The following is a 57671-nucleotide window of genomic DNA, read 5'->3' on the forward strand; positions in this document are numbered from 1 at the left end:
CCCCCCCCCCCCCCCCCCCCCGCGGCCGGCGTGCCCCCACCCCGACCCTCCCCCGGAGGGGGAGGGAGGAGCATCCGAAGATGGGGCCTTGCGCCACCGCCGCCCCAGCCGATCGAACGCCAGATAGATCACCGGCGTCGTGAACAGCGTGAGCAGCTGGCTGACGATCAGTCCGCCGAAGATCGCGAGGCCCAGGGGCCGCCGCAGTTCGGCACCCTCACCGAAACCCAGCATCAGCGGCAGCGCGGCGAAGAGCGCCGCCAGCGTGGTCATGAGGATGGGGCGGAAGCGCAGCAGCGCGGCCTGGTGGATCGCCTCGCGCGGCGTCTTGCCCTCGTCGCGCTCCGCATCCAGTGCGAAGTCGATCATCATGATCGCGTTCTTCTTGACGATGCCGATCAGCAGGATGATGCCGATGATGCCGATCACCCCCAGGCCGTTGCCGGAGATCATCAGCGCCAGCAGCGCGCCGACCCCCGCCGAAGGCAGTGTCGAGAGGATGGTCAGAGGGTGGATGTAGCTCTCGTACAGCACGCCCAGCACGATGTAGACGCAAACGACCGCCGCCAGGATCAGCCAGAGCTGGTTGGACAGCGAGTTCTCGAAGGCGCCGGCGGCGCCGAGGAAAGTGACGCTGACGCCGGCCGGCAATTTCATGTCGGTGAGCACCGAACGGATCGCGGTCACCCCGGTGCCCAGCGCGACGCCTTCGGCCGTGTCGAAGCCGATGGTGGCCGCCGGGTACTGCGCCACGTGCGTGATCTGCAGGGGCGCCTGCCGCTCGACGACGCGCGCCACCGCCGACAGGGGCGTCGATTCGCCCGAGCCGGTTCGCAGCTGCAGCGCCTTCAGGGAATCGACCGTGGCCGCCTTGTCGGCGCGCGCCTCCAGTACCACGCGGTACTGGTTGGTCTCGGTGAAGATGGTGGAGACGATGCGCTGGCCGAAGGCGCTGTAGAGCGCGTCATCGATGCTGGAGGTGCTGATGTTCAGCCGCGCCGCCGTGTCGCGGTCCACTTCCACGTAGACCGCCGCTCCGCGGGCGTTGGCATCGGTGGTCACGTTGCGCAGCTTGGGCTCGCGCCGCAGCTGCTCCACCACCCGGGCGGCCCACTCCTCGACCGTCGCCGTGTCGGCCGCCTCCAGCGAGATGCGGTATTGCGTCGGCCCGGTCTCCGACTCGATCGTCAGGTCCTGCACCGGCTGGAAATACAGCGTCGCGCCCGCGACCCGCTGGCCACGCTGCCGCAGGCGGGCCATCACGCCTTCGAGGCTGCCGCGGCCGCTCTTCAGGTTCACCAGCATGCGGCCGGTGTGCAGCATGGTGTTGTTGGCGGCGTCCACGCCGACGAAACTGGCGATGGTGTCCACCGCGGGATCGGCCATCAGCTCGCGCGCCACGTCCTGCTGCAACTGCGCCATCACGGGGTACGAAATCGACTGCGTCGCCTCGACCCGCACCTGCAGCTGGCCGGTGTTCTGGGTCGGGAACAGCCCCTTCGGGATCGCCATGTAGAGGACGACCGTGAGCACCAGCGTGCCCAGCGCCACCAGCAGGGTGAGCGTCGACCGCGCCAGCACCCAGGTGAGCGCCTGGTCGTAGCGGTGGATCACGCGGTCGAAGCCGCGCTGGATCCGCCCGCCGAGGCCGCGCTCCGGCCCGTGGTGCGGCTTCAGCCAGCGCGCCGACATCATCGGGACCAGGGTCAGAGAGACCACCATCGAGATCAGGATGGTGATCGCCAGCGTGACCGCGAACTCGCGGAACAGGCGCCCGATCACGTCGCCCATGAACAGCAGCGGGATCAGCACGGCGATCAGCGACACCGTCAGCGAGATGATGGTGAAGCCGATCTCGCTCGCGCCCTTGAACGCGGCGGTCATCGGGGAATCGCCGTTCTCGATGTGGCGCATGATGTTCTCGATCACCACGATCGCGTCGTCGACGACGAAGCCGGTGGCGATGGTCAGCGCCATCAGCGACAGGTTGTTCAGGCTGTACCCCAGCAGGTACATCACTCCGCAGGCCCCCACCAGTGAAATCGGCACCGAGAGGCTGGCGATGACGGTCGCGCGCGGGCTGTGCAGGAACGCGAAGATCACCAGCACCACGAAGACAACCGCCAGGAAGAGCTCCATCTGCACGTGGTGCACCGAAGCGCGGATGCCGGTGGTGCGGTCGGACAGCACGTCGACCTGGATCGCGGCCGGCAGGCCGGCTGTCAGCTCGGGCAATCGGGCCTTGATGGCGTCGACGGTGGCGATCACGTTGGCGCCTGGCTGGCGCTGCACGTTCAGGATGATCGCCGGCTCGATCCCTGCCCAGGCGCCGAGCTTGACGTTCTCGGCGCTCTGGATCACTTGCGCAACCTCGTGCAGCCGCACCGGCGCGCCATTGCGGAACGAGATGATCAGGTTGCTGTAGTCCTCGACGGCCAGCAACTGGTCGTTGGAGTTGATGGTGTACGAGCGGGTCGGGCCGTCGATGCTGCCCTTGGCCGCGTTCACGTTGGCGCTGGCGATGGTGGAGCGGACGTTGTCCAGCGTGAGTCCCATGGATGCCAGCGCGCGGTTGTCGGCCTGGATCCGCACGGCCGGCCGCTGGCCCCCCGCCAGCGAGACCAGGCCGACGCCGCCCACCTGGCTGATCTTGAGCTCGAGCCGCGTGTCGGCGATGTTGCGCACTTCGGTCAGCGGCAGCGTCTTCGATGTCAATGCAAGCGTCAGCACCGGCGCGTCGGCCGGGTTCACCTTCGCGTAGACCGGCGGCGCCGGCAGGTCGGCGGGCAGCAGCGAGCCGCCGGCGTTGATGGCGGCCTGCACCTGCTGCTCCGCGACGTCGAGCGCCAGGCCCAGGCCGAATTGCAGGGTCACGATGGAGACGCCCGCCGCGCTGGTCGAGCTCATGCGCGAAAGTCCCGGCATCTGGCCGAACTGCCGCTCCAGCGGCGCCGTGACGGTCTGCGCCATCACCTCGGGACTCGCGCCGGGATACAGGGTCTGGACCTGGATCGTCGGGTAGTCCACCTGCGGCAAGGCGGCAAGCGGCAGGAAACGCAGGCCGACGAGGCCGGCCAGCACGATGGCCAGCATCAGCAGCGAGGTCGCGACCGGCCGCAGGATGAAGGGGCGGGACGGATTCATCGGGGGGCGCTGGCAGCCTCCTGCCTGCGCTGCCGGCGCGCGGCACGCTCCTCGGGCGTGAGGTTGGCGCCGGCACCCATCGCGGAAGAGGCGGCACCATTGGGTCTCTGGGCTTGCCCCTCCCCCCTCTGGGGGGAGGCCGGGAGGGGGGCTTCGCGCGCCCCCGCCCAAGGTGAAGTCACGTCCGCGTTCCGCCGCGCCGCCGAAGCGCCCTGGAACGGCTCCGAAGCCGCCGGCTGCGCCGCGGACGCAGCACCCTGGCGCCGCCGCCCTTGCCCGCCCGGGCCGCCGCCGCCTCCTGGCGTGTCGCCGGGCAGCATGACGCGCGCACCGTCGCGCAAGCGGTCCGCACCCTCGGTGATCACCTTTTCGCCGATCGCCAGCCCGTTCGCCACCTGCACCTTGTCGCCCACCGGCTGGCCACGGACCACGGGCCGCAGCTTCACCGTCCGGTCGTCCATCAGCACGAACACGTAGTCGCCGCTGCCGCCCTGGCGCAGCGCCGACACCGGCACCACGACCGCGTCGTTGATGGTGCGCAGCTGCAACTGCACGTTCACGAACTGGCTGGGAAAGAGCTGCTGGCGCGTGTTGTTGAAGCGCGCCTTGGCGCGCACGGTGCCGGTCTGCGTGTCGATCTGGTTGTCCAGCGACGCGAAGGCGCCGGTGTCCAGCAGGGTCGTGCGGGTGCGGTCCGTGGCCTTCACTTCCATGAAGGCACCGGCGTTGTGCTGCAGCCAGGACGCGTGGTCCTGCGGCACCGCGAACTCCACGTCGATCGGGCTGAGCTTGGTGATGACGCCCACGCCGTTGGCGTCGCTCGGGCCCACGGTGTTGCCGACGTCCACCGTGCGCAAGCCGACGCGCCCGTCGATGGGCGCCACGATCCGGGTGTAGCCCAGGTTCAGGCGGGCCGTGCCCTCGTTCGCCTTGGACGTGACCACCGCCGCCTCCAGCTGCCGCACGGTCGCCGTCTGCGTGTCCACCTCCTGCCGGGCGATGGAATCCTGCTTCAACAGGGTTTCGAAGCGCGCCAGGGTGACGCGCGCGGCGGCGAGCTGCGCCTCGTCGCGCATGCGCGCGCCGAGCGCCTGCTGCAGCGCCATCTCGAAGGGCCGCGGGTCGATGGTGGCCAGCAGCTGGCCGCGCTTGACGTTCTGGCCTTCCTTGAAGAGCACCTGCTCCAGCACGCCGGACACCTGCGGGCGCACCCGCACGGTCGCTTGCGGCACCACCGTGCCGAGGGCCTCCAGGGTGACCGGGATGTCCGCGCGCTCCGCCACCGCGAAGCCGACCGTCGTGGCGCCCCCGCGGCCGCCTGGCCCGCCGCCCGGCCGGCCTGCGCCACCGCCACCGCCACCGCCACCGCCCGGCCCGCGTTGCGCGGCCGCCGTGGGCTCGGCCGGCCGGGTCAGGCTCCAGGCCAGCCAGCCGACGCCCACGACCACCAGCAGGGCAATGACCGATCCGAGGATCGAAGCGCGGCGGCTCAGCCGCTTGCGCGGCGCCGGCGCCGCGGTCGGCTGTTCGAAGTATTCGGGTGGTCCGTCAGCCGAAGGCGGGGGTGTTGGCATTCGTTTTTTCTCTCTCGCTTCGAGCCCAAGTTCAGCAGCAGCGAGCGTGCCGCCTGGCCACGGCTCAGTTCGACAGTGGCGGGCGCGACACGGTGTAGGCGGGTTCCTGCCGGGTTCGCGGTGGCGTCAGTATGCGCGCCCGCTGTGAATCGCGGATGAAGTTCGCCTCAGGGACCGCGAAACGGCAGCGGCCGGCCTTCGCTGGCTGAAGGCGGCGCCACCCCCAGGACGGCCGCGAGGGTGGGCGCGATGTCGGCCACCTCGACGCGGGCAGCGCGCTGGCCCGGGCTCACCCACCGCGGCCCCCAGGCCAGGATGGGCACGTTGGTGTCATAGGGATGCGGAGAGCCGTGCGTGGCGATGGACGAGCTGGAGGTCATCATCCAGTTGGCAGCCAGCGCGTACTGGACGTCTCCCGAGATGTCGCGGTTCCAGCTCTTGCGCATGGCCTCGAAGAATGGCGCGCCGGCGCGGCTGCCCGTCTCCAGTTCGCGGCGCGTGTAGGCGGCCGCGATGGCCGGCTCGGCCGCCAGCACGGCGCGGGCCGCTTCGGCGACGGTGTCGAACTGGAGCCCGCGCTCGGCCATCAGCTTGCGGTCGAGCACCAGGGCGGACGCCGAGAGGAACTGGGCGAGCTTGGGCGCGCCGAACCGCTTTTCCAGCTCGGCGTTCACGCGGCCCAGGGTCTGGCTGCCCGAGAGCCGGCCGGCCGTCAGGCCGCGCGACTGGCTCACTTCCGGCGGTGGCATGAAACCGTGGTCGGCCGTCAGCACCGCGATGTAGTTGTCGCGCCCGATGGTGGCGTCGAGGTCGCGGAAGAAGGCTTCCAGCATCCGGTCCAGGTGCAGGAAGTGATCGTGCGACAGGCGCGATTCGGCGCTCCAGCGGTGGTTGACGTAGTCGTGACCGGAGAGGCTGATGGCGAGGATGTCCGGCGCGTCGTCGGCGCCGAGCTGTTCGCCGGCGATGGCGGCCCGTGCGAATTCCAGCGACAGCACGTCGGCGTAGGGGCTGCGCAGCAAGGCGCTGTAGAACGCGGGCCCCGGCTTGTCGTCGGCGGGCACGCCCATCGTCATCGGCAGCTTGCCGCCGGCGGGGCCGTACCAGGGCTGGCTGTCCGGAATCGAACGTGCATAGGCCGCGTCCGGCAGCAACGGCTTCCATTCGGCCTTGAAGTAGCGGTCGGCGCGTTTGCCGGCATTGAACGCATTGACCCAGGCCGGGTGCGCGGGCATGTAGTGCGTGGTCGAAGCGAATTCGCCGGTGCCCGTCATGTACATGTAGGCCGTGCCGGTCTTGCCCGCCGGAAGGATGGCACCCCGGTCCTTGCCGGAGATCCCGATCACCTTGGACCGCGGGTCGGCGCGGCGCAGCACATCGCCCACCGTCTCCACCTTCAGGTTGCGCGGGCTGGTGCCGTCCAGCGGCTGGGTCTTGTTGCCGATGTAGGTGGCGCTGGTGTCGCCGGTGCAATAGACGTCCTGGCCGGTGTTCACGTCCTTCCACTCGTTGCCGATGATGCCGGTGCGATGCGGGTAGGCGCCGGTGAGCATCGTGGCATGGCCGGCGGCCGTGACGGTGAACGAGTAGCCGTAGTGCGCGTCGCTGAACCAGGCGCCACGGTCGAGGAAGCGCGCAAAGCCGTCGGGCGCCAGCTGGTCGCGGTAGGCCGTCACCTGCCGCTGCGGCAGGCCGTCGACGACCAGGAAGACCACGAGCTTCGGCTTGCCGGCCTGGGCGGAGGTCGCCGGTGGCGCCTGGTTGGCACAGGCGGCCAGCAGCAGCGCGGCCGAAAGGAGCGTGAGCGTGCGGAGAGACTTCATGGCGCCAGCCTAGGCGCCGCCGCCCGGGCCCGCCATGGGGGTTCTACCGGGCGAGCCGGCCGCTGGCGATGTAGATGCCGCCCAGCCCGGCCGTGTGGACCTGCAGGCCGGTCATGCGCCGCCCGAGTTCGTCCCAGGGGCGCTGCAGGCCGGCCAGCGAGCTCGTCGAATACAGCGCGGCGGCCAGCACGAAGGCATTGGTGGCCCACATCCAGGGCGCCGCCCACTGCAGGCCCGTGGCCACGACGTGGGCTCCCGGCTTCAGGTGGCCCAGCACGTGGTCGATGGCGGCCGGGTCGCGCAGAACATCGTGCGTGAAATGGAACAGCGCGGCATCGGCTTGGCCGCGCAGGGGCGCCTCGGCCGCGGTCGCACCCAGCAGGTCGACGTTGACCCAATGGTGGCGGTTCACACGTTCGCGCGCCTGCGCCAGCATTTCCGCGCAGGGCTCGACGCCGACGATGCGTCCGCGCGGCAGGACGCCCTCCTCCAGCGCGGCGAAGCTGAGGCCGGTGCCGCAGCCGACGTCCAGCACGGTGTCGCCCGGGCGCAGTTCCAGCGCCGCGATGGCCTGCGCACGGTAAGGCTCGAAAGGCGCCAGCTCGAGGTCGTACTGGGCGGCGCGCTGCGCGTACTGCGCCTGCGAATACAAGTTCGAAGAGGAACGGCCGGCCTTCCGGCGCTTGCCGGCGGGGGACTGCATGCGGCCTGCCGGCTAGCGCGTGATGACCGTGAGCACGCTGCAGGGGGCGTGCTCGATCAATGCCCCAGAGATCGAGCCGCGCCACCAGCGCGCAGCCCAGCTGTCCAGGTGCTTGTGCCCGACCACGATGAGGTCGGCGCCGATCTTGTGGGCCGCCTTGGTGATCTCGTCGATGGCTTCGCCGGTGACGACTTCGCCGCGCGCCGTCCAGCCGGCATCCGCCAGCCGCTTCAGGCCGTCCTCGAGCACGGCCAGGTACTTCTTCTTCTCGCGCTCCTCGAGTTCGACGTCGTACACGCCGCCTTCCAGGCCGACGAAGCTCATGGCGGACGGCATCACGGCGATGAGGTGCAGGTCGGACTGGCTCCATTGCGCAAGCTCCCGGCAATCGAGCAAGGCTTTCTGGCCGGCATCCGAGCCGTCGTACGCCAGCAGGATTTTCTTGTACATGGAAAGGCTCCCGGGACGACTTTAGTAGTGATGGGGCGGAGCATAGTCCGGGACGCAGCCCCGCACAACCTCATCACCGTACCGAGTTTTCCCTAGAGACCCCGGCGGATTCGAAGCTGGCCATTCCGGCCAGCAACATGCAGGCCGACACCAGCAAGGGCCAGGCCAGCGCGGCGCCCGAGCCCTCGCCCAGGCGCAAGCCCAGGTCCAGCAAGGCACGCGCTTCCAGGTGTTGCAGCATCAGCGCATGACCATGCTCCCCGGAACGGTGCGCGAACACGCAGCGTTGCGTGACATGCGGTGCGATCCGGTGCGCGACCAGGACGGCCGCGGTGGAGATGAAGCCATCGACGACGATCACGCGGCGCTCGGTTCCGGCCTGCAGCACGGCACCCGTCATCGCCGCGATCTCGAAGCCGCCGAAGGCGGCCAGCGCGTCGAGGGGCTCGATGGCGCCCGCGTGGAGCGCCAGCACACGTGCCAGCACCTGGTGTTTGCGGGCCACGCCTGACGCATCCAGGCCGGTGCCCGCACCCACGCAATCGTCCAAGGGCAAATCACACAGGCGCGCGAGCAACAGCGATGCGGCGGACGTGTTGCCTATGCCCATCTCACCGAGCAGCAAGGCGTTGCCGGGCAAGGCCCGCACCACGTCGCGCCCCATGGCGACCGCCTCCCGGCATTGCGCCGGTGTCATCGCGGGACCTTGCGACGCATCGGCGGTGCCGGCCGCGATCTTGCGCGACACCAGCCCCGGCTGCGGCGCGAAGTCGTGGCGCACGCCGCAGTCGACCACGGTGAGGGCCAGCCCGTGCTGGCGCGCCAGCACGCTGGCCGCGGCGCCGCCCGCCAGGAAGTTGTGCACCATCTGCCACGTGACGTCGCTGGGATACGCCGAGACGCCCTGCGCCGCCAATCCGTGGTCGGCGGCGAACACGACGAGCTGTGGCTGCGCAAGCCGCGGCGTGTCGGTGCCGAGGATCAAACCGATGCGCAGCGCGAGCTCCTCGATGCGGCCCAGTGCGCCCAACGGCTTGGTCTTGCCATCGATCTTGCGTTGCAGGCGCGCAGCCAGGTCAGCGTCGTGCAGGTCGGCGATCTCCGTCTCAATTGGCATCCAGCAAACCCTTCAACACACCGGGCGCGAAGTGCGCGTCGACAAAGTCCGCGAGACCCTCGAACACGCTGTCCAGCGTCGGCGCCGCGGCGCCGAACAGCGCGTGCAGCACGGCCGTGTCTTCGAACAAGCCATGCAGGTACACGCCCAGCACATTGCCTTGCGCGCTCTGCCAGCCCAGCCCGTCCGGCAGAACCGGACGTCCAGGTGCCATCGCCGGATGCTGCGCCGTCTGGCCGTGGCGGATCTCGTAACCGGCGCAGTGCACGCCAGAGAGCGCGGACCAGGGACCTTCAACATCGCCGAATACCGAGTCCGTGCGGCGCACCGTCTTGTCCGGCGCAAACGCCGTCACCAGCGGCAGCAGGCCCAGCCCTGGCGCATTGCCATCGATGCCGTGCGTGTCCACCAGCGCTTCCCCCAGCATCTGCAAGCCGCCGCAGATCCCCAGCACCCGCCTGCCGGCCGCCGCATGCGACGCGACCGCAGCGTCCAGGCCCTGCGCGCGCAACCACGCCAGGTCGCCCGACGTGTGCTTGGAGCCGGGCAGGATCACCCAGTCGGCGCCGGCCAAAGCGGCAGGTGTGCGCGCCCAGACCAGCCGCACACCCGGCACGTTCTTCAGCGGCTGGAACTCGTCGAGGTTGCTGATGCGCGGGTAGGCGATGACGGCCACCGTGGTGTGCACGGCGCCGCTCGCCGTCGCGCGGTCATCGAACACGCCGTCTTCCTCGGGCAGGCCGTGGCCCCACCACATGGGCAAGGTCGCCACCGTCGGCACGCCGGTCAGCGCCTGCAGCCGCTCCGGGCCCGGCGCCAGCAACGCGGCGTCGCCACGAAAGCGGTTCAGCACGAAACCCCGAAGCAGAGCCCGGTCTTCGGGTGGCAGCAGCGCCCAGGTGCCGTAGAGATGCGCGAAGGCGCCGCCCCGGTCGATGTCCGTCACCAGCAGGCAGCGCGCCGCGGCATGCCGCGCGACCCGCAGGTTGACGATGTCGCTGGCCTGCAGGTTGATCTCGGCCGGCGAACCCGCGCCTTCGATGACAACGACTTCGTTCTCCGCGCGCAGCTGGTCCAGCGCATCGGCCACCACGGGCCAGACCTTCTCGCTGCGGCCGCGCCAGGGCATGCGCGTCAGCGCTTCGTCCACCTGGCCGAGCAGCACCACCTGGCTGTGCGTGTCGCGCTCGGGCTTCAGCAGCAGCGGGTTCATGCGCACCTCGGGCTCGGCCCGCGCGGCCAGCGCCTGGAAGTACTGGGCCGCCCCGATCTCACCGCCCGCCACCACCCGCGCGTTGTTGCTCATGTTCTGCGCCTTGAAAGGCGCCACGCGCAGGCCCTGCCGCGCCACCCAGCGGCACAGCGCGGTGGCGAGCCAGCTCTTGCCGGCCCCACTGGTGGTGCCCAGCACCATCACGCAGCGTGCGCTCAACGCGGCTCCCGCCCCTGGGCAAAGCCGTGGGTCCGCAGGAATTCCAGCACCCGCGGCCGCCAGAGTTCCGCGCCATCGGCGAACAGCCGGTGGCCATCCGCACCGAAGGGCGGAAACTGCACGAATTCGCCGGGCCCGCCGCCGGCGCGGTACGCCTCGAACCAGGTACGCGGATGGGTGGGACCGAAATACATGTCGTTCTCGCTGTAGATCCACAACGTCGGGATGCGCGCCGACTGGCCAAAACCGGAAAACATGCGTCCGAGCAGCGCCGGCTGGCAGGGCTGTTGTGGCGAGGTCTCCGGATTGCCACCGCCACCGCCGGCAAAGTTGATGGCCAGCTGGACCCCGGGCGGATTGCGCGCCGCCACCGCGAGGGCCGTGGCGCCGCCATAGGACTGGCCGAGCACGACGCCGCGATCGCCCGAGACGTCGGGCCGAGCCCGCAACAGTGCGATCACGGCAAGGGTCTGGTCGGCCGCCGCTTGATACCCCGGCGGGTAGTTGCGTTTGCTGCAGGGACCCGACGCCTCCACGTCGGGCCCGCCGGTGTCCCCGTAGCCGATCCGCGTGGGCACGGCGACGATGAAGCCTTGCTGCGTGAGCCAACGCGAATGCGCGGTGTAGCGGGCCCGGCCGAACGACGCGCGTTCCTCGGCTTTGCCGGAACGGCCGTGCCCCAGGACAGCGAGCGGATACGGCCTGGGCATCGCGTCGTCGTGGAAGATCGTCACGACGATGGTGTGCGTGACGGGCTTCCCGTGCATGTCCTCGACGCGGACTGGCAGCTGGACGACCTCTTCGATCAGCCTTGCCTGCGTCTGGCCCATGCAGGCAGCGAGCGCGCACGCCAGCAGCAGGCGCGCGATCACCATGTGCGCCCCCAGCCCAGCGCCGCCAGCATGACCGCCGCCCAACCGCCCAGCAGCAGGATGGCGCCGCCCGACAGGGCGATGGCCTTGCCGGTGTCCGCCGCGGCCGGTGCCGGCGCGCCTTCGTTCAACGCGTACACACCGGGCTTGCGCAGCCGCACGTTGAGCGCGAGCGCCATTGCCGACATCGGCCAGCCGCTGTTGGGCGACGGCGTGCGGTGCGCGTCGCCGCGCAAGCGCGCCAGCGAAATGCCGCCGGCGGCCACCGCGACCAGCAAGGCCGTGAAGCGCGCCGGGATCCAGGACAGCACGTCGTCGGCACGCGCCGCCCATTTGCCGGCCCATTCCCAGTGGACGCCCGCGCGGAAGCCGCGATACCCCCACATCGCATCGGCGGTGTTGCAGAACCGGTAGACCATCGCGCCCGGGAGGCCGGCCACCACGAACCAGAAGACCGGCGCCACCACCGAGTCGTTCAGATTCTCGGCCAGCGATTCGATCGCGCTTTCGCGCACCTGCGAAGCGTCGAGCCGCATCACCTCGCGGCTGACGATGCGGCCGAGCCGCCGGCGCCCGGCATCCAGCGATTCGGCCAGGCCCTGCTCCACGCCGGCGACTTCGTCGCGCAGCATGCGCCAGGCCAGCATCGGTTTCAGCAGCAGGCCCAGCAGCAAGCCGGCCAGCACGGGATGCAGCTTCAACACCACCGACTGCAGCAACCAGGCCGCCAGCCCGCACAGCATCGCCCCGCCATACCAGGCCAGCGCGCCCGCGGTGAAAGCCTGCCAGTTGGGCGAAGGCAGCGCGGTGCGCGGGGCGATCAATCCGCCGATCCATCCCAGGTAACGCCCCATCCACACGACCGGGTGCACCAGCAGCGGCGGCTCGCCCCACCAGCGGTCGATGACGAGCGCCACCAGCAGCGCCAATCCGAAAGACAAATTGGGGTCAGATTCCAATTAATCTTCAATCCCGCGCTGGGCGGGAACCCCTGCATTGAACGCATGCTTGATCTTCGTCATCTCCGTCACGGTGTCGGCCAGTTCGATGATCTCCGGCGGGCAGCGCCGGCCTGTGATGGCGACGTGCACGTCCCTGGGGCGTTCGCGCAGGGTCGCGAGCACGTCGTCCAGCGGCAGCCAGCCATAGATCAGAGGATAGGTCAGTTCGTCCAGCACCACCAGGAAGTACGCTCCGGAAAGGATGGATGCCCGCGCCTTCTGCCAGCCATCGCGCGCCAGCTGCGCGGAGCGCTCCAGGTCCTGGCTTTTCCAGGAGAAGCCGTCCCCCAGGCCTTCGATGGGAATGCCGATCTGCTCGAACATGCGGTGCTCGCCGAAGCGGGCCGTGGGCACCTTCATGAACTGGTAGATCTTGACGGCCTTGGCGCGGCCATGCGCGCGCAGCGCCAGGCCGAAAGCGGCCGTGCTCTTGCCCTTGCCATTGCCGGTATGGACGATGACCAGCCCGCGCCGCTCGCCTTCGGGCTTGTCGTAGGGTTTCGCCGATGGCGGTTGTTCGATGTTCATGCAGTCCCAGTCAATTCGGCAGGGCCACCCATTGGCCGTCGACCGACTTCACGCGGATGCGCTGGCCGAACACGCTTTCCAGCGCACGATGCGTCGCGGCATCGGCGCATTCGCCTTGATGCACGACACGCCCGCGGTCCATCACCACCATGTCGTCGGCCTGCAGCGCCATGGGGACTTCATGCAGCACACTCGCCACCGTGCGGCCGGCGCGCGCCAGTTGCCGCACCAGTGAAAGCCAGTCGGCCTGGTGCGGCGGATCCAGGTTGGCCAGCGGCTCGTCCATCAGCAGCACCTGCGCCTCGACCGCCAGCGCGCGCGCCAGCAGCACGCGCTGGCGCTCGCCGCCGGACAGCTGGCCCAAGGCACGTTCGCGCCATTCCCAGGCCTGCGTCGCGCGCAGGGCACGTTCCACCGCCGCGCGATCGATCTCACTGGGGCCGGCCAGCCAGGGCTGGTGCGGCAGGCGCCCGAGCATCGCGACGTCGTACACCGTCAGGTCGTCCGCGGCGCCTTCGTTCTGGCCCAGCCAGGACAGCAGGCGGGCGCGTTCGCGCGCGGCGATGGTGCCCAGGCTGCGGCCTTGCAGGAACACCTCGCCCTCGTGCGGCAGCAGGCCGGCCAGCACGCGCAGCAACGTGGACTTGCCCGCGCCATTGGGCCCGACCACGGCGGTCCAACGGCCTGCCGGCAGGGCGAGATCGATGCCGTGAAGCACCTGCGCCCTGTGCGAGCCATGGCCGAGTGACGCACACACGGCCTTCGCCTGCAGTGCCACGCCACTCACGACAAGCCGCTCCCCGGGCGTCCACGCCGGTGCATCAGCCACAGCAGGTAGCTGCCCCCCAGCACCGCCGTCAGAACGCCCACCGGCAGTTCCTGCGGCGCCATGATCCAGCGGGACAGCAAGTCGGCCGTCATCAGAAGCAAGCCGCCCATCAGCGCGCTGAGCAGCAGCAGGCGGCTGTGCGTGGTCTTCACGATGGAGCGCACCAGGTGCGGCGCGGCCAGCCCCACGAAGGCGATCAGGCCCGTCTGCGCGACGGCCGCGCCGGTTGCCAGCGCGAGCACGGCGACCAGCGCGACGCGCACGGCGGCCAGCGGCAGCCCCAGGCTGGCGGCGGTCGATTCGCCGAGCGCCAGTCCGTCCAGCACCCGCCCCAGCGACCACGCCACCAGCAGCGCGGGCAACGCCACGGCCGCCATCACGCCGCAAGCCGTCCAGCCGACGAAGCCCGTGCTGCCCAGCATGAAGGCCTGCATCGCCTGCAGGATGTCCGGCACGGCGAGCGTGACGAGGTCGCGCGCGGCGCTCAAGACGACGCCGACAATGACGCCCGCGAGCAGCAGCCGCAGCGTGTGCTGCACGCCGCGCGCCAGCGCCAGCGTCAGCAGCACGCCGCCCACGGCGCCTGCGAAAGCCGCGCCAGTCAGGCCGAGCCGCACCAGCCATTGCGTGGCGAAGGGCGAGGCGCCGAACAAGGCCAGCGCCAGCGCCACGCCCAGGGCGGCACCGGAAGCACTGCCCAGGAGAAATGGATCCGCCAGCGGATTGCGGAACAGCCCCTGTGCGACCGCGCCCGCGAGGCCGAGCAGCACGCCGGCCAGCCAGGCGCCCAACGTGCGCGGCAACCGGATGTCCCAGACGATCTGCCAGGCGACGGGGTCTTGCCAGGCGCGCAGCACGCTGTCGAAACCGGTGCTGCCGACGCCCGCGCCGAGCAGCAGGACACAGGCCGCCGCCGCAAGCAGGGCGAGCCCGAAGCTCCAGGCACGAGCCGCCCTCACTCCCGCTTGCTCCCGGCGGTAGAGGGCGTCAGACCCTTCTCGGTCACACAGCGCGCCACCAGCCGCGCCGCGTCCGCCATGCGCGGCCCCGGCCGCACCAGGATGTCGGACTCCTCGGCCGTGAACACGCAGACCCGTTGTTCGCGCAACGCGCGCATGCCGGCCCAGCCGGGACGCTGTTCCAGGCCCATGGCGTTGCGCGCGCCGATCATGATGATGTGCGGGTCGGCGCGCACCACGTATTCCGGGTTGACCCGCGGGAACGGCCCCAGGTGGTCGGCGACGATGTTCTTCAGCCCCAGGCGCAGCATCATCTCGCCGATGAAGGACTTGTTGCCGGCGGCGTAGCCGCCCGTGCTGACCTCGTAGTACACGCGCAGGTTCCGGGCGGCCGGCGGGAGCGACTGGGCGACGGCAGCGACACCCGCATCGATGTTGCGCCAGATGCGTGGCGCATCCGGTGCGTCCACGATCTTCCCGAGGAGTCCCATGACCCGCTGCACGTCGGCCGAACTGCGCGGCTCCAGCGCGATCACTTTCAGCCCCAGCGCCTCGAGGCGCTGCGCCCCGCGTGACGAGGTGGCCATCAGCACGACGTCCGGCTTGAGCGCGACCACGGCTTCGATGTTGGGGTCGATGCCGCCGCCCACCTGGGGCAGCTTGCGCACCGGCGCGGGGAAGTTGGAGTAGCGATCCACGCCGACCAGGCGGTCGCAGCGGCCCAGTTCGCACACGGTTTCCGTCAGAGAAGGCAGCAGGCTCACGATGCGCTGCGGGGTCGCCGGCAAGGTGACGGTGACGCCGCGGTCGTCGGTGACCTGCAGCGCCGGCGCGGCGATCGGCAGCGTGAGCAGCAGCGCGGCGAGCAACATCCTCATGGCTCACCTTTCAGCGGCAAAGGCAGGCCTGCCGACATCAGCGTGACCCGTTCGCAGGCCGCGGCCGCCGCCTGGTTCAGGCTGCCGAGCGCGTCGACGAAGGTCCGCACGTCGCGGCCCATGGGGATGACCCCGAGGCCGATCTCGTTGCTGATGAGGATGAGGGGGCCGGCGCAGGCGGCGATGGCGTCGGTGAGAAGGTCGGCGCCCGGCGCCCCCACCCCAGCCCTCCCCCGGAGGGGGAGGGAGTCCTGTATTGCCCCCTCCCCCTCCGGGGGAGGGCTGGGGTGGGGGCGCACGCGCGTCACACCCTCACCGGCAGCCGGCATCAACATCGCCGTCAGCCACAACGTCAAGCAATCGACCACGACCAACGTCCCCGCATCGCTATGCATCCCGATCGCATGCGCCAGCGCCAGCGGCTCTTCCACCGTCGCCATCCGGGGCACGCGCCGCGCCCGGTCCAGGCGATGCCGCGCGATGCGATCCCGCATCTCGTCGTCCCAGGCCTGCGCCGTCGCGATGTACACCGCCTGGTGCTGGTCCGACAGCGCGAGCCACGCCGCCGCCAGCGATTCGGCCCGCGCCGTCTTCCCGCTCTTCTGCCCGCCGAGGATCAACTCACTGCGCGCGACCTGCAGATCAGCCATGGACCTCGCTCCAGGCCAGCACGATCCGATGCAGCTGCGCCACCCCATCCGTCAAGGCTGCCGGCCCCGGCTGCAGAATGTCTGCCGACTTGATCTCGAAGAGCTGCGCATCGCGCACCGCGTTCACGGCGTCCCAACCCGGGCGCGCCGCCACCTTCCCGGCGCGGAACTTCTTGCCGCACCACGAACCGACGATGATGTCCGGGTTGCGGCGCACGATCTCGGCACCGTCCGCAATGATGCGGTCCTTGCCCATGGCCTGCACGGCCAGCTCCGGGAACACGTCGTCGCCACCCGCGATGCCCACCAGCTGCGACACCCAGCGGATCCCGCTGATGTGCGGCTCGTCCCACTCCTCGAAGAACACGCGCGGCCGGCGCGGCAAGGCGCGGCCCACAGCTTCGATCGCCAGCAGGCGCGAACGCATGCCTTCGAGCAGGCGCAGCCCGTCCTCCGCGCGGCCCACCATCGCCGCCACTTGGTACAGCATGGCGAAGATCTCGTCGACGCTGCGCTGGTTGAAGATGGTGACCTGCACGCCCTTGCGGACCAGTTCCGCCGCGATGTCGGCCTGCAGGTCGGAGAAGCCGAACACGCAGTCCGGCTTCAGGTCCAGGATCTTGTCGATCTTCGCGCTGAGGAACGCGCTGACCTTGGGCTTTTCTTCGCGCGCGCGGCGCGGCCGCACCGTGTAGCCCGAGATGCCGACGATGCGCGCTTCCTCCCCCAGCAGGTACAGCCATTCCGTCGCTTCCTCGGTGAGGCAGACGATGCGCTGCGGGCCGCGGGGGATCGTCAACATGCGAAGACTTTACTTCGGCTGCCAGCGCAGGGTGACGAACACCGCGCGGCCGGCCTGGTTGTAGCCCGTCGCCGTCTCGTACTGCTTGTCCGTGAGGTTGTTGACCTTGGCCTGCACGCTCCAGGCCGGCGTGAGCTGCCGGTCCAGGTGGACGTCGAGCGTGGTGTAGGCGCCCAGCGGCCGCGTGTTCGCGGCGTCGTCAAAGCGGTCCCCCGCGTGCAGCAGCGCGCAGCCGAAGCGCCAATCGCCCAGGCGGTAGTCGGCGCCCAGGTTCAGCTGCTGCTTCGCGCGCCGCGGCAGCTGCCGGCCATTGGCCTCGTTGCGCGGGTCCAGGCGCTCGAAATTGGCGCGCAGCGCGAGCGCGTCGATCCGGCCTTCGTAGCCCAGGGTCCAGCCGTCGATCCGCGCTTGCGGAATGTTGATCGGCAAGGTGGTGTTGGTCATGAAGCCGCGGATGCGGTTGTCGAAGCGCACCAGCTTGAGCTCGTGCGCACCCTGCGTCCAGGTCACGCCGACGTCGGTGTTCTTGCCGCGTTCCGGCAGCAGCAACGGATTGCCGAAGCGTGGGAAGTACAGCTGGTTGAATGACGGCGCCACGAAGGTCGTGCCATGCGAAGCATGCACGCGCCAGGCCGGGGTGATCCGGAACCCATAGCCGGCGAACCCGGTGGTCTCGCCGCCGAACTGCGAGTTGCGGTCGCGGCGCAGGTTGAATTGCCAGCTGTGCGGACCGGCGCTGCCGTTCAGGCCGGCAAACACGCCGTCGATGCTGCGGTGGGTGACGGCGTACGCAGCCGTGGCGCTGATGTCCTGCTCGCGCCGCTCCAGGCCCGCCAGCACCACGCCCAGCGGCGTCTCCAGGTTGTTCTGCCACGTCCACTGCGACTGCTTCGTCTTGAACGCGCCCGGGGAGGCCGCCTCGATGATGTTGGCCGTGTCGGTACCTTGCGAGAAGCGCAGTTCGGTTTGCCAGCCCGGCATGAAGCGGCCCCTGACGCCGGCATGGGCCGTCAGCGCGCGGATGGCCGTCCGGGAATCCACCCCCGGCCCGTCGTCGAACCAGCTGATCCCGTCGGAATGCATCAGGCCTGCGTCGACGCTCCACTGCGGACTGAAATCGTAGCTGGCGGAGGCCGTCAGCGCGTCCTGCCGGAACGGATCGAGGTCGCCATTGAAATTGCCGAACGGCACCGCGGGATTCGTGGAACTGAAGCCGCGCTCCCGCGCGCGCTGCACCCCCACCGAGTATTTCAGCGCACCCTGCCCGCCCTGCATGCCGGCGCCGGCCACCCAGTGGCGGTCGCTGCCGGCCGTGAGCGAGGCATTCGGATGGAGGCCGTCGCGGCCCTTGCGCGTGAAGATCTGGACCACGCCGCCGACGCCTTCGCTGCCGTACAACGCGGACGCGGGACCTTTCAGGATCTCGATGCGCTCGATCATTTCGACCGGGATGGTGTCCCAGCTCGGGGTGCCGGCGGTGGCGGAGCCCAGGCGCACGCCATCGACCAGCAGGATGGTGTGGCGGTTCTCGGCGCCCCGGATGAAGATGTTGGACTGCTTGCCGCGCCCACCGTTGGACGACATCTGCACACCCGCGGTTCGGGCCAGCAGCTCGGGCAAGGTCCGCGCCGTCGATGCCTCGATGGCGGCGCGGTCAACCACCTTCACGTCGCTCACGAGTTCGTCGGCGCGGGTGGCGACGCGGGTGGCGGTGACGACGGTCTCGGTGAGGGACCCGGATTGGGCGAAGGCGCCGAAGGCGGCGCAAAGCGCGAGCGGCAGGACAGCCACACGCAGTGGAAGCACGGAACGGTTCATGGCAGACAGACAGGCTGGTCACCCGGGCCGGCTTCCCCGCCGGCACTTTGGGCTCAAACGGCCGCATGCAAGCGCACGCAACCACGTCGTTGGCCGGTATCCGGGCTGGCGGAAGAACTTCCATCGCCTTCCCAGGCCCGCTGTTTCAGGCGGACCCAGTGGCTTTGCGTGATGAAAGTGGGAGGCGGCGCCCACCGCGAACGGCTGGCACCGCTTCCCTCCGCTTGACCGTTGCGGGGGCAGCGCAGGTTGGCTTCGGCCGGGTCGGCCACCGCTTCCTGCTTCCCGTTGAACTGCGGCATGCGAACCACACCGCGAGCACCAACGTGTTGATTCTAGAGCGTTTTTTCAGTACCCCGCCTACAATTCCGGCAAATGGCCAGTGGCTCTGACATCGACCCCCTCGTCGAACGCGTCGAGCGCCTGCTCGTTCGCTACGAGGAACTGCAACGCACCAATGCGCTGCTGGCCGAACAGGTGGAGCTGCTCACGTCGGAACGCGATTCACTGAAGTCGCGCCTCTCCGCGGCCCGCTCCCGCGTCGACGCCCTGCTCGAACGCCTGCCCGATCTCAACACCCCCGCATGAAGCAACTCGAAGTGCAGATCATGGGCCAGAGCTACCTGCTCGGGTGCCCGGAAGGCGGCGAGCAGCGCCTGCTCGAAGCCGTGGAGCGCGTCGACACCGCCATGTGCAAGATCCGCGACGCGGGCAAGGTGAAAGCACGCGACCGAATCGCGGTTCTGGCTGCGCTCAACCTCGCCTTCGACATCGCGGACCGGAGCGTGGCCACCCCGGTGCAGCCCGCGACCAACGGTGCCGCGAAGAACGGAGCGTTCGCTGACGATGGGCGCCTCGCCGGCCTGATCGACCGGCTCGATCATGCACTCGGCGATGACGGGCGTCTGCTCTGATTTCCAGTTGAGCTTCGCATCGGGTTTGTCAAGCCCGGAAAACTTGCAAGGCTTCACCCGTTGTTTGCCCCGCGCGCCGATTCCGCGCCCTACAATGGCTTCGTCTGCAGTGCGCATCGGGTCTTATATTTCCTTGAACCAATGCTCTTTGAGCTCGGGCTTGGAACATCCCCTGGCGAGCGTGATCGTCTCGCGTCAGATGAACCCAACGCCAGGTTGACCTCGCCCACCTGAACTCCGGTTCAGGATGCCGGCCCGGTGGCAATGCAGACACCTATACCGTTCACTTGCAAAAGTGCTGCTGCACTTTTGCAAGTGAGTAGTCAGATGACAAAGGCCGGAGTGAATCCGGCCTTTGTCATGGTGGGATCGCCCTGCGCGATGCTTCGGCCGATCCGGAGGCAGTCGCTGCGCTCCTGCAAAAGCCGGGCACCGCCCGGCGTTCGTCATTGCGCCGCGCCTGTAAGCTGCGCACAATGGCGGCGACATACCGCACGGAGGTGCGCCATGTCGGAAACGGAAGCCCGGTTCAGTGTCCTGCGCCAGTCGGCCGACCCTGGCGCCGCGACGGCCGTCGAGCGCCTGGTGCGCGACGGCCCCGACGAGGCGCTGCATCGCATCAACGTTCTCGACTTCGCCGCGGACCATGGCCTGGCGCTGGAGACGGTGCTGGACACGTTCCTGCATGCGGCGCGGCTGGGACTGTTCGAGATGTCGTGGAACATCCTCTGCCCCGGTTGCGGCGGCGTGCTGAACACCAACGCCACGCTGAAGACCGTGAAGCAGAGCGACTACGCCTGCTCCCTCTGCGCCGCCGGCTACGAGCCGTCGCTGGACGAAATGGTGGAGGTGGCCTTCACGGTCAGCCCGCGTGTGCGCAAGATCGCCGCGCACACGCCCGAAACCTTGCCCGTGTGGGACTACGTACGCCAGATGTACTGGAGCTCCGGCATGCGCTTTCCGCCGCCCGACGAGTTCCAGCGGCAGATGCACGAGGTGGTGCTCGACTGGACGGAGCTGGCGCCCGGTGAGCGTGGCACGATGTCGGTGCAGCTGCCCGAAGGCTTCATCATCGTGTTCGAACCGGTCACGCACTCGGCCCTGTTCCTGGACGTCAAAGGGGAGCCGACCCGGGAGCGCCGGGAGATGGGCGTGGTGTTCAACAAGGTGCAGGCGCCCACCGGGACCGAAGTGCTGCGGCCTGGCCCGCTGCGGCTCACGTTCGAGAACCGCAGCGATGTCCGCACGCTGCCGGGGCTGTTCCTGGCCGGCGACACGCTGCACCACCTGCTCGGGCAGCGCAAGCCGTTCCTCACGGCCAAGCGCCTGCTGACGCACCAGACCTTCCGCGACCTGTTCCGCGCGGACACGCTGGCCCTGGACCAGCGGCTGAAGATCCTGAGCCTCACGTTCGTGTTCACGGACCTCAAGGCCTCGACCGAACTGTACGAACGCATCGGCGACCTCGCGGCCTACGACCTGGTCAAGGCGCACTTCGGCGTGCTCGGCGACGTGGTCGCGCAGGAGTCGGGCGCGGTCGTCAAGACCATCGGCGACGCGGTGATGGCGACCTTCCCCACGCCCGACCGCGGCATGGCGGCGGTGCTGCGCATGCGTGAAGCCATGCGCCGCCTCAACGAGGACCACGAGCGCGAAGACCTCCTGCTGAAGATCGGCATCCACGAGGGTCCCTGCCTCGCCGTCACGCTCAACGACCGGCTCGACTACTTCGGCCAGACCGTCAACATCGCTTCGCGGGTGCAGGGGCTGGCGATGTCGCAATCGATCTTCGCCACCGAACCGGTCGTGCGCGACGAGGCCACCGCCCGGCTGCTGGCGGGCGCCGGGCTCACGCCGAGCGAGCGCCGATGCGTGCTGCGCGGCATCTCGGACGAATACACGGTCTACGAGATTCCCTGAGCCCCGGCCGGGCCCGCCGGCGGGCGATAATCGAAGGCTGTCCCTGAAGTCCCATGCCAATCGAAGCCCGCCTGATCATCGAACTCGCCCTGTTGGGCATCGCCACCGGCTTCCTCGCCGGCCTTCTCGGCATCGGCGGGGGCATGCTGATGGTGCCGTTCATCACCATCATCCTGTCGGGGCGCAACGTCTCGCCGGACCTGTCCGTGAAAATGGCGATCGCCACGTCGATGGCCACGATCATCTTCACCTCCGTTTCCAGCGTGCGGGCGCACCACAAGCGCGGCGCGGTGCGCTGGGACATCGTGAAGCGGCTCGCGCCGGGCATCGTCATCGGCAGCATCATCGCCAGCCTGGGCGTGTTCGCGCTGCTGAAGGGCAACGTGCTGGCCATCGTGTTCGGCCTGTTCGTGAGCTTCTCGGCGACGCAGATGTTCCTGGACAGGAAGCCCAAGGCGACCAGGCAGATGCCGGGCACGGCGGGCCAGCTGGCCGCGGGCGGCTTCATCGGCTTCCTCTCGGGGCTGGTCGGCGCGGGCGGCGGCTTCATCAGCGTCCCTTTCATGGCCTGGTGCAACGTGGCGATCCACAACGCGGTGGCCACCTCCGCGGCGCTCGGCTTTCCCATCGCCGTCGCCAACGTGGCCGGCTATGCGATCAGCGGCCAGGGCGTGCAAGACCTGCCGCCGGCTTCCTTCGGCTACATCTGGCTGCCGGCGCTGGCGGTCATCGCCTTGTGCAGCGTGTTCACCGCGCCGCTGGGCGCGCGCGCGGCGCATGCCCTGCCGATCGGCAAGCTGAAGCGGATCTTCGGGAGCATCCTTTTCCTGCTTGCTGGCTACATGTTCTACAAGGGGTTTGCGGGATAGGCCTGGATTCCTGCCTTCGCAGGAATGACGACCCTGTCAGCCATGCGCCTGCCGCGAGTCCGCCGGCGCCTCGGCCCGCTCCTTCAAGCCGTAGTCACGCGTCACCTCGGCGATGCGCAGCCGGTACTCCCTGAACATGGTCTTGCGTCCCGCGCTTTGCGCCGCGCGGTGCGCCTCCAGGTTGCGCCACGCCGTGAGACAGGCGTCGTCGCGCCAGAACTGCAGCGACAGCAACTTGTCCGGGTCCGTCAGGCTCTGGAAGCGCTCGATGGAAATGAAGCCCTCCATCTTCAGCAGTTCCTCTTTCAGCTCCGCCGCCCAGCTCAGGTAGCCCTGCCGGTGTTCGGGGTGGGGCCAGACTTCGAAGATGACACTCACCATGCTTGTTGCTCTCCTCAGGTTGCGAAAACGGGGATGCGGACGTTGGGCAGCGGGCGGTAGCCCTTGACGGCCCCGAAGCGCCGCAGCCCATCGCTCTCGTGCAGGGACTTCAGCGCCGCGGCAGCGATGGTGACAGCGATGCGTTCGCCCGGGCACCCATGCGCACCAGCCCCGAAGGCGAAGCTGCGCCGCGCCGCGGGATCGTGATTGGCGGCGGCCAACAGGACGAGCACGCCATCGCCCGCGGCCAGCGCCTGGCCGGCCAGCTCCGTGTCCCCGGCCGCGAAACGTCGCGTGTGATGCGTCGGCGGGTCCCAGCACGCAATCTCTTCGACGAAGGCCAGGTCGGGCACACGCGCTTCGCGCTGCCACCGGGCGATGGCGTTGCCGATCAGGCCAGCCGTGGCGTCCAGTGACTGCTGCATCATCGCGATGCGGTTCGCCGAGCGCACCCTGTCCAGGCCCTCGGCAGCGCCCTGTGCCATCAGCGCGGTGGCCGCTTTGTCGGCGGCTGCGAGCGTTGCAGCGTCCGCACCCGCGGCGATGCCTTGGGTGAAAGCATGAACATGGGCGACCGTGGTGTCGAGTTGGTCTGCCGGCACCCGAAGCATGCGCGCGATGGCCTGCACCGGCACGGCCGAGAGCCACGCATTGACGTCGACCCGGCCTGCCAGATCAGCCGCGGCCAAGGCCGTCTGCGTTCCCAGCACCTCCAGCGAGAATGCCGCCGCTGCGCGCTCCGTCGCAGGCCGGTGCTCACGATGGAAGCCGCCGTCGTTCATCCGCACCAGTTGAGCGAACACCTCGCCCGTGGGCGATCCCAGGAGCGCCTTGGGCACGGGCTCCGCGGGCGGTCGCACGCGCAAGTGGGGATGAACCAGCGCTGCCTCGACCACCGCGGCGCTGCTCGCCACCCACAGGCGCAGGCCATGGTCGAAGAACAGCGGGCGTGACTGGCGCAGCGCGGCGTAGTACGGCCAGGGGTCGGGATGGGTCGTCGCCGCAATGGCGTCCGGTGGTGGATGCATGGGGGGAGTTTGCGCAGCAGTCACGCGTTTGTCGAGCCGCAACAGTTTGGCTACCATCGAAGCATGCATGCAGAACCCGACCTGGCCCGCATCGCCGCCACCGTGGGAGACCCGCGGCGCATCCAGATGCTGTCGCTCCTGATGGAGGGCCGCGCACTCACCGCGAAGGAGCTTGCGCTCGGCGCGGGCATCGAGCCGGCCACGGCCACCTCGCACCTCAAGCGCCTGCTCGAAGACGGCTTGCTGGAATCCACAGCGCAAGGCCGCCACAAGTACTTCCGCTTCGCCACGGAACATGTCGCGCAGTTGGTGGAAAGCCTCATGCGCGTCGCGCCGCGCCGCAAGGCTGCGCCCGCCGCGACCCTGGAACCGGTGCAGCAGGCCCGCTACTGCTACGACCACCTGGCCGGCAGCTTGGGCACCGGCCTGTTCACGCTGCTGTTGCGCAAGCACTGGCTGGAAGACGATGGGGTGGACCCCAAGCAGCTGGTGGTCACGGTCCGCGGCGCCAAGGCCCTGGACAACCTGGGCATCGACGTCGCGTCGGCCAAGGCGCGCCGCCGCCAGTTCGCCTGCCGCTGCCTCGACTGGTCGGAACGCCGCGACCACCTCGGTGGCGCCCTGGGGTCGGCGCTCGCCGAGCACCTGCAGTCGCAGCGCTGGATCGAACGGCGCAAGCACAGCCGCGTGGTCACCGTGACGCCGGCCGGCCGGCGCGAACTCAAGTCACTGGGGCTCGCGTTGGCGTGAGCGCCGCCAGCGCACGCAGCGCCTCCAGCACGACCTCAGGCTGCGTGAGTTGCGGGAAATGCCCGCTCTCGTGCGCGATCACCTGTTCCCCATGCGGTGAGAGCCGCGCGAGCTCCTGCTGGTGGGCGCGCCGCGCGCCGACGGCGGCGGGCGACATCAGCCACGCCGGCGGCGCCTTGCCGCCGGTGATGACGCGCACGGGAACATCGGGAAACGGCCCCGCCACCTCGATCTCGCGCACCGTGTCGTCCACGCATTCGAGTTCGGCGTGCACGTTCGGCTTGAACAGCAGCTGCGGCAGCGAGATCACCTTGCCCAGCGCGCGCACCAGCTGCGTCTCGTGCGTGCGCAGCACGGCGCGGTCGCGCGGATGCGTGGCCTCCACGAACAACACGGCAGTCACTTCGCCGGGATGCAGGCGCGCGAACAGGTTCGCGTAGAGCCCTCCCAGCGAGTGCGCCACCAGGATGTAGGGTGGCGCGAGACCCGCATAACCCAGCAGCTCACGCAATGAGGCGACCACGACCGTGCCCGTCTGCTTCTGCTTCGGCGGGTCGCTGCCTTGCATGCCGAAGCGGTTCCATCCGAAGACCGTCCCGCACTGCTCGATCTCCGGATAGAGCGCACGCCAGCCTTCCAGGCTGACGCCCGCGCCGTTGAACAGCAGGATGGTCGCAGGTCCGCTGCCGGACAGGAGGTAGCTCAGGCGCCCCTGGCGCGTCTGCACGGCCTGGATCGGCGGCAGCGCGCCGAGGCGTGCGGGGAGCCAGCCGGGCATCCGGCGTCAGGCGCCGCCGATGCCCACGGTGACGCGCCCGGTGCCCGCGCATTCGGGGCAGGACGACGCGCCGAGGCGCCCGCTGCCGCCGCAACGCGGGCAAACGTCCTCGCCGGTTCCTGCGGTTCCTTCGGGCGCTTCGTCGCCGGGCCGCATCGGCGGCTGTGCCGCCGAGGGCTGCCCTGGCGCCTGGCCCGCGGGCTGGTCGGAGCGGCCCGGCGCGCCGGCGAGATCGATCGACGCACCGGGGTCTTCCTCGCCGGCCACGGACTGGGCCAGGTCCAGCGGCTCTTCTGCACGCACCGCGGGACTGGAAACGGACGGACGATCTTGCTTGGCGGCCATGGCAATGCTCCTTGGCGCCATGCTAGGTCGCCGCAACTTGGGCTCGCGTAGGACGGCGCCTCAGCGCCCTTGCCAGACCGGTGGCCGCTTCTTCATGAAGGCTTGCACACCCTCCCGGAAATCCTCGCTGTCGTAGGCGCGGCGGATGAGGTCATCCACATCCGGCACGCCGCTGTGCAGGAGCCGGTTGAGCGTTTCCTTGCTGACGCGCTGCGTGATGGGCGCCAGGCTGGCCACACGGTCGCACACGCTTTTGGCGGCGGCCTCCAGGTCCTGGGGCGCCACGACCTGCAGCAGGTAACCGGAGGCCAGCAACTCTTCGGCGTTGAGCAGGTCCCCCAGCAGCAGCATCCGCTGGGCCATGGGCCGTCCGACGGCAGCGACGAGGCGGGTGACGTTGGCCGATGACAGGCAGTTGCCCAGCGTGCGCGCGATCGGCACACCGAAGCGCGACCCGGGCGTGGCGATCCGGAAGTCGCAGGCGGTGGCGATGGCAAAGCCGCCGCCGACCGCCGCGCCCTGCACCACCGCCAGCGTCGGCATGGGCAGCGTCTCGACCAGTTCGACCACCGTGTCGATGCGCTTCTCGTAGGCGACCCCATGGTCGCCCGAGGTGAAGGCCTGGAACTGCGGGATGTCCGTCCCGGAAACGAAGGCGGCCCCGCCCGCGCCCTGGAAGCGGACAGCCCGCACGCTCTCGTCCTCGTGCAACTGGCGGCAGATGGCCTCGAGCTGCTCGTACATCGCCCACGTCATCGCGTTGCGCGAATCGGGGCGGTCGAAGGTGACGGATGCGATGCCGTCCGCGATGCGCAGGTGCACGGCACCCACGAAGATCCCTTGTGTGTTCAGCACGTTCCGAAAGCCCCCTGATTGCGCAGGCGCGCACGCGCTTCGGCGTCCATGCCTGCCTCCTCCAGCACTTCGTCGGTGTGTTCGCCCAGCAAAGGCGGGTGGCGCCGCACTTCCTGCGGCGTGCCGGAGAGCTTGACCGCGAAACCGATGTTGGGCACCTTGCCTTCCACCGGGTGGTCGATCTCCATGCGCATGCCGCGCGCCTGCCCGTGTTCGCTGCCGAAGGCCTCCGGATAGCCCAGGATGGGGCCGGCCGGGATGCCATGGGCCAGCAGCTTCTCGACCCAGTGGTCCTTGGGATGCTGCCGGAACGTCCGCTCCAACGCCTCTTGCAGCTCCGCCCGGTGGGCCAGCCGCTGGGCGATCGTAGCGAAGCGGGGGTCGGCCAGCAACTCCTCGCGCCCCAGCAAGGTGCACAGTTGTTGCCAGAGCTTCTGGTTGTTGGCGCCCATCACGAAATACCCGTCGCTGCAGGCCATGGCCTGGTAGGGCGCGGTCATCTTGTTCGAGGTGCCCAACGGCTCCGGCCGCTTGCCCGTGCCCCAGTAGTCGCAGATGTCCCAGACCGAGAACGCCATCGCGGAGTCGAACAGGGACGCGTCGATGTACTGGCCCTGCCCCGTGTTCTTCACACCGATGTAGGCGGCGAGCGTCGCGTAGATCGCGAAGAGCGCGCAGCCGATGTCGGCCACCGGCACGCCGCATTTCACGGGCGGGCTATCGGGGTAGCCGGTGACGCTCATCACGCCGGACATGGCCTGCGCCATCAGGTCGAAACCGGGCCGGTCGGCCCAGGGGCCGGTCTGGCCGAAGCCCGAGATGCTGGTGTAGACCAGGCGCGGGTTGACCTCCTTCAGGACTTCGTAGCCAAGACCCAGGCGCCGCATCGCGCCGGGCCGGTAGTTCTCGATCAGGATGCCCGCGTCCTTGGCCAGGTGCAGCAGGACTTCCTTGCCCGCTTCGGTCTTCAAGTCCAGCGTGATGCTGCGCTTGTTGCGGTTCATGTTCAGGAAGCCGAGCGAGTCGGCGCCCTTCATCTTGAACCCCATGGAGCCACGCGTCTGATCGCCCGTGCCCGGCGGCTCGATCTTGATCACGTCCGCGCCCAGGTCGCCGAGCAGCATGGCGGCGTAGGGCCCGGCCATCACCTGCGAGATGTCGAGGACGCGGACGCCCTCCAGCGGGAGAGGTCGCGTCAAATTTCAACCTTGACGTTCGCGTCCTTGATCACTTTCGCCCACTTGGCCTGTTCGACCTTCATGAACTGCGCGAACTTCTCCGGCGTGCCGCCGCCGTCTTCGGCGCCCGAAGCTTCCAGCTTCTCCATCACGTCCGGCATGGCCAGCGCCTTGTTGACGTCCTCATTCATCCGCTTCGCCATCGCCGCGGACATCTTGCCGGGGCCGACCAAGCCATACCAGGTGGTGGCTTCGAAGCCGGGGAAACCGGATTCGGCCATGGTGGGCACGTTGGGATAGGACTTGGCCTTGTTCTGGCGCGTCTGCGCGATCGGATGGGCCTTGCCGTTCTTCACGTGTGGCGTCGCCGCCGTCATGGTGTCGAAGCTGTACTGGATCTGCCCGCCGATCAGGTCGACCAGCATCGGGCCCGAGCCCTTGTAGGGCACGTGGATCGCCTTCACGCCGGCCTGCAGCATGAACATCTCCAGCGCCAGGTGCTGCGCCGAGCCGTTGCCGGCGGAGCCGAAGCTCACCTTGCCGGGATTGGCCTTGCACAGGTCGACGATGTCCTTCACCGTCTTGGCGGGTTGGGCCAGGTTGCAGATCAGCAGGTTGGGCGTGACGCCCACCATCGCGATGGGCTGGAAGTCCTTCTCGGCGTCGTAGCCCAGCTTCTGCAGGCCCGGAACGATCGCGTGGCTGTTGATGTGCGCCATGTGCAGCACCGTGCCGTCACCCGGCTGCTTGGCGACGTAGTCGGCCGCAATGGTGCCGGACGCGCCCGCCTTGTTCTCGACGATGACCTGGGTCTTCCACATGTCGCCCAGCTTCTGGCCGATGACGCGCGCCAGGATGTCGGTGCCGCCGCCGGGGGCGAAGCCCACAATGATGCGGACCGGGCCGGTGGGGAGGTTCTGGGCGCGGAGCATGGGGACCGCGAGGGTCGCGGCGGCGCCGGCAATGAGGGTTCTGCGTTGCAGCATGCTTTTGTCTCCTGTAAGAACACAAGGACGCGTGTGCCGAAGGCACCGCGTGATCGTCTGTTTAAGCCGCTTTTTGCAGCGCGACAGGCGCGGGATGCCCCGCGAAATAATCCATGGCGGCCTGCACCCCCGACCCAGCGAGCTTCACGCCCGCGAGCTTGAGGCCCATCTCGCAACCCGACAAGGCCGCCATCAGCGTGAGGTCGTTGCAGTCGCCCAGATGGCCGATGCGGAACATGCGGCCCTTGACCTTGCCGAGGCCCGTGCCCAGCGACAGGTCGAAGCGCTCATAGATCAGCTTGCGCACCGCGTCCGCATCCACGCCCTCGGGCGTGATCACGCCGGTGAGCACTGGCGAGTAGCTGGCGGCTTCATTGCACTGGATCTCCAGGCCCCAGGCCCGGACCCCGGCGCGCACGCCCTCGCCCCAGCGGCGGTGCCGGGCGAACGTGCCTTCGAGGCCGCCGAAGGCGGGCTCCAGCAGCATGTCGCAAGCCTCGGCCAGGCCGTACAACAGGTTGGTGTTGGGGGTGTAGGGCCAATAGCCCGACTTGTTCATCTCGACGATCTCGTCCCAGGCCCAGAACGCCTTGGGCAGTTTCGCGGACTTGCTCGCTTCCAGCGCCTTCGGCGCCAAGGCGTTGAAGCTGATGCCCGGGGGCAGCATCAGGCCCTTCTGGGACCCGCTGACGGTGACGTCCACGCCCCATTCGTCGTGCTTGTATTCGGCCGATGCCAGGCCGGAGATGCTGTCCACCATCAGCAGCGCGGGATGCTTCGCCGCATCGATCGCCTTGCGCACCGCGAGGATGTTGCTGGTGGCGCCGGTCGACGTTTCGTTGTGCACCACGCACACGGCCTTGATCGCGTGCTCCTTGTCGGCCTTCAGCCGTTCCTCGATCAGGTGCGCCTGCACGCCCTTGCGCCAGCCCTCGACACCGGGCAGGCCCAGGAACTCCGTCTTCACGCCCAGCCGCGAAGCGAGCTTCTGCCACAACGCCGCGAAGTGGCCCGTTTCGTACATCAGGACGAGGTCGCCCGGGCTCAGCGTATTGGCCAGCGCCGCTTCCCACGCGCCCGTGCCGGACGCCGGATAGATCACCACCGGATGCTTCGTCTGGAAGATCTGCTGGATGCCCTTCAGGACGCGCAGGCCCAGCGCACCGAACTCCGGACCGCGATGGTCGATGGTCGGCAGGCTCATCGCGCGCAGGATCCGGTCGGGCACTGGCGAGGGCCCCGGGATCTGCAGGAAGTGGCGGCCGGTGGGATGAAAGTCGAGCGTCAGCATGCGGCGGATTTTTGCATACAAAATTCTGTTGTCAAGAGCCCTGCTCTGCAGGAAGCTTCTTTACAGCCCCACGCATTTGCATACAAAATGCTCGCATGACCGCGGAAGTGATCTCCATCCCTCGCGCCGCCCTCCATGAGCAGGTCGCGCAGCGCCTGCGCCAGATGCTGGTGGAAAGCCGCATCCCGCCGGGTGCGAAGTTGAATGAGCGCGAGCTCTCCGAACTGCTGCAGGTTTCTCGCACGCCCCTGCGCGAAGCCATCAAGATGCTCGCGGCCGAGGGGCTGGTGGAACTCCTGCCCAACCGCGGCGCCATCGCCGTTTCGCTGAACGAGGCGGACATCCTGCATACCTTCGAAGTGATGGCGGGGCTGGAGGGGCAGTCGGGCGAATTGGCGGCGCAGCGCATCACCGAGGACGAACTGGCCGAGATCCAGGCCATGCACTTCGAGATGCTGGCGGCCTACACCCGGCGCGACCTGTCGACTTACTACACCCTCAACGCACGCATCCACCGTGCCATCAACGCGGCGGCCAAGAACCCGGTGCTCGGTGCCGTCTACAACCAGGTCAATGCGCGGCTGCAGGCCTTGCGCTTCCGCTCCAACCAGGACGGCGCCAAGTGGAAGCGGGCCGTGAAGGAGCACGAGCAGATGATCCTGGCGCTCGCGGCGCGCGATCCGGTGGCCATGCGGGGCGTCCTGATCACCCACCTGCACAACAAGCGCGACGTGGTGCTGGAGCAACTGCGCAAGCCGGCGATCGCGAAGGCGGGCCGATGAACGCCCCCTTGCCGGTCCAGGTGACGCGCGAAACCGCCGCCTCGGCGTACGAGCGCGTCGCGACCACCAGCAACGAGGTGGCCGGGCGCCTGGCGCAGCGCCTGGCCGCCGAAACGCGGGGCGAGGTCCTGTTCTCGCCTGCCGATTGCGGCCGCTACGCCACCGATGCTTCCATCTACCAGGTGACACCGGTCGGCGTGTTCGTGCCGCGCAGCACCGAGGACGTGCGGATCGCGCTCGACATCTGCCGTGACCTGAAGGTGCCCATCGTGCCGCGCGGCGGCGGCACCAGCCAATGCGGCCAGACCGTCGGCGCTGGCCTGGTCATCGATTTTTCCAAGCACGTGCGCAACGTGCTGGACACCGACTCGGCGGGACGCTCAGTCACGGTGGAGCCGGGCATCGTGCTGGACCATCTGAACGCCCACTTGAAGCCGCTGGGCCTGTGGTACCCCGTCGACGTCTCGACCGCCGCGCAGGCCACGCTGGGCGGGATGGCCGGCAACAACTCGTGCGGCAGCCGCAGCATCGCCTACGGCAACATGGTGCACAACGTGCTCGGCGCCGAGGCCTGGACCACCGATGGCGCCCTGCACCACTTCCGCCGTTTTGATGAGAGCACGGGCGCGGCACGCATGCTCGGCGAGCGCGTTCGCCAACTGGCCATGACGCTGACGCCGGAGATCGAGAAGCGCTGGCCCAAGGTGCTGCGCCGCGTCGGCGGCTACAACCTGGACGTCTTCCACAACCAGAACGAACGCCCCTACACCACGGACGGCAGCGTCAACCTGGCGCACCTGCTGGTGGGCAGCGAGGGCACGCTGGGCCTGACCAGGAGCCTGACCCTGCGGCTGGCCGAATTGCCGCGCGCCAAGGTGTTGGGTGTCGTGAACTTCCCCACCTTCTACAAGGCGATGGATTCCGCCCAGCACATCGTCAAGGGTGTGGGCAGTGACGGGACGCTCACCGCGGTCGAGCTCGTCGATCGCACGATGATCGAGCTGGCGCTGCAGAACCCGGCCTTCGCGCCCACGGTGCGCGCCGCGCTGATCGGCAAGCCGGACGCCCTGCTCCTGGTGGAGTTCGCCGGCGCCGACAAGCCGATGCTGCTGAACAAGCTGAAGCAGTTGCAGGAGCTGATGGGCGACCTGGGGCTGCCGGGCTCGGTGATCCTGATGCCCGACGACGTGCCGCAGAAGGCCTTGTGGGAAGTGCGCAAGGCGGGCCTCAACATCATGATGAGCCTCAAGGGCGACGGCAAGCCGGTGAGCTTCATCGAGGACTGCGCCGTGCCGCTGGAACACCTGGCGGAATACACCGACGCGCTCACGCAGGTGTTCCGCAAGCACGGCACTCGCGGCACCTGGTATGCGCATGCCTCGGTGGGCACGCTGCACGTGCGGCCCATCCTCGACATGCGCACCGACGGCGCGCCGCGCATGCGGCACATCGCCGAGGAAGCTTCGGCGCTGGTGCGCAAGTACAAGGGCGCCTACAGCGGCGAGCACGGCGACGGCCTGTGCCGCGGCGAATGGATCCAGTGGCAGTTCGGCCCGCGCATCAACGACGGTTTCCGCGAGATGAAGCGGCTGTTCGACCCGCTGAACCTGCTGTGCCCGCAGCGGATGGTGGACACGCCGCGCATGGACGACACGCGGCTGATGCGCTTCCCGCCGGGCTATCGCGTCATCCCCCTGAAGACCGCGCTGGACTGGACACCCTGGGACGTGCAGAACGATCCCGCGACCGAGAAGACCACGGCGCCGGGCACCGGCGGTGATCCCGCCCAAGGGTTCGCCAAGGCCGTGGAGATGTGCAACAACAACGGCCACTGCCGCAAGTTCGACGCCGGCACCATGTGCCCCAGCTACCGCGTGACGCGCGACGAGCAGCACCTGACGCGCGGCCGCGCCAACACGCTGCGCCTCGCGCTGAGCGGCCAGCTGGGGCCCGACGGCCTGGCCAGCGAAGCGGTGCGCGACGCGCTCGACCTGTGCGTCAGCTGCAAGGGCTGCAAGCGCGACTGCCCAACCGGCGTGGACATGGCGCGCATGAAGATCGAGTTCCTGCAGGCCGACCGGAAGAAGAACGGCTGGTCGCTGAAGGACAAGCTGGTCGCCCGCCTGCCGGAGTACGCGCCGCTGGCCAGCCGCTTCGCGGGCCTGCTCAACCTGCGCAACCGCAGCGCGCTGCTGGCCTTGCTGGGCGAAAGGCTCTTCGGCTTCGCGCGGCAGCGGCCGCTGCCGCAGTGGCGGAGCCGGCATTTCTTCAACGGCACACCGCAGGGCGCGACGCGCGAACAGGTGCTGGCCTCGGCCCGGCCGGTCGTGCTGTTCGTCGACACCTTCAACGGCTTCTTCGAATCGGCCAACGCGCAAGCGGCGTTGCAGGTGCTGCAAGCCGCCGGCTACACCGTGCACATCGCCGCCAAGGAAAAACCGGACGGCAAGCACCTGTGCTGCGGCCGCACCTACCTGGCCAGCGGCATGGTGGACGACGCGAAGGCGAAGGCCGGCGAGCTGTTGCAGGCATTTCAGCCCTTCGTGGAGCGCGGCATGCCCATCGTGGGGCTGGAGCCTTCGTGCCTGCTGACGCTGCGCGACGAGATGACGGTCATGGGCCTGGGCGCACCGGCGCAAGCGCTGGCCCGGCAAGCCGTCCTGTTCGAGGAGTTCCTGGCGCGCGAAGCGGCGGCCGGCCGGCTGGAGCAGCTCAAGGCGCGCCTGAAACCGCTGACCAAGGACCAGCCGCTGCTCGTGCATGGCCACTGCCACCAGAAGGCCTTCGACGCGGTCTCGCCCGTGCTCGAAGTCCTGAAGTTGATTCCCGGCGCCCAGCCCCGGCTGATCGAAAGCAGTTGCTGCGGCATGGCAGGCAGCTTCGGCTATGAAGCAAAGCACCATGCGGTGTCGATGCAGATGGCGGAGCTGAGCCTGCTGCCCGCGATCCGCAACGCGCCCGATGCGCTCGTGGTCGCGGACGGCACCAGCTGCCGGCACCAGATCGCCGATGGCGCGCAACGCGTGGCCGTGCATGCGGCGGTGTTGCTGGCGCGGCAGCTCTAGCCGCTGGGTGTGCACAATGGAGCGGTGACCCCGCCCTGCCTCATCCGCGCCGCCCTGCCCTCCGACGAACCCGCGTGGCGGCAGCTCTGGCGCGGCTACTGCGACTTCTACGACGCCGGCGTGCCCGACGAGGTGACCAACCGCACCTGGAACCGCATCCTGGATCCGGATTCCGCCGTGATGTGCGTGGTGGCGGAGATCGAAGGCCAGGTGGTGGGCTTCGCCAACTGCGTGGTGCACGAGAACACCTGGGAGACGCAGCCGGTCTGCTACCTGGAGGACCTGTTCGTCACGCCCGCTGCCCGCGGCCAGGGCGTCGGGCGCGCCCTGATCGAGTGGTTGCGCAACGCGATGCGCGCCGAAGGCTGGGCCAGGGTGTACTGGGTCACCAAGGCCGACAACGCCGAAGCGCGCCGGCTCTATGACCAGTTCACGCAAGCCGACGGATTCGTGCGCTACGTGATCCGGCAGAAATGAAATGGGGGCGCAGCGCGCCCCCGGCTCTCCCCCGGAGGGGGAGGGAGTCTCCCAGCCCTGCTACCGGCAGCTGAAGCTGCTCGCCGACTCCACGTCCCCCGTCCCGTTGTAGCGTGCGACCAGCGGATAAGGGCACAGCGGCCGCGTGCGGTTCGCCGCCCAGGTCGCGGGCAGGTCGGCGTTGACGCCGCCCGCGTTGCCCGCGCCGCGCGCCGTGGCCGTGATGCTCGCCGGCGCCTGGCCCTGTTCGACCCAGTTCACCAGCGCGGACAGCGCGTCGAACTGGTCGGTGGCCGGCCCGCCCGAGCAGTGGCCCATGCCGGGCACCCGGAAGAAGCGCGCGAAATTCGACGCGTCGCCGCCATTGGCCGCCTGCAGGCCCTTGTACCAGGTCTCGCTGTCGTCCACCGAGAAGATCGGGTCGGACACCCCGTGGTACACGATGATCTTGCCGCCACGGTCCTTCAGCGTCGCCATGTTCGTGGGGTTCGGCGGCGTCATGAAGCTCATGGCCGATTCCGTGTACATGCCGTTGGTCGCGGTGATCTGCTGGGCCAGCAGGTCCAGGTTGGCGGACAGCGTGAAGGCCGGACCGTTGAACCCGGTGGCCGCATCCGGCGGTACCTTGAAGATCAGCCCGACCGCGCCGGAGTCCAGCGCCAGGGGTGCCGTGAACTCCCAGAACGGGATGCCGGCGCCGGCGATGCCCGGGTCATACGGGAAGGTGGAATAGATCCGCGTCCCGTTGCTGGTGGTCGGGCCGCTGAAGATCTTGCCGATGGCCGTCTTCTGCGCCGCGCTCAGGCACGAGCCATCGCGCGCCCCCGCGCAAGTAGGCACGTCGCGCGCCAGGTCGAACGCCCCGCGGCAGGCCTGCACGTCCTGCACCAGGCCGTCGGTGGCGCCGTCGAGCGCGTCGCACTTCGACAGCACGGCGTTGCTGACCAGGCGGCGTTCCGCGGTGGTGAAACCGGTCGAAAGATCGGTCGGCGACGTCGCCACGCTGGCGTACAACTGGCCGCCGGCGATGTTGGCCAGCGCCGCCTTCGGCAGGTTGTAGCCCGGCGCGCCAGCGAGGATGCCGTCGTAGTCGTTGGCGTAGCGCGTGGCCGCGATCATCGCGTGGCGCCCGCCGTTGGAGCAGCCGGCGAAATACGAGCGGTCGGCGCCCTTGCCGTAGGTCGACGCGATCACGCTCTTGGCCATCGGCGTGAGCTTGGCGACCGCCTGGTAGCCGTAGTCCAGCCGTGCCTGCGGGTCGATGCCGAAGTTGGGCCCGAGCGAACCGGGATGGCCCGCGTCGGAGCTGAGCACGGCAAAGCCCTGCTGCAGCGCGTGCGTCAGCGGACCGCCGCCGGTGGCTCCCGTGGCCGTGACGACCGCGCCGTCGATGCCGCCGTTGCCCTGGTGCAGGAAGCGGCCGTTCCAGTCGGTCGGCAGCCGCATCTCGAAACCGATCGCGTAGGCATTGCCGTCGACCGTGCTCACGCGCTCGTGCATCTTGCCGGTCACCAGGCAATGCTCCCGCACCGGCTGCCCCGCCACGGTGAGCGATCCGGCGGGGATGCTGCTGGTGGCGGTGAGCGTGGTGTTGGCCAGCGCGCCGATCTTGCCCGCCAGCGCGCTGCACGCGGTGGTCATCTTGACCCCGGTGGCGGCCGACAACTGGGGCGGCCCGTTGTCGCTGCCGCCGCAGCCGGCCAGCACGGCGAGAGCGCCGAAAAGGGACAGGGCGCGTGGGCGCAGCCGTCGCAGGACTTGCATGGTGGGTCTCCTGTAAGCGCGCATGGAGCGTCGCGGGTTGGTCCAGATCGTTAAGTTACTAAACTATCTGGTTGGTACGTATCCGGGTTTTACCTAAAGGCGAAGCTCATCCACTGGTTCACAGCATGAAGTAAAAGGGCTTGGCACAATATCCCCGCATGCACCCCAAGAGAACGCCGCGCCTGGACATGACGCCTGCCGGGCGCCTGGAAGAGGCGCAACTGCAGCGGGTGCTGGGCTACCAGCTTGCGCAGGCTTCCATCGTCACCAGTGCCATCTATGCGCGGACCGTCGGCGAGCCGTTTGAACTGCGTCCGGTCGAGTACACGGTGCTGACGCTGATCGCCGAGAACCCGGGCGGTTCGCTGGCCCGGCTGGCGCGCGCGCTGGCCGTGACGGCGCCCAACATCACGACCATGGTGGACCGGCTCGAGAAGCGCGGCTGGATCGCGCGGACGCCCAGCGAGCAGGACCGCCGTTCGCAATTGCTGCATCCCACGGCGAAAGGCGAAGCGCTGGTGCGCAAGACGACCCAGCTCATCCTGGACGCGGAAAAGGCGGCCATGCCCCTGACGCCGGGCGAGCACAGCATGCTGGTGGAACTGTTGCACAAGGTGGCCTGCGCGCGCGGCAACGAACCCTAGAAGTCCGCCCAGCCGGGCAGAATGGTGCGATGCAGTCGCCGCCGGCCCGCGCCCTCCGCCCATGATCCGTGTCCCGCACGGGCGCACGCTGCGCTTCCGCCTGTTCATGCTCGCCGCCAGCGGCCTCGTTCCGCTGGCGTTGGTGGCCGTCGTGGTCATCGGCTCGCTGATCCGCGACCGCACGCTGGAGGCGCAGAGCGCGGCGCTCGATGTGTCGCGGGCGCTCGCCACCGCGGTCGACGCCGAATTGCGGTCGATCGGGAGCATCCTGCAGAGCCTGGCGCAGACCGGCCACCTCGCGTCCGGCCGGCTGGACGACTTCCGGCCCGTGGCGGCGCGCGTCGCGGAGGGGCAAGGCTGGCGGAGCCTCCTCGTGGCCGACGGTACCGGGCGGATCCTCATGAATTCCGCCCAGCCGTCCGGCACGCCCGATCCGCAGCCGGTCGACGTGGAGAGCATGCGCCGCGCCATCGAGACGCGCATGGTGACCGTCGGCCGGGTGGCCGAAGGGCGCCAGAAGCAGGGACCCGCCTTCGCCGTGCGCCTGCCCGTGATCCGCGACGGCCAGCTCATCTATGTGGTGTCGGCGGTCATCCCGGCCGAACGAATCCTGGCCGTCGTCGCGCGCCAGCGGGTGCCGGAGGGCTGGGTGGTGGCCATCTTCGACCAGGCCGGCAACCGCGTGGCGCGCTCGCGCGAACATGCGGTCGCGCGGCCCTCGCCCACGCTGCAGGCCCTGCTCGATCGAGGAGGGAGCGAAGGCGCGGGGCCGACCACCACGCTCGAAGGCGTCCCGAGCCAGACCGGGTTCACGCGCTTGCAGGCGTCCGGCTGGGTCGTGGCCATCGGCATCTCCCAACGCGAAGCCGACCGCGGCTTCTACGCGGTCCTGGCCGCGGTTGCCGGCGGCCTGGCGGCGTCGCTGGCGTTGTCCGCCTTCCTGGCCTGGTACTTCACGCGCCAGGTGACGGAGCCGATCGACCAGCTGAAGGCCGCGGCCGGCGCGCTGGGCCGCGGCGAGGAGGTCCGGCTGCCGCCGCTCGGCATTTCGGAACTGCAGGACGTCGCCGCCGCGCTGGCGCATGCCGCCGACGACCGCGACCGGGCGGCGCGCGAGCGCGAGGACCTGCTGGCCCGCGTGACGGACGCGTTGCGGCTGGCCGAGGAGGCGGCCCGCAGCAAGGATGAATTCCTGGCGATGCTGGGCCACGAACTGCGCAACCCCCTCGCCCCCATCGCGACCGCGCTGCACCTGATGGCGCGCAAGGGCGATGCCAGCACGCGCATCGAACGCGAGGTCGTCGAGCGGCAGCTGGGCCACATGACACGGCTGGTCGATGACCTGCTGGACGTCTCGCGCATCACCAGCAAGCGGCTGGCCATGCGCTTCGAGCCGGTGCGGCTGGCGGACCTGGTGGAGCACGCGGCACAGGGGATTCCGGCGCTGCTGGGCGATCGCCTCTTCCGCGTGCACGTGGACGACGACGCGCGCGGCCTTTGGGTTTCGGGCGACCAGGACCGGTTGGGCCAAGTGCTCAACAATCTGCTGGGCAACGCCATCAAGTTCACCCCGGCGGAAGCCCCGATCGAGCTGGCGCTGCGCAGCGGGGGCGAGGGCTTCGCCGAGATCGTGCTCACCGACGGCGGCGTCGGCATGCCGCCCGAGGTGCGGGAGCACGTGTTCGACCTGTTCTACCAGGCACCCCAGGGGGCGGACCGTTCGCGCGGCGGCCTCGGCCTCGGCCTGGCCATCGTGCGCAGCCTGGTCGAGATGCACGGTGGCAGCGTGCGGGCGGAAAGCGAAGGCACCGGCCATGGCAGCCGCTTCATCGTCCGCCTGCCCACCATGGCGGCGCCACCGGCGCCGGAGCCGGCGCGGGAGTCGCCCCATGCCACGGGGATGGGCCGGGTGCTGGTGGTCGACGACAACCAGGACGCGGCCGACACCGCGGCGGCGCTGCTGGAGATCGCGGGTTACGAGGTGAAGGTGGCCTACCACCCGCAGGAGGCGCTGGCCCTGCTGGAGAGCTTCCATCCCCAGGTCGCCGTGCTCGACATCGGCCTGCCGGGCATGAGCGGCTACGAGCTCGCCGGGCAGGTCCGCGCCCATCCGGGCGGCGCGCAGTGCTACCTCGTGGCGCTCACCGGCTACGGCACGCAAGCGGATGCGGCGCGCGCCACGGCCGCCGGCTTCGCTGCCCACCTGGTGAAGCCGGCCGGCCCGGACGCGTTGCTGGAAGCGGTCGCGCGCGGCCTGGCGCCGGCGCCGCCGGCTGGTGGGTGACGAGCACGCGGGCGCGGCCCGCGCTATGCTGGCGCGGCACCAGGGGACCCGCATGACGTCATTCTTCCGCGCCCGGCGCGCCACATTCGGGCTGGCGCTGTGCGCCGCCCTCGCCCCGCTCGCCGGCCGCGGCCAGCCTGCCAGCCCCACCGTGCGGCTGCGCGGCACCATCGAGGCGCTCACGCCCACCAGGGTCACCCTGCGCGAACGCAGCGGCGAACGCATCGAACTCGCCCTGGCCCCCAACCTGGTGGTGACCGAGGTCTATCCGGTCACGCTCGCCGAAGTGCGCGCCGGCAGCTTCATCGGCGTCGGCGCCCTGCCTCAGGCCGACGGCTCGCAACGTGCCATCGCCGTCACGCTGTTCCCGGAGGCCATGCGTGGCACGGGCGAAGGCCACCGGCCCTTCGACTTCCTGCCGCAAAGCACCATGACGAACGCGACCGTCGCCGACGTCGCCGCCGCCGCGGACGGCCGCAAGCTGGTCGTCAAGTACAAGGACGGCGAGAAGACGATCGTGGTCCCGCCGGAGGTTCCCATCGTGAGCCTGCGGCCGGCCGACCGCGCGCTGCTGGTGGTCGGCGGGGCCGTGGCGATCACCGCCCAGTCGATCGACGGCCAGCCGACGGCGCAGCGCATCAGCGCCGGCCGCGGTGGCTTCGCCCCGCCCTACTGAGGCATGGCCGCGATGGCGCGCCTGCCGTGCCAACCCGTCTGTGCCTGGGGCGTGTTCCTCTACTGTAGGAGGCTACGCACGAGCCTAGCCGCCGTTGCGCCTCTACCCCGGGCCGTGGCCGCCCCTATCTTTGAATCTGGTGCAACAACGACAGGAGTTCATCCATGAACAAGGACCAGGTCAAGGGCGTCGCCAAGCATGTCGGCGGCGAAGTGCAGGAACAGGTCGGCAAGCTGACCGGCGACACTGGAACGCAGGCCAAGGGCCACGCGAAGGAGATGGAAGGCAAGGCCCAGAAGGAACTGGGCGATGCCAAGGAAGTCCTGAAGGACAAGGCCGAGGACCTGAATCGCAAGATCTGACGATCCTGTGACAAGGCAAAGCCGGGCGCATGCCCGGCTTTTTTATTGCGGCCAGCGTGCGGCTACTGGCTCAACCCCGTGGGACTGCCGGTGGCGGCAGCAGGCGCTTCAGCGGCTGAGGTCATGGGCGTGGTCATGGGCGTGGCGGGAGCGCTAATGGCTGCGCTGGATGCCGCGCCCGAACTGCCACCCGCTCCCATGCTGCTGGCCCCGCCAAAGCTGCTGCCGCCGGCATTGGCATTGGACGACGGCATCACGCGAATGACCTCCGGCCCCTGCGCGGGCCTGGGAGCCAGCACCACCTCCGCGGCCGGCCGCGTCTCGATGGCGCTGGGCGTAGCGGCAGGAGCCGGCGCGGGCCTGGCGCTGCCCTGCATGTAGACCTGCGTGCCGGACACGCTCTCGGCCGGCCGCACCGGTTCGAGCGGCCGGGGGAAGGAGGGCACCCGCGCCAGTTCGGGCGGCAGGCCGGGCTCGGTCGCGGCGGGGGCCGATGATGGGGCCGGCAGGCTCATCGGCGAGACGGACGGCGTGGCGAGCGCGGTCGGCGGTGGCTGCAGCACCGGCGGCTCGAAGCGGGCCGGCGGCGTGGTCACGACGATCGGCTCCGACACGGCGGCGGGCGTGCTGAACACGCTGCTGAACCAGTCGTTCATGCGGTCCAGGAGCGGCGCGGGCTCCAGGTCCTTCTGGCGCGGCGCGGCGAACGTCGCCTTGGCGTCCAGCAGGTTGCCCTTGAACGACTGCTGGAAGAAGTCGCCCACCACCAGCAGGGCGTTGTGCGAACCCTGCCCCCAGTATTCGCTGCGCATGGTCACGCGGTTGTCGTTGAACCCGACCCAGGCGCCCGCCACCAGCTTCGGGTGCATCAGGATGAACCAGCCATCGGTGTTGTCCTGGGTGGTGCCGGTCTTGCCGGCAACGTCGCCCGTGATGCCGAAGCGGTGCTTCAGGCCAACGGCCGTGCCCTCCTCGACGACACCGCGCAGCACGTCGAGCAGCGTCATCGCGGCGTGGGCCGACAGCGCGGTTTCCGCCGGCGCGATGCCGAAGGTCTCCACCGTGCTGCCATGGCGGTCCTCGATGCTGGTCACCAGCACCGGCTCCATGTACGTGCCGCCATTGGCGATGGTGCCGAACGAAGACACCATCTCCTTCAGCGTCACGGGACTCGTGCCGAGCGCCAGCGACGGCACTTCGTCCAGCTTGCTCTGGCGCACACCCATCGCGCGCGCCAGACTCGCCACGCGCGATGGCCCGACCTGCATCATCAGCTGCGCCGTGATGGTGTTCTTCGAACGCGCCAGGCCTTCGCGCAGCGTCATCGGCTGGTTGGTCGGGCCCTCGCCCACGTCGCTCGGGCGCCAGACCTTGTTCTTGTCGATCTGGATGTCCATCTGCGCGTCCATCAGCTGCTGCATCGGCGACATGCCCTGCTCGAACGCCGCGCCATAGACGAACGGCTTGAAGGTGGAGCCGGGCTGGCGCCGGGCCTGCTGCACGTGGTCGAACTTGTCGTCGTTGTAGTCGCGGCTGCCGACCCAGGCGCGGATCTGGCCGTTCAGCGGGTCCAGCGCCATGAAGCCGGCCTGCAGCTGCGTCTTGCGCTTGCGCAGCGCCTGCATGAAGTTCGCGTCGTCACGCAACTGGGCGATCGCTTCGGCATCCTCCACCTTCTGGCCGCGCAGTTCCCTGTACTCGGCCGTCTCGCGGATGAACGCGTTCACCAGGTCCTTGCGGCTGTTCCAGTAGTGCTCGAACGGCTGCACCTTGGCGCGCTGCGCCACGTAAGCCTTGGGATCCGTGCCGAAGCTGGCCGCGCCGCTGCGGCCCCATTCGACGTCCGCCACCGCCTGCAGCATGTCCGCCTGGCGGGTGACCGCCTGGTTGGCCAGCGCCTGCAGGCGCGAATCGATGGTGGTCTTCACCACCAGTCCATCGGAGTAGATGTTGTAGTCGTGCTTGTCGGCCCATTCGAACAGCCAGCGGCGCAGGTACTCCGTCATGTGCGGGGCGGACCCGCTGAATTCCGGGAGGCGCTCGAAGTCCAGCTTCAGCGGCTGGTCCTTCAGCTCGGCGAACTTCGCCTCCGGCAGCTTGCCGTGCTTGACCATCTGCGCCAGCACCGTGTTGCGCCGCTGCTGCGCGCGCTCCGGCGCCAGCACCGGGTTGTAGTAGCTCGTCCCCTTCAGCATCCCGACGAGCGTGGCGGCCTCGAGTTCGTTCAGCTTGTCGGCGGGCTTGTCGAAATAGGTGCGGGCCGCCATCTGAATGCCCCAGGCGTTGTAGAGGAAGGACACCGAGTTGAGATAGCTCTCCAGGATTTCGTCCTTGCTGAAGACGGCTTCGATCTTCAACGCGGTGATCGCCTCCTTCAGCTTGCGCGTGATCGTCGGCGCCCGCCCGATGTCCTCGGGGTACAGGTTGCGCGCCAGCTGCTGCGTGAGCGTGGAGCCGCCCTGGCGGTCACCGGCCAGCGTGCGCGCCGCGGCCCGCAAGGTCCGGATCACGTCGAGGCCGGGGTGGTCGTAGAAGCGGTGGTCCTCGGTCGCCAGCAGCGCCGTCACCACGTGGGGCGAGACATCGGACAGCTTGACCCAGTCGCGGTTGGCCCGCTTGAACACCGCGAGCTCCTTGCCATCGGCCGAGAGCACCACGGTGGGCTGCTCCTGCTTGGCCTTCTTGATGTCGCCGATGCTCGGCGTGAAGGGCACCAGCACCAGCACGTACGCGATGGCGAGCGCCGGCAGGGCCGCGAGCGTGCGCCAGGGATGGCGGCGGACCGCGCCGCTGGTGCGCCGCCATGCGCGTGCGGAGAATTGCGACAAGCGCTCGAATGCAGCCTTCATGGGAAGTGTTTCGTCCAGGTTTGCGGTGGCGCCACTGTGGAACGCATCAGTTGGCGCAACTGTAGGACGGCGGCGCGACGCGGGCACGCCCGCCGGCGGGTGCGGCCGTCCGAAAGTCCGCGCGTGACGGAGACTACGAGCCCGCGCGACGGGGTCCTACGCTCGCGCGCCCCTGCCCGCTCCCATGCTTCGCCCCATGGAATCGATCAACGTGAAGCCGAACGTCACCCGCTGGTTCGCGGTGAATCTTGCCGAGGGCGCGACCGAGGAATTGCCGCCCGCCGAAGGCCGGATGGTGGTGCATTGCCGCACCGGCGCGCTGTGGATCACGCACGACGGCGACCCGCGCGACGTGATCCTCGACGAGAACGAAAGCTACCTGGTGGACCGGCGGGACCGGATGATGGTGCACGCGCTGCGCGGCAGCGGCCTCGAGATCGAGGTCGGCGCGGGCTGAGCGCCGCGCGCAAAGGAAGAACCACCCCGAAGGGTGGCCCCGCCACGCTGACCCGGACGTAGGCGGCGCGCCCAGAGTTCCGCTCGCGCGGGCCATGCCGTCCCAGTCCTACAGCCCCCCTCGCGCCACCCTGACAAACGCGCTGGCTGTGCAGGGCCAGACTCCGCCCACTCATTTCCGGAAGCACCACTTGCTGGCCCTCGAAGTCCCCCTCGCATTCCCCGTCACCGCCGACGCGTCCAACCCGGCGGAGCTGGCCTCGGCGCAGCGGCAGCGCAGCCTGGCCCATGCGGCCCGCCACGACATCCTGCGGCGTCTCGCACCCTCGCTGCGGCACGACATGGTGGTGCCCTTGCAGTCGCTGGGCATGACCATGGAGGCCTTGAGCGCGCGGCTGGACCGCGGCGCCGTCGACAGCGCGGACCTGCATGCGGCCGTTTCGAAGCTGAACCGCCTGACCCGCAAGGCCGTGGCGAGCTGCCTGCATGTGGCCACCTGGATGGAGCCCGCCGAAGACGACAGCGTGCCGCTGAACGAAGGCGTGGAGGAATGCGCCGGCCTGCTGGCGTCCAGCCTCAACTTCCGGGGATTCCACCTGCGCAACGAGGTCCGCGACATTCCGATGGAGGTCAGCCGTGGCGCTTTGCGCTTCCTACTCGCGGCATCCCTGCTGAGCCTCGCCGAGCACGCGCCGGGCGGCGGTGAGCTCGTGCTGAGCGGGGAGACTGCCGCCGGCCACGCCGTCGTCGCCGTCACCTGGCAGCCTTCGGCGGACGCCGCGAGCACCCAGTTGCACGATGCCGGCCAGGCCACGCTCTCATGGACGGAGGTCCAGGCCCTTGCCGCGCTGGAGGCCGTGGAGCTGCGCCGCAGCCCCTCCGAGATCATCCTGCGCTTCCCGCGCTCCGTGGTCACGACCCCACTGAAGATGGTTCCGGTATAGCAGCGGTGCCCTTGGTTTCGTCCAGGAACGCTTCCAGCTGCCCGATCGCGAGCGGGCGGCAGTAGAGGTAGCCCTGGTACTGGTGGCAGCCCTGGCGGGCGAGGAAGTCCCGCTGCTCGATGGTTTCCACCCCTTCCGCGATCACGTTCAGGCCGAGGCTGCGGGCGAGGCCGATGATGGTGCCGGCGATGGCGGCGTCGTTCGCATCCGTGAGGATGTCCTTCACGAACTCGCGGTCGATCTTCAGTTCGTCCAGCGGCAGCCGCTTCAGGTAGGAAAGGGACGAATAGCCGATCCCGAAGTCGTCCAGCGACAGCCCGACGCCCATCGCCTTGAGGCTGCCCATCTTGGCCACGGTGACCTCGATGCCGTCGGCCAGCAGGCTCTCGGTCAGCTCGAGTTTCAGCTTGCTGGGTTCGATGCCGGCCGCGCGGATGCAGGTCATGACCTCGTCCACGAAATCCGGATGGCGGAACTGGCGCACGCTCACGTTGACCGCGATGCTGAGGTGGCGGCGGTCCGGCCGCGCGGACCAGGCGGCGATCTGCGCGCACGCGGCCTCCAGCACCCAGCTGCCGATCGGGATGATCAGCGAGGTTTCCTCGGCGGCCGGGATGAACTGCGAGGGCTCGACGCGACCACGCGCCGGATGGTCCCACCGCAGCAGCGCCTCGACGCCCGTCATGCGGCCCGCTTCTCCCACCTGCGGCTGGTACTCCACGGTCAGCGCGCCGTCGCGCCAAGCCTGGCGCAGGTCCGCGGCGAGCTCGGCATGGGCGCTGGCCACGGCCTGCATCTCAGGGTCGAAGAAGCGCACGGCGTTGCGGCCCGCGGCCTTGGCCTGGTACATGGCGAGGTCCGCCTGCTTCAGGAGTTCGTTCACGCTGGACGCGCCCTTGCCGAACAAGGTCACGCCGATGCTGCAGGTGCTGTGGTGCAGGTAGCCCGGCAGCACATAGGGCTCACCCAGCGCGGCCAGGATGCGGTGGCTGACCGCCTTGGCCGCCGTCAGCGGGTCGAGCGGCTTCTCGGCCTTGTTCTCGAGCAGCACCACGAACTCGTCGCCGCCCAGGCGCGCCACCAGGTCGCCCTTGGCGACGCAGCCGCGCAGGCGCCGGCTCACCTGCTGCAGGAGCATGTCGCCCTTGGCATGGCCCAGCGTGTCGTTCAACACCTTGAAGTTGTCCAGGTCGATGAACATCAGCGCGCCTTCGTGCGTGCCGTGCTCCAGGGTCTCCTGCATGGCCACCTGCAGGCGGTCCAGCAGGTGCTGCCGGTTCGGCAGCTGCGTGAGCGGATCGTAGAACGCGAGGTACTGGATCTTCTCTTCCGCCGTCTTGCGCTCGGTGATGTCGCGGCCCACGGCCACCCAATGGGTGAGGCGGCGCGCGCCGTCCCACACCGGCGAGATGTCGAGGTCCACCCAGTAGGGCTCGCCCGCCTTGGTGTGGTTGATCAGGTCGACCCGCACCGGCTGCCACTGCTCGAGCGCCGCCCGGATCCGATCGAGCTGGGCGCGCTGCGTGTCCGGGCCCTGCAGCAGGCGCGGCGTGCGCCCCAGCACCTCCGCGCGCGTGTAGCCGGTGCGGCGCTCGAACGCGTCGTTCACGAACACGATGCGCGGCCCCGGTTCGCCGAACGGGCCGGCCTCGGTGATGATGACGATGTCGTTCAGGCGCGCGATGCTGCCTTCCAGCAGGCGCAGGTGCTGCTGGGCCTCGCGCCGGGCCGTCACATCGCGCAGGTGCAGGGCCAGCCCGCCACTGAAGGGGAAGCCGCGCAGTTCCAGGCAGTGGTTGACTTGCGCGTCGCGCTCTTCGAGTTCGAGCATCTCGTGGTTCTCGAGCGCATGCCGGATACGCTCCTCCAGCGCGAGCCGCGCGCGCTTCTGGAAGAAGCTCCAGATCTTGCGCCCGAGCAGCGTGGTGTCGCCGCCGTCCAGCAGTTCGGCCGCGTGTTCGTTCAGGAAGCTGATGCGCCCTTCATGGTCGACCGTGACGAAGGCCTCGCCGCTGCCGAGCGCACCGCCCATGCTCACGGTGTGGCGCAGCAGCGTATCGAGCGGGTAGCCCGCGGGCGCGATCTCCTGCAGCAGGCCTTCCACACCCGACACGGTGCCGTCCGCATTCCGCACGGCCTGGCCAATGCAGCGCACCCAGGCGCGGCGGCCACCGTCGGCTTCGATCTGCACTTCGATGTCGAAGGGGTCGCCGAACTCGACACAGCGCCGCAGCTGTTCCTCGACCTCGGCGCGATGCTCGGGCACGAAATGCCGCAGGGCATCCTCGGCCGGCGGCGCATAGCCCGCCGGCATGCCGTGCATGGCCGCCAGCTGGTCGGACCAGGACAGGCAGCGCAACGCGGCGTCGACGCTCCACACCCCGACAAAGGCACTGCGCTCGATCAGTTGCAGCAGGTCGGACGTGGGCGGCAAATGGCTTCTTTCGGCATGGATGAATTGCATCTTACGGTTACCAACAGCTCAACAGCGATTCCGTAGGCCGCCTCCTACACGCGAACGCGTGCCCCTCTGAGACTGCCGCGCAGCCGCGTCACTAGAGTGGGTAACGCTTTGACACCGACCCTTACCAATTGAGCTTTTCCGTGCACCTCAACGTTTTCGTAGTGGAGGACAACGCGGAGATCCGCGAAGGGCTCGCCGGCGCGCTCGAGGAGCTGACCTGCGTGCGCGTCGTGGGCGCGAGCCCGACCGAGGACGAGGCCGCCGCCTGGCTCGCCCATGACCCCCACGGTTGGGATCTGCTGATCGTCGACTTGTTCCTGCAGAAGGGTAGCGGCATCCGCCTGCTGCAGCGCGTGCAGCGCGCCAAGCCGCACCAGAAGCTCATCGTCTTCAGCAACTACGTCAACGCCGGCGTGCGCAAGCGCTGCGCCCAGCTCGGCGCCGACGCCGTCTTCGACAAGTCCACCGAGATCGACGCCCTGGTGGACTATTGCTCGCACCAGTGCTCGCTGGTGCACAACGCCACCGCGCCGGCCGCCATCCAACCCTCGGGAGAAGTGCCATGAATCTCGCCGCCGAAGCCACAACGGCATCCACCAACACCAACACCAACGCCGTGGGTGCCCCGCCGATGACCGGGCGCCGCTGGTCCGACGGCGCGGACGGTTCCGCCCCCAGCGACCCGAACGCGCCCTGGACGATGGCGCAGCAGTGGCCCAACCTGGTCGCATCGCTGTCGGAACAGTCCGTCGAAAGCAGCAACCTGATCCTGCGCGCGCTGAACTACCTGGTGGGCGCCGGACGGCTGCGCCGCGCCGAGGCCAAGGCGCTCAGCGATGCCATGCACATGCTGCGCGGCACCAGCCTGCGCGCGCAGCAGATCACGCGGCTGGCGGGCGGCCGCATCCGGCAGGCGCGCGAGCGGGTGGAGATGTCCGAGATGATCCAGCGCATGCTGGAAGAACGCGCCGGCGAGTTCGAAGCCGCGGGGGCCAGCGTGCGGGGCGAGCTGCGGCCGGTGGACGTGCTGCTGGACCCGCCCGTGGCGATCAGCCTCCTGAACAGCATCGTGGACTGGGGCCTGAGCTTCAGCAAGGAGATCGTCATCCAGATGGCGCCCACGGAAGGAGCCGGGCCGGCACGGCTGTGCGTCCGCGTCACGACACCGAAGCGAACGCAGCCCGCGCAGCAGCGCACCGGCGGCTGGAACGTGCGTCCGCATGGCCGGCGGCTGAACGACGGCCTGCACTGGATGCTGATGCGGCAGATGGCCTCGTCGGCGGGCCTGGAGGTGCGGCGCACCGGTGAGGAGGGCGTTGCCATCCTCACCATCGATTTCCCGAAGACCTTCCTGAACACCGAAGGCGTTTCCTGCCTGGAACTGCAGCAACCCATGGGCACGACGCACCGCGACTCGTGGGTGCTGGTGCTGGCGCACGACGACCGCCTGCGCCAGCAGGCCCAGGACGCTCTGCGCAAGATGGGCATCGATGCGGTGGCCGCGCGCGACTTCGCGCAGGCCCGCGCGGCCGTTGCCGAAAGCAAGCCGCACGTGGTGGTGGCCGCCTACGACATCGACATGGACGACCTGCTCGATTTCCGTGCCACCGTGCTCGGCGGCGAGGCGCGCTGCCGGCTGGTGGAGATCACCAAGGAGCTGCCGACCTTCAACCTGAGCGGCGTCGACCAGTTCGAGACGCCGAAGGTGGGGCGCGACCAGGTCGCGCAGGAGTTGCCGCCGACGGTGTTGTTCGAGCTGGTGAAAATCGGCTAGAGAGAATGTCATGCCGGACTTGATCCGGCATCCATAGTGGCGCGTCGAAAACGGGGCGGCAGGCGGCGATGGATGCCGGGTCAAGCCCGGCATGACATCGGCTCGGGCCTACTGCGACTTCTCGAGCGCCTCCTCCGCCATCAGCATCCGCTGCAGCTGCTCCGCCGGCACCGGCGGGCTGAACAGGAACCCCTGCGCCTGGTCGCAACCCAGGCGGCGCAGCATGTCGGCCTGCGCCTGCGTTTCCACGCCTTCGGCCACCACCTTCAGGTTGAGCCCGCGCGCCAGTGAAACGCAGGTGCGCACGATGCCCTCGTAGGCGGCGTCGGCGGTGATCTTCTTGACGAAGGCGCGGTCGATCTTCAGCTCGTCGATCGGCAAGGTGACGATGTAGGCGAGCGACGAATAGCCGGTGCCGAAATCGTCGATCGCGACCGGGATGCCGAGCTTGCGCACCTGCTCCAGCACGGCAATGGCGCGCTCCATGTCGGAGATCAGGATGCTCTCCGTGACTTCGATGCCCAGCGCGGACGCATCCCCACCCAGTGTGGCGAGCGCGCGCTCCAGCATCAGCAGGAAGCCATCGTCGCGCAACTGCGCGGCCGCCACATTGACGGCGATGCGGGGCGCGGGCAGGCCGGCGGCCTTCCACGCCAGCCAGTCCTCGATGGCGCGCTCCAGGATGCGCTGGCCCACCAGGCCGATCAGCCCGGTGGTCTCCAGCGCGGGAACGAACTCGCCGGGCGGCACCAGACCGCGCGCCGGGTCCATCCACCGCACGAGGGCCTCCACGCCGGCGATGCGCCCGGTCTCCAGTTCCACCTTGGGCTGGTAGTAGTTGACGAACTCGGTGCGGGCCAGCGCCAGCCGCAACTGCGGCTCCAGCCGGTAGTGCAGGCTCTGCACGTTGTCCACCGACCGGTCGAAGAAGGCCATGGGCTGCTCGCGCTCGATGGCGACCTGCAGCGCCGCGTCCGCGGCATTCACCACCTCGTCGAGCGTCGCGCCGTCGCCCGGATAGGCGGCAAACCCCAGGTTGACCGGGCACACCAGCGAGAGCTGGTTGACTTCATACGGCGCCGCCAGGCTCGCCGCCAGCCCCGGGGCCCGCTTCCGGGCGAATTCGGCCGGGTCGACGCCGGGAAAGAACAGGATGAAGAGGCCCCGCTTGATGCGGCCGATGAAAGCCCCATGCTCGGTGAACGCGCGCAGCCGGTCGGCGGTCTGCTTGATCAGGCCGTCGGCCACGCGGAAGCCGTGCGCCGAGTTGATCTGGTTGATCGTCTTCAGCTTGACGAAGCAGACCATGCCTTTCTCGGCCTTGGTCTGGTCGAATTCCGCCTCGAAGTGGAACCAGTTGGGCAGGCCTGTCAGCCGGTCGGTTTCGGTGGCGATGCGCAGCTGGCGTCGCAAGGTGAGCTGCGTCGCGATGGCCTTGGCAAGTTTGTCCAGGCCATCGCGCTGCGCCTCGGTCAGCGTGCGCGCCACGTGGTCCATCACGCACAAGGTTCCGATGGCGCTGCCCTCGCGCGTGCGCAGCGGCGCGCCCGCGTAGAAGCGCAGCTCCGGCCCCTCCGGGCCCCAGGGCTGCGAATCGGCCCAGCCCAGCCGGGCCACGTCGGGAATTTCCAGCAGCCGGTCCGCATCGAGGATGGCGTGGGAACAGAAGCCCTTGTCCCGCGGCAGCTGCGCCAGCGGCACGCCCACGCGCGACTTGTACCACTGGCGATCGCCGTCGACGAAGGTCAGCGCCCCCATCGGCGCGCCGCACACCAGGGCGGCCAGCTGCACCAGGCGGTCGTAGTCGTCGTCGGGGGCGGTGTCGAGGATCGCGAAGCTGCGCAGCTCCGCGAGCCGCTCAGGCTCATCGGCGGGATGCAGCGCGCCGGTGTAGAGCCAGGCGGGCCGCCCGCTGCCCCGGCCCGTGCGCGGCGCCGGCAGGTCGTCGAACAGCAGCGCGGGTGCGTCATCCCCGGCGAAAGGCGCTGTTGGCAAGACGGCTCCTTTCACGATTCCTTCACTGCGCCAGCGCCGGCCGCGGCAACGGCTCGAGCGTGAGCTCGCCCTCGCTCCATTCGTCCGGCGCGGCCGCCGCGTTGAGGTCGAAGTCCACGGCGAAGTTGTGCGCGCGGCCGAAATCACCGCCCGACAGGTCGAACCCGCCCGTGTCCAGGTCGGCCCACGGTGCCATCACGGCCGACTCGGCGCGCTGGCCCATGGCGGCCGCGGCCGGTCCCATCTGCATGTGCTGCGCCAGGTCGTAGAGCCACACGAGGTCGCGCCAGGCTTCCAGCGAGATCTGGTAGTCCGAGCTTTCCGGCTTGGCGAACAGCCGCTTTTCGATGATGTCCAGCGCGGGCGGGGTCGGCCACACCGCCGCGATGCGGGCCGCGAGCTTGGGATGGCATTCGAGGCCGCCGGGCGCATTCAGTTCGTCCATCGAAGGCGCGACGATCTCGAACTTCTCGTGGAAGCGGCGGCGCAGCAGCGGGATCTCGCGCGCCTCGTCCTCCCCCTGCGCGCACATCTGCATCAGCTCGTAGTACGCCAGCGGCGACGGCGAGGTGGCGTCCGCCAGGTGCGAACGCAGCACCGCCTTGGCGTCGTCCGTGAGGCCCAGCGAGCGCAGGAACTCCGCCTCCTGCAGCGCGGAGGCCAGCGCGTCGACCCGGAAGATGTGCACCTTGGCATCGGCGCGGGCCCGCGCGGACTTCACCTTGGCGGCGAGGACGGCCTGGGCGGCGGCCACCTCGGGCCCGGCCCGGCTGGCTGGAGACGCCGACGGGACGAAGGGGTCGAACGGCGGCAGCGACGGCTGGGCCGCGGCCGGGGTGGATGCGGGTTGGCTGGCCGGGGCTTCCTGCCGCGGGGTGGGCAGCGTGGGTTCCGGATCGAAGACGGATGCCTGCGGCGTCGCGGGCACACCGTACCAATGGCCCGCGGGCGCCCCGCTGAACGCGCCACGCCGCCACAGCAACGCGGCCCCCACCACACCGAGCGCCGCCAGCAGCACGAAGGGCAGCAGATTGGACGCCGCGGCGGGCGCGGCAGGCAGATCGGCCCGGCGCTGCACCTGTAGCACCTCGGCCCGAGTGCGGCCAGCCGCCAGGCGCAGCGAAGCGAGTTCGGCCTCCAGCGACTGCAGCAGCGCCGTGGTCCGCATCAGCTCCTGCGGTTCGGCGTTGAACGCCTGCCACAGGCGCGCGGCCACCACGCGCTGCGCGGGGTCGCCCAGCGGGTTGGCCAGCATGCCGGAGACGCGCAGGATCGCCGGGCGATCGCCGGCCACCGGCTCCATGCGCGGGCGCGGCGCTTCGGGCTGCGCCCGCGGCACGCGGGCGACCACCGGGAGCACGCCGGCTCCGGCGGCACGCGTCGCGACCTCCGCCTTGGCCACCCGCACATCCGCCACCGGTTGCGGGGCTGAGGCGACTGCCGGTACCACCGCTGCTGCGCGCGCCACGACGGGTGGCGGCGCTTCGTGCGGCAAGGGCTCGGCCAGCACGGCGTAGCGCCGGGTCACGCTGCTGCCGCACCCGGCGCGCACCGCGACGGAAACGGCTGGCTCATCCACCGGCACATCCACCAGAACCTGCAGGCGCGTTTCGCTGCCGGCGCCGTGGACAAAGGTTTGCACATGTTTCCCGTCGATCCGCCGGCTGCCGTAGTACACCTCGGCGTTCGCGCAATCATTCCGGCCGGTGCCGTCGAATCGCGCCGGCACGCTGAATTCCAGCGATCGCCCCAGCCACGCCTGGGCGCGCGCGGGCCCGAGGGACTGGGCGGCGGCCGGAAAACAGGCGGCCAGCAGCAGCGCTGCGGCGATACGGGGGGGCGACAAGATTGCTTTCATGGCCTTACATACTGTAAAAACCCCGGCCATCCCGACTGTGGGAAAGCCGGTCCTGTCGGTGTAGGACAAGGACTACCGCGGCTGCTGTCCGGCTGAAAGCTGCTGGACCAGCGGCGCTGTGACATAGCGCGGGCCCTCGAACAGGTAGATCGGAAAGCCTCCATAGGTCGCCAGTTGGGGCCGAAGCTCTTCCACCGTCGCCGGGCGGAAGCCGCCTCCCGGCCTGGGCCGGAACGCTTCGGCGATCACCCGCACGCGCTCCTTGCCGAGGCGGCGCACCAGGACGTTGGCGTAGTGCCTGGCGACATAGGGCTCGCGCGCGTGCACGCCCACTCCGTCCTGGAAGAACACGCCGACGTCGCGCGGCAGCCACTCCACGAGTTGCTCCGCCAGCTCCTCCGGGCCGACGTTCGCGCTGTCGTAGACGCTGATCCACAACGGGCGGGGCAACAGGTCCAGCAGCGGGCCCAGGCGCTTCGCCTCGACCCAGGTCGGGTCGATTTCCACCGGGAAATACCAGCCCGCGACGTTCACCGGCGGCGGCTTCTTCGCGAGCTCCACCGACAGCCGCGCGAGCGGCTCGATGTCCGCCCGGGCCGCCCGCTCGTCGAACCGGCCCGCCAGGCCGACGATCACTTCCTGGGCCCAGGGCTGCGCCGCGATGCGCTGCCAGTCCGGCTGCTTCGCTCCCGGTGGCAGGTCGGTCCCGTTGATGAACGCGAGGCCATCGACCACCGTCCATTGCACCAGCAGCCGCCGCACGCCCAACCGCTCCCAGTCGCCGCGGGGCTCCGTCGTCTCGTTGTCGATCTGCCAGACCACCCCTTCGATCGGAGGGACGGTCACGGCGCAACCGGCCATCAGCAGGGCCAGGGAAGCAAGCAACGCTTTCATCAATAGGACAGAAGGGTATTGAAGTACACGCCGTCGCCACGGTCAGCGCCCGAAATCCGCGCACGGTATTGCAACGTCATGTCCACATACGAGCGCGGCGCGGTGTACTTGTCCTCGCGGAACCAGTGCCGCACGCTCACGCCGGGGCCGGCGCCGATCGCGCTCTTGGGGCTTTCCACCGAGCTGTAATCCGCCGCCACGACGGCGTGGGGATAGACCACGGTGCGGCCCGAGCCGCCCACCAGGAAGCTGCGGCCGAACATCACGGAGCCGAGCGCGTAGTTGCGCTGGCCTTCGAGGTAGCGGCCGACTTCAGCGGAGATGCGCGTGGTCCACCAGCTCGGCACGTCGACCCGCAGGTCGGTGCCCAGGTCCAGCGAGTACGCAGCCTGCGCGAGCCAGTCGCCCTCGACCTCCGGACCGAACACGCGGCTCAGCGAGAGCACCGCGTTGTGCCCCGACAGCGGCTTCCAGCGTGCGCCCAGCGCGCCCTGGAAACTGTCGCTGCCCTCGAGGCCGCCGGCTTCGCTGTGCAGCGTCTGGAAGCCGCGCGCGAACAGTTCCACGAACTGGCCGTTGCGGAAGCCCCAGGGCCGCCAGTAGGCCTCGACGCCGGCCTGGGTGACCTTGCGGCCGCCGGGGCCGCCGACCGAGCCGAACAGCGGCACGGCACTGCCGCCATTGCTCATGGTGAGCGATGCCAGGACGCCCCACTTGCGCGAGATCTCCGCGACGGCACGCCGGGTGTCGTACACCATCTGCGGCTCCAGCTTCAGCTGCAGGCTGTCGACCGCGTCGATGGCGCGCTTGAAGTAGCCGACCGCCTCGTCGTCCTGGCGCGCTCGCATCGAGGCATAGCCGGCGTCGAGCAGCGACGTGGGCGGCAGGCCGCCCGCCGCATCCGCCTGCCGGAAGGATTCGCGCGCCGCCTGGTGGTCGCCCACGCGGGTGGAGAAGTACGCCAGGTCCAGCCGCGAGGCGCCGGGCATGTCGTCACCGAGCGCGCGCGCGGCGGCCGCGGCCTGCTTGGCCTCTTCCACCTGCCCGGCCGCCAGCGCCGCGTTCATGCGCAGCAGCTGCCAGTCACGCTGGCCGGGCGATGCCGCCGTGGCTTCGCGCGCCAGTTCGAGCGCGCGCTGCGCGTCCTTCTGCTCCAGCGCCCGGTAGGCGGCGCCCGCCGCCGCGTGGCCCGGCATCAGCGGGACGGATCCGGCCAGCACCGTGCAGGTCTGGCTGGCCACGACATTGGCGCAATCGAGCGCCGGCAGCGCCACGGTGATGGGCGCGCCGCCGCTGCTCGCTCGCGCCCGCGCCAGGTCGCGCCGCGCGGCGGCTTCGGTGTCGCTCGCCTGCAGCGGCTGCAGGAGTTCCGCGGCTTTCGCTCCATCGCCGCGGGACAGGGCCAGGTCGGCCGCCAGCAGGCGGATCTGACGTTGCGACGGCGGTGGCAGGCCGCGCTGCTGCAGCGCGCGGTCCAGGTCCGCGGCCGCTTCCGCCGTCCGCCCCAGCTGGTGGCGCGCATAGCCGCGCAAGGCGAGCGGTGCCGCGCTGTCCGGCAGCAGCGCGAGGGTCTCGCCCGCGACGCGTTCCGCTTCCGCCAGTTGCGCGGCACGCACCAGCGCATGCACCAGGGCGAGCCGGTAGCCGGCGTTTTCTGGCGCATCGGCCACGGCCAGGCGGCCGTGCGCGATCGCGGAGGTCAGGTCATTGGCCTGCAGCGCCTGGTACATGGCCGCGCCGGAGGCCTGGGCCCGTGCGCGCGTGAAGTCGGCGCGGGCGCGGGCCAGCGCGGCGTCGTCGCCGCTCGCCTGGGCCGCCCGGTCCAGCGACTGCTGGGCGCCGCCCATCTGGCCGGCCGCCAGCTGCGCCTGTGCCAGCAGCAGCCAGTAGTCGCGGCGGTCCGGGGCGAGCTGCACGGCGCGCTGCGCGTGCTCCACCGCGGCCGCGTAGTCCTTCCGCTCGAAGGCCTTGTAGCCAGCGTCCGCCGCGGCATGGGCCGCGGGCGGCGGGTTGCGTCCAGCGGGCGCCGTGGTCTGGGCACCCGCGGAACAAAGAAAAATCGCCAGCGCACCGGCGATGGCGAGGTGGATGGGTCGTTGTTTTTGTTGGGCTGGGCTCATGATGGTTGGGCTTGGGCGTTGAAGAACCTTCTTTGTTCCTGGACCACCTGCTCGACCACGTCGCGCAGGATCACCCGCTGCTCGACCAGGTAGTCGCCGATCCGGCCATGCTTGTCGGGCCGGTATTCGCGCATTGCATTCTCGAATTCGTCGCGGCGCAAGAGCCCGCGCTCGATCAGCATGTCGCCCAGCAACGGACCGCTGGGAACCTCCGGCGCGCGGCCACCGCCCAGCCCCTTCTCGCTGAGCAGCCGGAGGGCCACGGCCAGTTCGCCTTCGCGGGCGATGCGTTGCACGGGTGCCTGGCCCAGCGCGGCCTCGAACTCCGCCAGCGCGGCTTCCGACAACGGACTCGCCACCGCCAGCACCGGCCGGCCGTTCTTGTTCAGCCCCATGTGAACGGCCCGGTGCCGGATCGCCAGCATCAGCGGCACGTCGGCCGCGTGCTTGCGCACCAGATCGGCCGTGAGGTTGGCCCGCGGCAGGTCGGCCTGGTAGGCGATGGCTTCCGCCAGCGTCTCCTCGTCCAGCCAGCCGTTCGACACCAGCACCCGGCCGAGCGGGACGTCGCTGGCGGACTGCTGCTCCAGCGCGCGCGCCAGGGCGGTGTCGTCCACCGCGTTCCAGGACTTCAGCAGTTCACCCAGGCGCTGCCGGCGGCGCGCCAGCTGCACGCTGCTCGGGAATTCATGGGCGGTCTTGTCCCAGGCGAGCCGCGTGCCACGGAACAGGTAGGAGAGGTACATCTTCCAGGCCCGCGCGACCGCCATGCAGTTGACGAAGTTGCCGACCACCATGCGAGGCAGCGACATCAGCCCATGCTCCCAGCCGTACAGCACCGTCGTGAAGTAGACGCGATGCGCCGCCCGGATGACGAGGAAGATGGCGTTGATGAAGAGCAGCGCCCGCCAGAAGCTGCCCTGCTCGAACAGGGACGGGTAGTAGGCGTTCCACCAACCCGTGGCCAGCCCGACGTGGAACAGCACGAAGTGAATCACCAGCAGGTACGCCAAGATGCTGGCGAATGCCGTCAACACGCCCTTGCGGTCGTGCAGCAGCAGGTAGCGCGCGGCCAGCGTGCGCCCGCGCCAACGGATCTGCTCCCAGCTCTGCAGGCCAATGCCCAGCACCCAGCGCGCCTTCTGCCGGTAGGCCGCGCGGAAGTTGTCGGGGAAATACTCGCGCACGCACAGCGGCATCTGCATCAGCAGCTCGCGCCGCTTCTTGCTGCCCCAGGAGGTGCGGCTGATGTGGAAGGTGACCGGGAACACGCCGAAGATCGACTGCATGTTCATCTGCGCAAGGCGCATGCCGACGTCGTAGTCCTCCGTCAGGCTGTCGACGTTGAACGGCTTGTTGCGCGTGGTGCCGACCAGCGCGATCAGCGCCTTGCGCGAGAAGCACGTACCGACGCCAGCGGAAGGCACCATGCCCGAGACGCTTTCGCGCACGACCATCTCCTTGGCGTGGCTTTCGGCGAACTCGTCCATGTAGGTGCCCGCCACGAGCTCGTACCAGTCGCGCTCCAGCGAGGCCACCGGCAGCTGGATCATGTCCTTGCGCGGCAGCAGGTAGTTGAAGAACTTCAGCTCCAGCGGGTGGACGACGTCCTCGCTGTCGTGCAGCGCGACGCCCGCGAACTCGACACCGTTGTCACGCTCATGCGCGAAGATCGCGTCCACCACGAAGTTGAGGCAGTCCGCCTTGGACGTCGGGCCTGGGTGCGGCACTTCCACGCGGTGGATCCGCGGGTAGCGCTTGGCCATGCGCTCGACCTCTTCGACGGTCGCCGGGTCGTTGACGTAGGTGCCGATGAAGATCTGGTAGTTCTGGTACTCCAGCACCTCCACCATGTTCTGCACCATGGCGGCGATGACATCGCTCTCCTGCCAGGCCGGCACCATGATGGCCAGGGGCTGCTCCTGCCGGTCGCGCAGCATCTCCGGGGTCAGCTTCGAATAGCGGCCGTCGCGTTCCACCTTCACCCGCCGGAAGATCCGGCGGGTCCAGTACCAGAGATCGATGAACACGTCGTCCAGCGACGAGATGAAGATGATCAGCGCCAGGATCGCGGCGACCACCTCCAGCCCCGAGTTGTACTCGGCGACGATCAGGTCCCAGTTCATGTCCATCCCCTTTCAGTGAAGCGCATCAGCGGTCGCCGGTCTCGCTCTTGCGGCGGCGCATGCGGCTCGCGAAGACCAGCAACGCCACGAACAGTGCGACGGCCAGGATGGGCAGCGTCCACCAGTAGCCGCGCTCGAAGAGCCCGAGCTGGGCCTCCTTCATCGTGCCCTGCCCCGACGGGTCGCGCGTGTTGACTTCGGTCCGGAGGCCGGCATTGCCCATGATGGCCAGGTTGCCGCCGGACAGCATGATCGGCTTCTC

At 69.5% G+C, this 57671-nt stretch carries 49 protein-coding genes and 1 riboswitch (1 of these 50 running past the window's edge); of the genes, 16 read left to right on the forward strand and 33 right to left on the reverse strand.

Annotation, left to right across the window (positions count from 1 at the left end; translation table 11 throughout):
- The 16 genes from FN976_RS09315 to FN976_RS09385 form a co-directional block, all read right to left on the reverse strand.
- On the reverse strand, positions 1-3144 hold a 3144-nt coding region (locus tag FN976_RS09315; RefSeq protein ID WP_145892747.1), incomplete at its 3' end, for an efflux RND transporter permease subunit.
- Positions 3141-4718 carry an efflux RND transporter periplasmic adaptor subunit gene (locus FN976_RS09320; protein WP_145892748.1) on the reverse strand — a complete coding sequence of 526 codons (1578 nt, stop codon included), beginning with the start codon at positions 4716-4718 and terminating at the stop codon, positions 3141-3143. The genes FN976_RS09315 and FN976_RS09320, both read right to left, overlap by 4 nt.
- A gap of 167 nt (positions 4719-4885) precedes the next feature.
- Positions 4886-6541, reverse strand: a complete 1656-nt coding sequence (locus FN976_RS09325; protein WP_145892749.1) for an alkaline phosphatase family protein — start codon at positions 6539-6541, stop codon at positions 4886-4888.
- A gap of 43 nt (positions 6542-6584) precedes the next feature.
- A complete protein-coding gene (locus FN976_RS09330; protein ID WP_145892750.1) occupies positions 6585-7244 on the reverse strand; it encodes a class I SAM-dependent methyltransferase in 660 nt (219 codons plus the stop codon).
- A 12-nt stretch (positions 7245-7256) separates the two neighbouring features.
- Positions 7257-7694: a universal stress protein gene (locus FN976_RS09335; RefSeq protein ID WP_145892751.1), complete on the reverse strand. Its 438-nt coding sequence runs from the start codon at positions 7692-7694 to the stop codon at positions 7257-7259.
- Between the two features lie 73 nt (positions 7695-7767).
- Positions 7768-8811 (reverse strand): nicotinate-nucleotide--dimethylbenzimidazole phosphoribosyltransferase, encoded by a 1044-nt coding sequence (cobT, locus tag FN976_RS09340; RefSeq protein ID WP_145892752.1) that lies wholly within the window; start codon positions 8809-8811, stop codon positions 7768-7770.
- A complete protein-coding gene (locus tag FN976_RS09345) occupies positions 8801-10243 on the reverse strand; it encodes a cobyric acid synthase (RefSeq protein WP_145892753.1) in 1443 nt (480 codons plus the stop codon). The genes cobT and FN976_RS09345 overlap by 11 nt, the downstream gene beginning before the upstream one ends.
- On the reverse strand, positions 10240-11118 hold the full coding sequence (locus FN976_RS09350) for an alpha/beta hydrolase family protein (RefSeq protein ID WP_145892754.1): 879 nt from the start codon (positions 11116-11118) through the stop codon (positions 10240-10242). Before FN976_RS09350 ends, FN976_RS09345 begins: the two co-directional genes overlap by 4 nt.
- On the reverse strand, positions 11112-12056 hold the full coding sequence (gene cbiB, locus FN976_RS09355) for an adenosylcobinamide-phosphate synthase CbiB (RefSeq protein WP_255440262.1): 945 nt from the start codon (positions 12054-12056) through the stop codon (positions 11112-11114). The genes FN976_RS09350 and cbiB overlap by 7 nt, the downstream gene beginning before the upstream one ends.
- An 18-nt stretch (positions 12057-12074) precedes the next feature.
- The gene (cobO, locus tag FN976_RS09360) at positions 12075-12644 is read right to left on the reverse strand and encodes a cob(I)yrinic acid a,c-diamide adenosyltransferase (RefSeq protein WP_145892756.1); all 570 of its coding nucleotides are present in this window, start codon (positions 12642-12644) and stop codon (positions 12075-12077) included.
- Between the two features lie 10 nt (positions 12645-12654).
- Positions 12655-13431 (reverse strand): ABC transporter ATP-binding protein, encoded by a 777-nt coding sequence (locus FN976_RS29405; protein ID WP_255440263.1) that lies wholly within the window; start codon positions 13429-13431, stop codon positions 12655-12657.
- The gene (locus FN976_RS29410) at positions 13428-14432 is read right to left on the reverse strand and encodes a FecCD family ABC transporter permease (RefSeq protein WP_255440264.1); all 1005 of its coding nucleotides are present in this window, start codon (positions 14430-14432) and stop codon (positions 13428-13430) included. Before FN976_RS29410 ends, FN976_RS29405 begins: the two co-directional genes overlap by 4 nt.
- Positions 14429-15310 carry an ABC transporter substrate-binding protein gene (locus FN976_RS09370; protein ID WP_145892758.1) on the reverse strand — a complete coding sequence of 294 codons (882 nt, stop codon included), beginning with the start codon at positions 15308-15310 and terminating at the stop codon, positions 14429-14431. Before FN976_RS09370 ends, FN976_RS29410 begins: the two co-directional genes overlap by 4 nt.
- Positions 15307-15960: a bifunctional adenosylcobinamide kinase/adenosylcobinamide-phosphate guanylyltransferase gene (locus tag FN976_RS09375; protein WP_145892759.1), complete on the reverse strand. Its 654-nt coding sequence runs from the start codon at positions 15958-15960 to the stop codon at positions 15307-15309. Before FN976_RS09375 ends, FN976_RS09370 begins: the two co-directional genes overlap by 4 nt.
- Positions 15953-16762, reverse strand: a complete 810-nt coding sequence (locus FN976_RS09380; RefSeq protein WP_145892760.1) for a cobalamin-binding protein — start codon at positions 16760-16762, stop codon at positions 15953-15955. The genes FN976_RS09375 and FN976_RS09380 overlap by 8 nt, the downstream gene beginning before the upstream one ends.
- Before the next feature lie 9 nt (positions 16763-16771).
- The gene (locus FN976_RS09385; protein WP_284699195.1) at positions 16772-18568 is read right to left on the reverse strand and encodes a TonB-dependent receptor domain-containing protein; all 1797 of its coding nucleotides are present in this window, start codon (positions 18566-18568) and stop codon (positions 16772-16774) included.
- Positions 18569-18654: 86 nt separating this feature from the next.
- Positions 18655-18921: riboswitch (cobalamin riboswitch) on the reverse strand.
- 34 nt (positions 18922-18955) lie between these two features.
- On the opposite strand from FN976_RS09385, the gene zapB reads away from it, so the two are divergent.
- From zapB to FN976_RS09405, 4 genes are all read left to right on the forward strand, one after another.
- A complete protein-coding gene (gene zapB, locus FN976_RS09390) occupies positions 18956-19168 on the forward strand; it encodes a cell division protein ZapB (RefSeq protein WP_145892762.1) in 213 nt (70 codons plus the stop codon).
- A complete protein-coding gene (locus FN976_RS09395; protein ID WP_145892763.1) occupies positions 19165-19494 on the forward strand; it encodes a cell division protein ZapA in 330 nt (109 codons plus the stop codon). The genes zapB and FN976_RS09395 overlap by 4 nt, the downstream gene beginning before the upstream one ends.
- A gap of 507 nt (positions 19495-20001) precedes the next feature.
- Positions 20002-21414 (forward strand): adenylate/guanylate cyclase domain-containing protein, encoded by a 1413-nt coding sequence (locus FN976_RS09400; RefSeq protein ID WP_145892764.1) that lies wholly within the window; start codon positions 20002-20004, stop codon positions 21412-21414.
- 53 nt (positions 21415-21467) lie between these two features.
- Entirely contained in the window at positions 21468-22283 is an 816-nt protein-coding gene (locus tag FN976_RS09405; protein WP_145892765.1) for a sulfite exporter TauE/SafE family protein, read from the forward strand.
- Between the two features lie 36 nt (positions 22284-22319).
- Here the strand turns inward: FN976_RS09405 and FN976_RS09410 are convergent, their stop codons facing one another.
- Both FN976_RS09410 and FN976_RS09415 read right to left on the reverse strand, forming a co-directional pair.
- Positions 22320-22664 (reverse strand): antibiotic biosynthesis monooxygenase family protein, encoded by a 345-nt coding sequence (locus tag FN976_RS09410; RefSeq protein ID WP_145892766.1) that lies wholly within the window; start codon positions 22662-22664, stop codon positions 22320-22322.
- Between the two features lie 14 nt (positions 22665-22678).
- Positions 22679-23692: a cytochrome P450 family protein gene (locus FN976_RS09415; RefSeq protein WP_145892767.1), complete on the reverse strand. Its 1014-nt coding sequence runs from the start codon at positions 23690-23692 to the stop codon at positions 22679-22681.
- Between the two features lie 63 nt (positions 23693-23755).
- On the opposite strand from FN976_RS09415, the gene FN976_RS09420 reads away from it, so the two are divergent.
- Positions 23756-24442 (forward strand): ArsR/SmtB family transcription factor, encoded by a 687-nt coding sequence (locus FN976_RS09420; protein ID WP_145892768.1) that lies wholly within the window; start codon positions 23756-23758, stop codon positions 24440-24442.
- Here FN976_RS09420 and FN976_RS09425 read toward each other — a convergent pair.
- From FN976_RS09425 to FN976_RS09450, 6 genes are all read right to left on the reverse strand, one after another.
- A complete protein-coding gene (locus FN976_RS09425; protein ID WP_145892769.1) occupies positions 24414-25220 on the reverse strand; it encodes an alpha/beta fold hydrolase in 807 nt (268 codons plus the stop codon). The two genes, FN976_RS09420 and FN976_RS09425, sit on opposite strands and share 29 nt — an antisense overlap.
- A gap of 6 nt (positions 25221-25226) precedes the next feature.
- Positions 25227-25565, reverse strand: a complete 339-nt coding sequence (locus FN976_RS09430) for a hypothetical protein (RefSeq protein ID WP_145892770.1) — start codon at positions 25563-25565, stop codon at positions 25227-25229.
- A 60-nt stretch (positions 25566-25625) separates the two neighbouring features.
- On the reverse strand, positions 25626-26402 hold the full coding sequence (locus FN976_RS09435) for an enoyl-CoA hydratase/isomerase family protein (protein ID WP_145892804.1): 777 nt from the start codon (positions 26400-26402) through the stop codon (positions 25626-25628).
- An 11-nt stretch (positions 26403-26413) separates the two neighbouring features.
- On the reverse strand, positions 26414-27619 hold the full coding sequence (locus FN976_RS09440) for a CaiB/BaiF CoA transferase family protein (protein WP_255440266.1): 1206 nt from the start codon (positions 27617-27619) through the stop codon (positions 26414-26416).
- Positions 27616-28581 (reverse strand): Bug family tripartite tricarboxylate transporter substrate binding protein, encoded by a 966-nt coding sequence (locus FN976_RS09445; protein WP_145892806.1) that lies wholly within the window; start codon positions 28579-28581, stop codon positions 27616-27618. Before FN976_RS09445 ends, FN976_RS09440 begins: the two co-directional genes overlap by 4 nt.
- A 64-nt stretch (positions 28582-28645) precedes the next feature.
- Positions 28646-29875: a pyridoxal-phosphate-dependent aminotransferase family protein gene (locus FN976_RS09450; RefSeq protein ID WP_145892771.1), complete on the reverse strand. Its 1230-nt coding sequence runs from the start codon at positions 29873-29875 to the stop codon at positions 28646-28648.
- A 95-nt stretch (positions 29876-29970) separates the two neighbouring features.
- Between FN976_RS09450 and FN976_RS09455 the strand changes: the two genes are divergently transcribed.
- From FN976_RS09455 to FN976_RS09465, 3 genes are read left to right on the forward strand one after another with little or no spacing between them, the layout of a single operon-like run.
- The gene (locus FN976_RS09455; RefSeq protein ID WP_145892772.1) at positions 29971-30657 is read left to right on the forward strand and encodes a GntR family transcriptional regulator; all 687 of its coding nucleotides are present in this window, start codon (positions 29971-29973) and stop codon (positions 30655-30657) included.
- Positions 30654-33722, forward strand: a complete 3069-nt coding sequence (locus tag FN976_RS09460) for an FAD-binding and (Fe-S)-binding domain-containing protein (protein WP_145892773.1) — start codon at positions 30654-30656, stop codon at positions 33720-33722. Before FN976_RS09455 ends, FN976_RS09460 begins: the two co-directional genes overlap by 4 nt.
- A gap of 24 nt (positions 33723-33746) precedes the next feature.
- Entirely contained in the window at positions 33747-34199 is a 453-nt protein-coding gene (locus FN976_RS09465) for a GNAT family N-acetyltransferase (RefSeq protein WP_145892774.1), read from the forward strand.
- A gap of 60 nt (positions 34200-34259) precedes the next feature.
- On the opposite strand, the gene FN976_RS09470 is transcribed toward FN976_RS09465, so the two are convergent.
- The gene (locus tag FN976_RS09470; protein WP_145892775.1) at positions 34260-35963 is read right to left on the reverse strand and encodes a tannase/feruloyl esterase family alpha/beta hydrolase; all 1704 of its coding nucleotides are present in this window, start codon (positions 35961-35963) and stop codon (positions 34260-34262) included.
- A gap of 158 nt (positions 35964-36121) precedes the next feature.
- Here FN976_RS09470 and FN976_RS09475 point away from each other — a divergent pair, with 158 nt between their 5' ends.
- From FN976_RS09475 to FN976_RS09490, 4 genes are all read left to right on the forward strand, one after another.
- Positions 36122-36607, forward strand: a complete 486-nt coding sequence (locus tag FN976_RS09475) for a MarR family winged helix-turn-helix transcriptional regulator (RefSeq protein ID WP_145892776.1) — start codon at positions 36122-36124, stop codon at positions 36605-36607.
- A gap of 61 nt (positions 36608-36668) precedes the next feature.
- Positions 36669-38891 carry a hybrid sensor histidine kinase/response regulator gene (locus FN976_RS09480; RefSeq protein WP_145892777.1) on the forward strand — a complete coding sequence of 741 codons (2223 nt, stop codon included), beginning with the start codon at positions 36669-36671 and terminating at the stop codon, positions 38889-38891.
- Between the two features lie 52 nt (positions 38892-38943).
- Positions 38944-39567 (forward strand): hypothetical protein, encoded by a 624-nt coding sequence (locus FN976_RS09485; RefSeq protein WP_145892778.1) that lies wholly within the window; start codon positions 38944-38946, stop codon positions 39565-39567.
- A gap of 164 nt (positions 39568-39731) precedes the next feature.
- Positions 39732-39929, forward strand: coding sequence for a CsbD family protein (locus FN976_RS09490; protein WP_145892779.1), 198 nt, complete (start codon positions 39732-39734; stop codon positions 39927-39929).
- Positions 39930-39991: 62 nt separating this feature from the next.
- Here the strand turns inward: FN976_RS09490 and FN976_RS09495 are convergent, their stop codons facing one another.
- Entirely contained in the window at positions 39992-42778 is a 2787-nt protein-coding gene (locus FN976_RS09495) for a transglycosylase domain-containing protein (RefSeq protein ID WP_145892780.1), read from the reverse strand.
- Positions 42779-42974: 196 nt separating this feature from the next.
- Here FN976_RS09495 and FN976_RS09500 point away from each other — a divergent pair, with 196 nt between their 5' ends.
- Both FN976_RS09500 and FN976_RS09505 read left to right on the forward strand, forming a co-directional pair.
- Positions 42975-43235 carry a DUF2917 domain-containing protein gene (locus FN976_RS09500; protein ID WP_186510802.1) on the forward strand — a complete coding sequence of 87 codons (261 nt, stop codon included), beginning with the start codon at positions 42975-42977 and terminating at the stop codon, positions 43233-43235.
- A gap of 190 nt (positions 43236-43425) precedes the next feature.
- Positions 43426-44178 (forward strand): hypothetical protein, encoded by a 753-nt coding sequence (locus tag FN976_RS09505; protein ID WP_145892782.1) that lies wholly within the window; start codon positions 43426-43428, stop codon positions 44176-44178.
- Here the strand turns inward: FN976_RS09505 and FN976_RS09510 are convergent.
- Entirely contained in the window at positions 44147-46642 is a 2496-nt protein-coding gene (locus FN976_RS09510; RefSeq protein WP_145892783.1) for a sensor domain-containing protein, read from the reverse strand. The two genes, FN976_RS09505 and FN976_RS09510, sit on opposite strands and share 32 nt — an antisense overlap.
- Positions 46643-46782: 140 nt before the next feature.
- Here FN976_RS09510 and FN976_RS09515 point away from each other — a divergent pair, with 140 nt between their 5' ends.
- Together FN976_RS09515 and FN976_RS09520 are read left to right on the forward strand one after the other, a co-directional pair.
- On the forward strand, positions 46783-47208 hold the full coding sequence (locus FN976_RS09515; protein ID WP_145892784.1) for a response regulator: 426 nt from the start codon (positions 46783-46785) through the stop codon (positions 47206-47208).
- Positions 47205-48416, forward strand: a complete 1212-nt coding sequence (locus FN976_RS09520) for a response regulator (protein ID WP_145892785.1) — start codon at positions 47205-47207, stop codon at positions 48414-48416. The genes FN976_RS09515 and FN976_RS09520 overlap by 4 nt, the downstream gene beginning before the upstream one ends.
- Before the next feature lie 108 nt (positions 48417-48524).
- On the opposite strand, the gene FN976_RS09525 is transcribed toward FN976_RS09520, so the two are convergent.
- The 6 genes from FN976_RS09525 to FN976_RS09550 all read right to left on the reverse strand — a co-directional run.
- The gene (locus FN976_RS09525) at positions 48525-50411 is read right to left on the reverse strand and encodes a putative bifunctional diguanylate cyclase/phosphodiesterase (protein ID WP_145892786.1); all 1887 of its coding nucleotides are present in this window, start codon (positions 50409-50411) and stop codon (positions 48525-48527) included.
- Positions 50412-50433: 22 nt separating this feature from the next.
- Positions 50434-52257, reverse strand: coding sequence for a hypothetical protein (locus FN976_RS09530; RefSeq protein WP_222432788.1), 1824 nt, complete (start codon positions 52255-52257; stop codon positions 50434-50436).
- 84 nt (positions 52258-52341) lie between these two features.
- On the reverse strand, positions 52342-53163 hold the full coding sequence (locus FN976_RS09535) for a hypothetical protein (protein WP_145892788.1): 822 nt from the start codon (positions 53161-53163) through the stop codon (positions 52342-52344).
- On the reverse strand, positions 53163-55283 hold the full coding sequence (locus FN976_RS09540; RefSeq protein WP_145892789.1) for an NfrA family protein: 2121 nt from the start codon (positions 55281-55283) through the stop codon (positions 53163-53165). Before FN976_RS09540 ends, FN976_RS09535 begins: the two co-directional genes overlap by 1 nt.
- Complete coding sequence (locus FN976_RS09545; protein WP_145892790.1) at positions 55280-57415, reverse strand: glycosyl transferase family protein; 2136 nt, start codon at positions 57413-57415, stop codon at positions 55280-55282. The genes FN976_RS09540 and FN976_RS09545 overlap by 4 nt, the downstream gene beginning before the upstream one ends.
- A gap of 19 nt (positions 57416-57434) precedes the next feature.
- On the reverse strand, positions 57435-57671 hold the end of the coding sequence (locus FN976_RS09550) for a hypothetical protein (protein WP_145892791.1). 2052 nt of this gene lie beyond the right edge of the window; the window shows 237 of its 2289 coding nt (coding positions 2053-2289); its start codon lies off the right edge, out of view; its stop codon occupies positions 57435-57437.

The sequence above is a fragment of the Caenimonas sedimenti genome, assembly GCF_007833165.1.
Classification (GTDB): Bacteria; Pseudomonadota; Gammaproteobacteria; order Burkholderiales; family Burkholderiaceae_C; genus Ramlibacter; species Ramlibacter sedimenti.

Coding starts and splice junctions, on each gene's coding strand:
- cobO (WP_145892756.1), bottom strand. CDS start 12,644: ATGAACATCGAACAACCGCCATCGGCGAAACCCTACGACAAGCCCGAA.
- FN976_RS09380 (WP_145892760.1), bottom strand. CDS start 16,762: ATGTTGACGATCCCCCGCGGCCCGCAGCGCATCGTCTGCCTCACCGAG.
- FN976_RS09395 (WP_145892763.1), top strand. CDS start 19,165: ATGAAGCAACTCGAAGTGCAGATCATGGGCCAGAGCTACCTGCTCGGG.
- FN976_RS09410 (WP_145892766.1), bottom strand. CDS start 22,664: ATGGTGAGTGTCATCTTCGAAGTCTGGCCCCACCCCGAACACCGGCAG.
- FN976_RS09415 (WP_145892767.1), bottom strand. CDS start 23,692: ATGCATCCACCACCGGACGCCATTGCGGCGACGACCCATCCCGACCCC.
- FN976_RS09350 (WP_145892754.1), bottom strand. CDS start 11,118: ATGGTGATCGCGCGCCTGCTGCTGGCGTGCGCGCTCGCTGCCTGCATG.
- FN976_RS09540 (WP_145892789.1), bottom strand. CDS start 55,283: ATGAGCCCAGCCCAACAAAAACAACGACCCATCCACCTCGCCATCGCC.
- FN976_RS09455 (WP_145892772.1), top strand. CDS start 29,971: ATGACCGCGGAAGTGATCTCCATCCCTCGCGCCGCCCTCCATGAGCAG.
- zapB (WP_145892762.1), top strand. CDS start 18,956: ATGGCCAGTGGCTCTGACATCGACCCCCTCGTCGAACGCGTCGAGCGC.
- FN976_RS09430 (WP_145892770.1), bottom strand. CDS start 25,565: ATGGCCGCCAAGCAAGATCGTCCGTCCGTTTCCAGTCCCGCGGTGCGT.
- FN976_RS09450 (WP_145892771.1), bottom strand. CDS start 29,875: ATGCTGACGCTCGACTTTCATCCCACCGGCCGCCACTTCCTGCAGATC.
- FN976_RS09495 (WP_145892780.1), bottom strand. CDS start 42,778: ATGAAGGCTGCATTCGAGCGCTTGTCGCAATTCTCCGCACGCGCATGG.
- FN976_RS09510 (WP_145892783.1), bottom strand. CDS start 46,642: ATGCAATTCATCCATGCCGAAAGAAGCCATTTGCCGCCCACGTCCGAC.
- FN976_RS09405 (WP_145892765.1), top strand. CDS start 21,468: ATGCCAATCGAAGCCCGCCTGATCATCGAACTCGCCCTGTTGGGCATC.
- cobT (WP_145892752.1), bottom strand. CDS start 8,811: ATGCCAATTGAGACGGAGATCGCCGACCTGCACGACGCTGACCTGGCT.
- FN976_RS09400 (WP_145892764.1), top strand. CDS start 20,002: ATGTCGGAAACGGAAGCCCGGTTCAGTGTCCTGCGCCAGTCGGCCGAC.
- FN976_RS09490 (WP_145892779.1), top strand. CDS start 39,732: ATGAACAAGGACCAGGTCAAGGGCGTCGCCAAGCATGTCGGCGGCGAA.
- FN976_RS09320 (WP_145892748.1), bottom strand. CDS start 4,718: ATGCCAACACCCCCGCCTTCGGCTGACGGACCACCCGAATACTTCGAA.
- FN976_RS09335 (WP_145892751.1), bottom strand. CDS start 7,694: ATGTACAAGAAAATCCTGCTGGCGTACGACGGCTCGGATGCCGGCCAG.
- FN976_RS09425 (WP_145892769.1), bottom strand. CDS start 25,220: ATGCCCGGCTGGCTCCCCGCACGCCTCGGCGCGCTGCCGCCGATCCAG.
- FN976_RS09330 (WP_145892750.1), bottom strand. CDS start 7,244: ATGCAGTCCCCCGCCGGCAAGCGCCGGAAGGCCGGCCGTTCCTCTTCG.
- FN976_RS09420 (WP_145892768.1), top strand. CDS start 23,756: ATGCATGCAGAACCCGACCTGGCCCGCATCGCCGCCACCGTGGGAGAC.
- FN976_RS09460 (WP_145892773.1), top strand. CDS start 30,654: ATGAACGCCCCCTTGCCGGTCCAGGTGACGCGCGAAACCGCCGCCTCG.
- FN976_RS09370 (WP_145892758.1), bottom strand. CDS start 15,310: ATGAGGATGTTGCTCGCCGCGCTGCTGCTCACGCTGCCGATCGCCGCG.
- FN976_RS09470 (WP_145892775.1), bottom strand. CDS start 35,963: ATGCAAGTCCTGCGACGGCTGCGCCCACGCGCCCTGTCCCTTTTCGGC.
- FN976_RS09520 (WP_145892785.1), top strand. CDS start 47,205: ATGAATCTCGCCGCCGAAGCCACAACGGCATCCACCAACACCAACACC.
- FN976_RS09480 (WP_145892777.1), top strand. CDS start 36,669: ATGATCCGTGTCCCGCACGGGCGCACGCTGCGCTTCCGCCTGTTCATG.
- FN976_RS09475 (WP_145892776.1), top strand. CDS start 36,122: ATGCACCCCAAGAGAACGCCGCGCCTGGACATGACGCCTGCCGGGCGC.
- FN976_RS09325 (WP_145892749.1), bottom strand. CDS start 6,541: ATGAAGTCTCTCCGCACGCTCACGCTCCTTTCGGCCGCGCTGCTGCTG.
- FN976_RS09375 (WP_145892759.1), bottom strand. CDS start 15,960: ATGGCTGATCTGCAGGTCGCGCGCAGTGAGTTGATCCTCGGCGGGCAG.
- FN976_RS09545 (WP_145892790.1), bottom strand. CDS start 57,415: ATGGACATGAACTGGGACCTGATCGTCGCCGAGTACAACTCGGGGCTG.
- FN976_RS09535 (WP_145892788.1), bottom strand. CDS start 53,163: ATGAAAGCGTTGCTTGCTTCCCTGGCCCTGCTGATGGCCGGTTGCGCC.
- FN976_RS09485 (WP_145892778.1), top strand. CDS start 38,944: ATGACGTCATTCTTCCGCGCCCGGCGCGCCACATTCGGGCTGGCGCTG.
- FN976_RS09500 (WP_186510802.1), top strand. CDS start 42,975: ATGGAATCGATCAACGTGAAGCCGAACGTCACCCGCTGGTTCGCGGTG.